Annotated in this window: 53 protein-coding genes (1 of these 53 running past the window's edge); 34 read left to right on the forward strand and 19 right to left on the reverse strand. The window is 68.2% G+C overall.

Translation table 11 applies throughout. The features are described 5' to 3' along the window. Nucleotides 1-36: 36 nt before the first annotated feature. From ACFYRU_RS21790 to ACFYRU_RS21830, 9 genes are all read left to right on the forward strand, one after another. Nucleotides 37-420 (forward strand): MarR family winged helix-turn-helix transcriptional regulator, encoded by a 384-nt coding sequence (locus ACFYRU_RS21790; RefSeq protein WP_387661752.1) that lies wholly within the window; start codon nt 37-39, stop codon nt 418-420. 103 nt (nt 421-523) lie between these two features. Further along, entirely contained in the window at nt 524-2,173 is a 1,650-nt protein-coding gene (locus ACFYRU_RS21795; protein WP_387661753.1) for a purine-cytosine permease family protein, read from the forward strand. Further along, entirely contained in the window at nt 2,170-2,472 is a 303-nt protein-coding gene (locus tag ACFYRU_RS21800; protein ID WP_387661755.1) for an urease subunit gamma, read from the forward strand. The genes ACFYRU_RS21795 and ACFYRU_RS21800 overlap by 4 nt, the downstream gene beginning before the upstream one ends. A gap of 207 nt (nt 2,473-2,679) precedes the next feature. Beyond that, nucleotides 2,680-3,060: an urease subunit beta gene (gene ureB, locus ACFYRU_RS21805; RefSeq protein WP_387661757.1), complete on the forward strand. Its 381-nt coding sequence runs from the start codon at nt 2,680-2,682 to the stop codon at nt 3,058-3,060. Beyond that, nucleotides 3,053-4,750: an urease subunit alpha gene (locus tag ACFYRU_RS21810; RefSeq protein WP_387661758.1), complete on the forward strand. Its 1,698-nt coding sequence runs from the start codon at nt 3,053-3,055 to the stop codon at nt 4,748-4,750. The genes ureB and ACFYRU_RS21810 overlap by 8 nt, the downstream gene beginning before the upstream one ends. Further along, a complete protein-coding gene (locus ACFYRU_RS21815) occupies nt 4,750-5,586 on the forward strand; it encodes an urease accessory protein UreF (RefSeq protein ID WP_387661760.1) in 837 nt (278 codons plus the stop codon). The genes ACFYRU_RS21810 and ACFYRU_RS21815 overlap by 1 nt, the downstream gene beginning before the upstream one ends. Then, nucleotides 5,579-6,280 (forward strand): urease accessory protein UreG, encoded by a 702-nt coding sequence (ureG, locus tag ACFYRU_RS21820; protein WP_387661761.1) that lies wholly within the window; start codon nt 5,579-5,581, stop codon nt 6,278-6,280. Before ACFYRU_RS21815 ends, ureG begins: the two co-directional genes overlap by 8 nt. Next, a complete protein-coding gene (locus ACFYRU_RS21825) occupies nt 6,264-6,914 on the forward strand; it encodes an urease accessory protein UreD (protein WP_387661763.1) in 651 nt (216 codons plus the stop codon). The genes ureG and ACFYRU_RS21825 overlap by 17 nt, the downstream gene beginning before the upstream one ends. 204 nt (nt 6,915-7,118) lie before the next feature. Beyond that, nucleotides 7,119-7,247, forward strand: a complete 129-nt coding sequence (locus ACFYRU_RS21830) for a hypothetical protein (RefSeq protein WP_387661765.1) — start codon at nt 7,119-7,121, stop codon at nt 7,245-7,247. Here the strand turns inward: ACFYRU_RS21830 and ACFYRU_RS21835 are convergent. Next, nucleotides 7,240-8,673: an SLC13 family permease gene (locus ACFYRU_RS21835; protein WP_387662927.1), complete on the reverse strand. Its 1,434-nt coding sequence runs from the start codon at nt 8,671-8,673 to the stop codon at nt 7,240-7,242. The genes ACFYRU_RS21830 and ACFYRU_RS21835 overlap by 8 nt on opposite strands. A gap of 190 nt (nt 8,674-8,863) precedes the next feature. Between ACFYRU_RS21835 and ACFYRU_RS21840 the strand changes: the two genes are divergently transcribed. Beyond that, on the forward strand, nt 8,864-9,130 hold the full coding sequence (locus ACFYRU_RS21840) for a hypothetical protein (RefSeq protein WP_387661767.1): 267 nt from the start codon (nt 8,864-8,866) through the stop codon (nt 9,128-9,130). Here the strand turns inward: ACFYRU_RS21840 and ACFYRU_RS21845 are convergent. The 5 genes from ACFYRU_RS21845 to ACFYRU_RS21865 form a co-directional block, all read right to left on the reverse strand. Further along, the gene (locus ACFYRU_RS21845) at nt 9,111-9,374 is read right to left on the reverse strand and encodes a thioredoxin family protein (protein WP_387661769.1); all 264 of its coding nucleotides are present in this window, start codon (nt 9,372-9,374) and stop codon (nt 9,111-9,113) included. The genes ACFYRU_RS21840 and ACFYRU_RS21845 overlap by 20 nt on opposite strands. Nucleotides 9,375-9,540: 166 nt before the next feature. Then, entirely contained in the window at nt 9,541-11,499 is a 1,959-nt protein-coding gene (locus ACFYRU_RS21850; RefSeq protein WP_387661771.1) for an amino acid transporter, read from the reverse strand. Nucleotides 11,500-11,570: 71 nt separating this feature from the next. Next, nucleotides 11,571-12,245: a response regulator gene (locus tag ACFYRU_RS21855; protein ID WP_387661773.1), complete on the reverse strand. Its 675-nt coding sequence runs from the start codon at nt 12,243-12,245 to the stop codon at nt 11,571-11,573. Next, nucleotides 12,242-13,654 carry a DUF4118 domain-containing protein gene (locus ACFYRU_RS21860; RefSeq protein WP_387661775.1) on the reverse strand — a complete coding sequence of 471 codons (1,413 nt, stop codon included), beginning with the start codon at nt 13,652-13,654 and terminating at the stop codon, nt 12,242-12,244. The genes ACFYRU_RS21855 and ACFYRU_RS21860 overlap by 4 nt, the downstream gene beginning before the upstream one ends. 25 nt (nt 13,655-13,679) lie before the next feature. Next, complete coding sequence (locus tag ACFYRU_RS21865) at nt 13,680-15,665, reverse strand: APC family permease (protein ID WP_387661777.1); 1,986 nt, start codon at nt 15,663-15,665, stop codon at nt 13,680-13,682. A gap of 174 nt (nt 15,666-15,839) precedes the next feature. Here ACFYRU_RS21865 and ACFYRU_RS21870 point away from each other — a divergent pair, with 174 nt between their 5' ends. Continuing rightward, the gene (locus ACFYRU_RS21870; protein ID WP_387661779.1) at nt 15,840-17,897 is read left to right on the forward strand and encodes a hypothetical protein; all 2,058 of its coding nucleotides are present in this window, start codon (nt 15,840-15,842) and stop codon (nt 17,895-17,897) included. Here ACFYRU_RS21870 and ACFYRU_RS21875 read toward each other — a convergent pair. Beyond that, nucleotides 17,890-18,474: a hypothetical protein gene (locus ACFYRU_RS21875; protein WP_387661781.1), complete on the reverse strand. Its 585-nt coding sequence runs from the start codon at nt 18,472-18,474 to the stop codon at nt 17,890-17,892. The two genes, ACFYRU_RS21870 and ACFYRU_RS21875, sit on opposite strands and share 8 nt — an antisense overlap. 329 nt (nt 18,475-18,803) lie before the next feature. Between ACFYRU_RS21875 and ACFYRU_RS21880 the strand changes: the two genes are divergently transcribed. Continuing rightward, the gene (locus tag ACFYRU_RS21880) at nt 18,804-19,538 is read left to right on the forward strand and encodes a VOC family protein (RefSeq protein WP_387661782.1); all 735 of its coding nucleotides are present in this window, start codon (nt 18,804-18,806) and stop codon (nt 19,536-19,538) included. A 254-nt stretch (nt 19,539-19,792) separates the two neighbouring features. Here the strand turns inward: ACFYRU_RS21880 and ACFYRU_RS21885 are convergent, their stop codons facing one another. After that, nucleotides 19,793-20,866 carry a sensor histidine kinase gene (locus ACFYRU_RS21885; RefSeq protein WP_387661784.1) on the reverse strand — a complete coding sequence of 358 codons (1,074 nt, stop codon included), beginning with the start codon at nt 20,864-20,866 and terminating at the stop codon, nt 19,793-19,795. After that, the gene (locus ACFYRU_RS21890; protein ID WP_387661785.1) at nt 20,859-21,524 is read right to left on the reverse strand and encodes a response regulator transcription factor; all 666 of its coding nucleotides are present in this window, start codon (nt 21,522-21,524) and stop codon (nt 20,859-20,861) included. The genes ACFYRU_RS21885 and ACFYRU_RS21890 overlap by 8 nt, the downstream gene beginning before the upstream one ends. Nucleotides 21,525-21,612: 88 nt before the next feature. Here ACFYRU_RS21890 and ACFYRU_RS21895 point away from each other — a divergent pair, with 88 nt between their 5' ends. From ACFYRU_RS21895 to ACFYRU_RS21925, 7 genes are all read left to right on the forward strand, one after another. Beyond that, nucleotides 21,613-22,215, forward strand: coding sequence for a M15 family metallopeptidase (locus ACFYRU_RS21895; protein ID WP_387661787.1), 603 nt, complete (start codon nt 21,613-21,615; stop codon nt 22,213-22,215). Further along, nucleotides 22,212-23,327, forward strand: a complete 1,116-nt coding sequence (locus ACFYRU_RS21900; protein ID WP_387661788.1) for a lipid II:glycine glycyltransferase FemX — start codon at nt 22,212-22,214, stop codon at nt 23,325-23,327. The genes ACFYRU_RS21895 and ACFYRU_RS21900 overlap by 4 nt, the downstream gene beginning before the upstream one ends. A gap of 90 nt (nt 23,328-23,417) precedes the next feature. Then, nucleotides 23,418-23,969, forward strand: coding sequence for a VanZ family protein (locus ACFYRU_RS21905; RefSeq protein WP_387661790.1), 552 nt, complete (start codon nt 23,418-23,420; stop codon nt 23,967-23,969). Nucleotides 23,970-23,978: 9 nt separating this feature from the next. Then, entirely contained in the window at nt 23,979-24,989 is a 1,011-nt protein-coding gene (locus ACFYRU_RS21910; protein ID WP_387661792.1) for a D-isomer specific 2-hydroxyacid dehydrogenase family protein, read from the forward strand. Beyond that, nucleotides 24,982-26,043 carry a D-alanine--(R)-lactate ligase gene (vanA, locus tag ACFYRU_RS21915; protein WP_387661794.1) on the forward strand — a complete coding sequence of 354 codons (1,062 nt, stop codon included), beginning with the start codon at nt 24,982-24,984 and terminating at the stop codon, nt 26,041-26,043. The genes ACFYRU_RS21910 and vanA overlap by 8 nt, the downstream gene beginning before the upstream one ends. Further along, nucleotides 26,040-26,648 carry a D-Ala-D-Ala dipeptidase VanX gene (gene vanX / locus ACFYRU_RS21920; RefSeq protein ID WP_387661795.1) on the forward strand — a complete coding sequence of 203 codons (609 nt, stop codon included), beginning with the start codon at nt 26,040-26,042 and terminating at the stop codon, nt 26,646-26,648. Before vanA ends, vanX begins: the two co-directional genes overlap by 4 nt. Further along, the gene (locus ACFYRU_RS21925) at nt 26,645-27,106 is read left to right on the forward strand and encodes a GNAT family N-acetyltransferase (protein ID WP_387661797.1); all 462 of its coding nucleotides are present in this window, start codon (nt 26,645-26,647) and stop codon (nt 27,104-27,106) included. Before vanX ends, ACFYRU_RS21925 begins: the two co-directional genes overlap by 4 nt. On the opposite strand, the gene ACFYRU_RS21930 is transcribed toward ACFYRU_RS21925, so the two are convergent. Both ACFYRU_RS21930 and ACFYRU_RS21935 read right to left on the reverse strand, forming a co-directional pair. Further along, nucleotides 27,079-28,170 (reverse strand): heavy-metal-associated domain-containing protein, encoded by a 1,092-nt coding sequence (locus tag ACFYRU_RS21930; protein ID WP_387661799.1) that lies wholly within the window; start codon nt 28,168-28,170, stop codon nt 27,079-27,081. The two genes, ACFYRU_RS21925 and ACFYRU_RS21930, sit on opposite strands and share 28 nt — an antisense overlap. 66 nt (nt 28,171-28,236) lie before the next feature. Beyond that, a complete protein-coding gene (locus ACFYRU_RS21935) occupies nt 28,237-29,655 on the reverse strand; it encodes a PepSY-associated TM helix domain-containing protein (protein ID WP_387661801.1) in 1,419 nt (472 codons plus the stop codon). A gap of 135 nt (nt 29,656-29,790) precedes the next feature. Between ACFYRU_RS21935 and ACFYRU_RS21940 the strand changes: the two genes are divergently transcribed. After that, nucleotides 29,791-30,339, forward strand: a complete 549-nt coding sequence (locus ACFYRU_RS21940) for a hypothetical protein (RefSeq protein WP_387661803.1) — start codon at nt 29,791-29,793, stop codon at nt 30,337-30,339. Nucleotides 30,340-30,464: 125 nt separating this feature from the next. Beyond that, on the forward strand, nt 30,465-31,019 hold the full coding sequence (locus ACFYRU_RS21945) for a sigma-70 family RNA polymerase sigma factor (protein WP_387661804.1): 555 nt from the start codon (nt 30,465-30,467) through the stop codon (nt 31,017-31,019). Between the two features lie 17 nt (nt 31,020-31,036). On the opposite strand, the gene ACFYRU_RS21950 is transcribed toward ACFYRU_RS21945, so the two are convergent. Continuing rightward, complete coding sequence (locus tag ACFYRU_RS21950; protein ID WP_387661806.1) at nt 31,037-32,104, reverse strand: HoxN/HupN/NixA family nickel/cobalt transporter; 1,068 nt, start codon at nt 32,102-32,104, stop codon at nt 31,037-31,039. Nucleotides 32,105-32,203: 99 nt separating this feature from the next. On the opposite strand from ACFYRU_RS21950, the gene ACFYRU_RS21955 reads away from it, so the two are divergent. Together ACFYRU_RS21955 and ACFYRU_RS21960 are read left to right on the forward strand one after the other, a co-directional pair. Continuing rightward, complete coding sequence (locus tag ACFYRU_RS21955) at nt 32,204-32,887, forward strand: Type 1 glutamine amidotransferase-like domain-containing protein (protein ID WP_387661808.1); 684 nt, start codon at nt 32,204-32,206, stop codon at nt 32,885-32,887. A gap of 62 nt (nt 32,888-32,949) precedes the next feature. Next, nucleotides 32,950-33,114 (forward strand): hypothetical protein, encoded by a 165-nt coding sequence (locus ACFYRU_RS21960; RefSeq protein ID WP_387661810.1) that lies wholly within the window; start codon nt 32,950-32,952, stop codon nt 33,112-33,114. Nucleotides 33,115-33,159: 45 nt separating this feature from the next. Here the strand turns inward: ACFYRU_RS21960 and ACFYRU_RS21965 are convergent, their stop codons facing one another. Then, on the reverse strand, nt 33,160-33,627 hold the full coding sequence (locus ACFYRU_RS21965; RefSeq protein WP_387661811.1) for an RNHCP domain-containing protein: 468 nt from the start codon (nt 33,625-33,627) through the stop codon (nt 33,160-33,162). An 84-nt stretch (nt 33,628-33,711) separates the two neighbouring features. Continuing rightward, nucleotides 33,712-34,452: a FadR/GntR family transcriptional regulator gene (locus tag ACFYRU_RS21970; protein ID WP_387661813.1), complete on the reverse strand. Its 741-nt coding sequence runs from the start codon at nt 34,450-34,452 to the stop codon at nt 33,712-33,714. 155 nt (nt 34,453-34,607) lie between these two features. Between ACFYRU_RS21970 and ACFYRU_RS21975 the strand changes: the two genes are divergently transcribed. The 11 genes from ACFYRU_RS21975 to ACFYRU_RS22025 are packed head-to-tail and all read left to right on the forward strand — an operon-like array spanning nt 34,608 to nt 52,557. Next, nucleotides 34,608-35,624: a 2-hydroxyacid dehydrogenase gene (locus ACFYRU_RS21975; RefSeq protein ID WP_387661814.1), complete on the forward strand. Its 1,017-nt coding sequence runs from the start codon at nt 34,608-34,610 to the stop codon at nt 35,622-35,624. Beyond that, nucleotides 35,621-36,997 carry an extracellular solute-binding protein gene (locus tag ACFYRU_RS21980; protein WP_387661816.1) on the forward strand — a complete coding sequence of 459 codons (1,377 nt, stop codon included), beginning with the start codon at nt 35,621-35,623 and terminating at the stop codon, nt 36,995-36,997. Before ACFYRU_RS21975 ends, ACFYRU_RS21980 begins: the two co-directional genes overlap by 4 nt. Beyond that, nucleotides 36,994-37,947 carry a carbohydrate ABC transporter permease gene (locus ACFYRU_RS21985; protein ID WP_387661818.1) on the forward strand — a complete coding sequence of 318 codons (954 nt, stop codon included), beginning with the start codon at nt 36,994-36,996 and terminating at the stop codon, nt 37,945-37,947. Before ACFYRU_RS21980 ends, ACFYRU_RS21985 begins: the two co-directional genes overlap by 4 nt. Next, nucleotides 37,944-38,825: a carbohydrate ABC transporter permease gene (locus tag ACFYRU_RS21990; protein WP_387661820.1), complete on the forward strand. Its 882-nt coding sequence runs from the start codon at nt 37,944-37,946 to the stop codon at nt 38,823-38,825. The genes ACFYRU_RS21985 and ACFYRU_RS21990 overlap by 4 nt, the downstream gene beginning before the upstream one ends. A 1-nt stretch (nt 38,826) precedes the next feature. After that, entirely contained in the window at nt 38,827-40,773 is a 1,947-nt protein-coding gene (locus tag ACFYRU_RS21995) for a TIM-barrel domain-containing protein (RefSeq protein ID WP_387661822.1), read from the forward strand. Then, the gene (locus ACFYRU_RS22000; protein WP_387661824.1) at nt 40,770-41,522 is read left to right on the forward strand and encodes an NAD-dependent epimerase/dehydratase family protein; all 753 of its coding nucleotides are present in this window, start codon (nt 40,770-40,772) and stop codon (nt 41,520-41,522) included. The genes ACFYRU_RS21995 and ACFYRU_RS22000 overlap by 4 nt, the downstream gene beginning before the upstream one ends. A 48-nt stretch (nt 41,523-41,570) precedes the next feature. Continuing rightward, complete coding sequence (locus ACFYRU_RS22005) at nt 41,571-44,288, forward strand: right-handed parallel beta-helix repeat-containing protein (RefSeq protein ID WP_387661825.1); 2,718 nt, start codon at nt 41,571-41,573, stop codon at nt 44,286-44,288. 9 nt (nt 44,289-44,297) lie between these two features. After that, nucleotides 44,298-46,955 carry a right-handed parallel beta-helix repeat-containing protein gene (locus ACFYRU_RS22010; RefSeq protein WP_387661827.1) on the forward strand — a complete coding sequence of 886 codons (2,658 nt, stop codon included), beginning with the start codon at nt 44,298-44,300 and terminating at the stop codon, nt 46,953-46,955. Nucleotides 46,956-46,974: 19 nt separating this feature from the next. Further along, a complete protein-coding gene (locus ACFYRU_RS22015; protein WP_387661828.1) occupies nt 46,975-49,611 on the forward strand; it encodes a glycosyl hydrolase family 28-related protein in 2,637 nt (878 codons plus the stop codon). Between the two features lie 37 nt (nt 49,612-49,648). Beyond that, a complete protein-coding gene (gene dgoD, locus ACFYRU_RS22020; RefSeq protein ID WP_387661830.1) occupies nt 49,649-50,794 on the forward strand; it encodes a galactonate dehydratase in 1,146 nt (381 codons plus the stop codon). Then, nucleotides 50,788-52,557 carry an exo-alpha-sialidase gene (locus tag ACFYRU_RS22025; RefSeq protein ID WP_387661832.1) on the forward strand — a complete coding sequence of 590 codons (1,770 nt, stop codon included), beginning with the start codon at nt 50,788-50,790 and terminating at the stop codon, nt 52,555-52,557. Before dgoD ends, ACFYRU_RS22025 begins: the two co-directional genes overlap by 7 nt. An 11-nt stretch (nt 52,558-52,568) precedes the next feature. Here the strand turns inward: ACFYRU_RS22025 and ACFYRU_RS22030 are convergent, their stop codons facing one another. The 5 genes from ACFYRU_RS22030 to ACFYRU_RS22050 form a co-directional block, all read right to left on the reverse strand. Beyond that, the gene (locus ACFYRU_RS22030; protein ID WP_387661833.1) at nt 52,569-53,339 is read right to left on the reverse strand and encodes an ABC transporter ATP-binding protein; all 771 of its coding nucleotides are present in this window, start codon (nt 53,337-53,339) and stop codon (nt 52,569-52,571) included. After that, on the reverse strand, nt 53,336-54,349 hold the full coding sequence (locus ACFYRU_RS22035) for a FecCD family ABC transporter permease (RefSeq protein ID WP_387661835.1): 1,014 nt from the start codon (nt 54,347-54,349) through the stop codon (nt 53,336-53,338). The genes ACFYRU_RS22030 and ACFYRU_RS22035 overlap by 4 nt, the downstream gene beginning before the upstream one ends. A 4-nt stretch (nt 54,350-54,353) precedes the next feature. After that, entirely contained in the window at nt 54,354-55,415 is a 1,062-nt protein-coding gene (locus ACFYRU_RS22040; protein WP_387661837.1) for an ABC transporter substrate-binding protein, read from the reverse strand. Between the two features lie 65 nt (nt 55,416-55,480). After that, nucleotides 55,481-56,452, reverse strand: a complete 972-nt coding sequence (locus ACFYRU_RS22045; RefSeq protein ID WP_387661839.1) for a TolB family protein — start codon at nt 56,450-56,452, stop codon at nt 55,481-55,483. Then, nucleotides 56,449-57,671 carry the 3' portion of an MFS transporter gene (locus ACFYRU_RS22050; protein WP_387661841.1) on the reverse strand. It continues 37 nt past the right edge of the window, so the window shows 1,223 of its 1,260 coding nt (coding positions 38-1,260); the start codon falls outside the window, past its right edge; the stop codon is at nt 56,449-56,451. The genes ACFYRU_RS22045 and ACFYRU_RS22050 overlap by 4 nt, the downstream gene beginning before the upstream one ends.

The following is a 57,671-nucleotide window of genomic DNA, read 5'->3' on the forward strand; positions in this document are numbered from 1 at the left end:
TTTCCCAGCACCTGGAACCCGAGGAGGGGGTGCGACGTGCTTCTGCTGCTGAAGCGTATCGAGCGAGAGCTCGAGCGAGGTCTGCAGCCGTTACTCGGCGAGTTCGGGCTGACGGTCGAGCAGTGGCAGATCATGGCCGCCCTGCGCACCGAGCCCGGACAGCCGATGTCGGTGCTGGCACAGTCTGCCGTGCTGCCGGCCGCCAGCCTCACCCGGCACGTCGACAAACTGGTCGAACGCGGCCTGGTGCTGCGCCGCGTCCACCCCAGTGACAAGCGGCGGGTCCTCACCGCACTCTCGCCGGTGGGCGGCACGGTCGCCGACCGGCTCGCCGAGACCCAGCGCGAGCTCGAGGGATTACTTTCAAAGTACTTCCAGATGGAAATACAGGAACTTAGCAGCTCGGCAACACTGCGGTAACACGGCGTTCCTAGGTTCCTTCCATTCGGGTGCATCCCCCCGCCGGCAGCGTGGCCGGCCCGCCGGAGCACCGCTCGCCCGAAGGTGCCGCAGGAGTTCCGCCATGACCGTTGAACCCTCGCTCGACCACCACACACCCGCCTCACCCGCTGCCTCCCCCGCTGCAACCACCGCGACCCGCGAGACGCTCGAGGACTACACGCTGCGGTTCGCGCCGCGCAGTTACCGCAAGTGGTCGACCGGCGTGGTCGCCGTCTCGGCCCTCGGCGGGATCGCGTACCTCGCCGACTTCGCGATCGGCGCGAACATCGGGATCTCGTACGGGACCACGAACGCGCTCTGGGGCATCGCGATCTTCGCCGTGGTGATCTTCGCGACCGGCCTGCCGCTGGCGTACTACGCCGCGCGGTACAACATCGACCTCGACCTGATCACCCGCGGCAGCGGCTTCGGGTACTACGGCTCGGTCGTCACGAACGTGATCTTCGCGTCGTTCACGTTCATCTTCTTCGCGCTCGAAGGCTCGATCATGGCGCAGGGCCTGCACCTCGGGCTGCACGTACCACTGTGGCTCGGGTACGCCGTGTCCACGCTGGTGATCTTCCCGCTGGTGATCTACGGCATGAAGGTGCTGTCGACGTTGCAGGTGTGGACGACGCCGCTGTGGCTGATCCTGATGGTGCTGCCGTTCTGCTACCTGCTGATCTCGCACCCGTCGTCGGTGTCGACGTTCTTCTCGTACGGTCCGGACGCCGACTTCGGCTCGATGCTGCTCGCCGCCGGCGTGTGCCTGTCGCTGATCGCGCAGATCGCCGAACAGATCGACTACCTGCGGTTCATGCCGCCGAAGACCCCGGAGAACTCGCGCCGCTGGTGGACCGCCGTACTGCTCGCCGGACCGGGCTGGGTCATCTTCGGCGCGCTCAAGCAGGTCATCGGGCTGTTCCTCGCGGTCTACATCATCGCCCAGGTCGACGGCGGTACGGCGATCGCGAACCAGCCGGTGCACCAGTTCCTGGAGATCTACCGCGGCTTCCTGCCCGGCTGGCTGGCGATGACGCTGGCCGTCGTACTCGTCGTCATCTCCCAGGTGAAGATCAACGTCACGAACGCGTACTCCGGTTCGCTGGCCTGGACGAACTCGTACACCCGGCTGACCCGGCACTACCCCGGCCGGCTGGTGTTCCTCGGGTTCAACCTGGTGATCGCGCTGGTGCTGATGGAGGCGAACATGTTCGACTTCCTCAACACCATCCTCGGGTTCTACGCGAACTGCGGGATGGCGTGGATCGTGGTGGTCGCGTCGGACATCGTGTTCAACAAGTACCTGCTCAAGCTGTCGCCGCGCGAGCCGGAGTTCCGGCGCGGGATGCTGTACGCGGTGAACCCGGTCGGGTTCGTGTCGATGGCGGTCGCGGCCGGCGTGTCGATCGTCGTCTTCTTCGGCGGCCTCGGCTCCGGCATCAAGCCGTACTCGCCGCTCGTCGCGATCGGCCTCGCGCTCGTACTGCCGCCGGTGCTGGCCGTCATCACGCGCGGGAAGTACTACCTCCGCCGCACCGACGACGGCCTGGACCTCCCGATGTTCGACGAACACGGCAACCCGTCCGGCGAGGTCCTCACCTGCCACGTGTGCAGGCAGGAGTACGAGCGCCCCGACATGACCGCCTGCGAAACCCACGCCGCGGCCGTCTGCTCGCTCTGCCTCAGCACCGACAAGATCGCCGACCACGTCCTACCGTTGCAGTCATGAACTTCACCCCCGCCGACGTCGAGAAGTTGCTGCTGTCCGTGGCCGGCATGGTCGCCCGCGACCGGCTGGCCCGGGGAGTCCTGCTCAATCACCCTGAGACGGTCGCCCTGCTCAGCACCTGGGTGATCGAACGCGCCCGCGAAGGCGCCCGGGTCGCCGACCTGATGGAGTCCGGCCGCACGGTCCTCACCCGCGACCAGGTGATGCCAGGCGTCGCCGAACTCCTCCACGACGTACAGGTCGAAGCCACTTTCCCGGACGGCCGCAAACTCGTAACCATCCACAACCCGATCATTTGAGGAGCCCCATGCCCGCGCGAAGCACCAGCAGGCAGAGCCCTCCGCTCGCAACCACACCCGGCCGGGACGTGCCGCGAACCGGTCGCCCTTCGGCTCAGCCATCGCTGTCGTCCGAACTCGCACCAGGTACTACACCTCGACGGCGAGGTGCATGGCAGGTGGAAACCAGTGGCGCAGGGCGCCACGAGCTCGAGGAGGTCAGACGCGATGGTTGAGGACTCGCAGGCGTCGTTCGACGGACCTGAGCCAACCGCGCCTGGGGCGGTCCGGGTGCGGGCGGGGACGATCGTTCTCAACGGCGACCGGTCGGACGGGGAGCGGATGCGGCTGGTTGTGGTGAATGCTGGTGATCGGCCGATTCAGATCGGGTCGCATCTGCATCTGCCGGACGCGAACGCCGCCCTGGAGTTCGACCGTGAAGCTGCGCGCGGGTTTCGGCTGGACATTCCGTCGGGGACATCGCAGCGGTTCGAGCCGGGCGCCTCGCGGGAGGTCGCGCTGGTCGCGTTGCGCGGGAACCGGCGCGTGCCCGGGCTCCAGGTGAAGACGCCGGCCGACGCCGAGCTGGGTCAGGTGCGCCGTGGTTGAGCTCTCGCGGGCGGCGTATGCCGCGTTGTACGGGCCGACCGTTGGGGATCAGGTTCGGCTTGGGGACACGGATCTGTGGGTAGAGGTGGAGCGGGACCTCACCGTTGGTGGTGAGGAGGTGGTGTTCGGCGGCGGGAAGTCGATCCGGGAGTCGATGGCGCAGGGCACGGCGACCCGCGCGGACGGGGCGCCGGACACCGTGATCACCAACGTGCTCGTGGTCGACTGGTGGGGCATCGTTCGTGCGGACGTCGGCATCCGCGACGGGCGGATCGTGGCACTCGGGCGGGCCGGGAACCCCGACATCGCGGACGGCGTACACCCGGACCTCCGGATCGGCCCGTCCACCGACGTGATCGCGGGCGAAGGCCGCATCCTCACCGCGGGCGCGATCGACTCGCACGTACACCTGCTCTCGCCGTCGCAGCTGCACGAGGCGCTCGCGACCGGGATCACCACGATCGTCGGCGGCGGTACCGGGCCGAGCGAGGGCTCGAAGGCCACCACCGTCACGCCCGGCGCATGGCACCTGCAGCAGATCCATCGCGCGCTGGACGCCGTACCGCTGAACATCCTGCTGCTCGGCAAGGGCAACACCGTCAGCTCGGAGGCACTCGCCGAGCAGGCGCTCGCGGGCGCGGCCGGGTACAAGGTGCACGAGGACTGGGGTTCGACCCCGGCCGCGATCGACTCCGCCCTCCGTGCCGCGGACGAATGGGGTCTGCAGGTCGCCCTGCACGCGGACAGCCTGAACGAGGCCGGGTACGTCGAATCGACGCTGAACGCAATCGCCGGCCGCGGGATCCACGCGTTCCACGTCGAGGGCGCGGGCGGCGGCCACGCGCCGGACATCCTGTCGATCGCGTCGTACCCTCACGTCATCCCAGGCTCGACCAACCCGACGCTGCCGCACACCGTCAACACGGTCGCCGAGCACCTCGACATGCTGATGGTCTGCCACCACCTCAGCCCGGAAGTACCGGAGGATCTCGCGTTCGCGGAGTCGCGGATCCGCGCGACCACGATCGCGGCCGAGGACATCCTGCACGACCTCGGCGCGCTCTCGGTCACGTCGTCGGACGCCCAGGCGATGGGCCGGATCGGCGAAGTGATCACCCGGACCTGGCAGGTCGCGCACGTGATGAAGCACCGGCGCGGGCCGCTCGGGGAGATCGCGGACAACGAGCGGGTGCGGCGGTACGTCGCGAAGTACACGATCAACCCGGCGATTGCCCACGGCATCGATCACGTGGTCGGCTCGGTGGAGGCCGGGAAACTCGCGGACCTGACGCTGTGGGACCCGCGGTACTTCGGTGTGCGTCCGAGCCTGGTGATCAAGGGCGGCACGATCGCCTGGGCGGCGCTCGGCGATCCGAACGCGTCGATCCCGACGCCGCAGCCGGTGCTGATGCGGCCCGCGTTCGGGGACGCGATCGGAGCGGACGTGTCGTACACGTTCGTGTCGCCGGCCGCGCTGGAGGACGGTCTGGCCGACCGGCTCGGGTTGCGGCGGCAGTTGCTGGGCGTACGGCCGACGCGCGAGCTCACGAAGGCGGATCTGAAGAACAACGACGCGTTGCCCGCGATCGACATCGATCCGGAGACGTTCGCGATCAAGGTCGACGGCGACCTGGTCGAACCCGCGCCGGCCGAGGTACTGCCGCTCGCCCAGCTGTACGCGATGTTCTGATGAGCGCACCCGAGCTGGTCGCACTGATGCTGGCCGACGGTCGCCTACCGACCGGCGGCCACACCCAGTCGGCCGGCCTGGAGGCAGCCGTCCGCGCCGGACTGGGTGCCAACGGCAACCACCTTGAACACGTCGTCGAGTACGCCCGGGACCGACTCCACACAGTCACCCGCGTAGAAGCAGCCGTCGCCGTCGTCACCCGCCACGTCATCCTGGCCCAGTCCGCCGAAGGCCCGGCTGCCAGTCGCCCGGCCTCCGAGGGCGCGGCCGCGCCGAGTCGTGTGAAACGGCTCGCGCCGGGCTCGCCGAGTCGTGGACTCCGGCTGGGTCCACCCGACCAATCCTCACGACTCGACGCCGCCGGCCTGGGACAGGCCGGCGCGCCAGGATGGGTGGCGGTTGAGCGAGCTTGGGCGGCGCGGACGCCGAGTGATGTGTTGCGGGGGGTGTCTCGGCGGCAGGGGCGGTTGTTGCTGCGGTTGGCTCGGCGGGTTTGGCCTGGGGTTGTCGAGTATCTGCCGGTCGACGGGGAGGTGCCGCGGGCGATCGTGCTCGGCGTGGTTGCCGCGGTCAACGGATTGCCGGCGGAGCAGCTCGCGCGGATCGTCGCGTACGAGGATGCGCAGACCGTGGTCTCCGCCTCGCTGAAACTTCTCCCGGTCGACCCGGCCGACGCCGCGAGCTGGCTCGCCGGGCTCGACGACGACATCGAGCGGCTCGTCAAGGACGTCGCACCGCTCACCGAACCGAACGCGATCCCGGCCGACGGCGCTCCGCTGATCGACGTGTTCGCGCACCAGCACGCCACCGAGAGAATGAGGCTGTTCCATGCCTGAAAACCGTTCGTTCCGCCTAGGTGTCGCCGGACCGGTCGGCACCGGCAAGAGTTCGCTGATCGCGACCGTCTGCCGCGAACTGTCCGCGGAGCTCCGGCTCGGCGTGATCACCAACGACATCTACACCGACGAGGACGCGCGCCTGCTCAAGGCGGCCGGCGTACTCGACCCGGAGCGGATCCGCGCGGTGGAGACCGGTGCCTGCCCGCACACCGCGATCCGCGACGACGTCACGCCGAACCTGATCGCGGTCGAGGACCTCGAACGCGACTTCGCCCCGCTCGACGTGGTGCTGGTCGAATCCGGCGGCGACAACCTGACCGCGACCTTCTCCCCCGCACTCGTCGACGCGCAGATCTTCGTACTCGACGTGGCCGGCGGCGGCGACGTCGCGCGCAAGGGCGGCCCCGGCATCGCGCGCGCCGACCTGCTGATCGTCAACAAGACCGACCTCGCGCCGTACGTCGAGGTCGACGTCGAGCAGATGGTGAAGGACGCCGAGACGGCCCGCGACGGGAAGCCGGTGATCGCGCTGTCTCGCAAGGACCCAGCCTCGGTAGCACGCCTCACGGACTGGGTCCGCTCGATGCGGCACGCCGTGCACGCGGGTCACCACACGCCCGTCGATCCCGGCCCGATGGCGCCGCATTCGCACGCCGGCGAGAACGGCGAGGTCATTGTCCACACGCATTGAGGTCGTCGCCGACCCGGTCCGCGACCGGTGCCTGCTGACGACCGGCCACCTCTCGCCGCGCCAGCTCCCCGGCCGTCCGGGCGTCGTGCGGGTCGCGCTGGTCCAGGCCGGCGCGCTGCTGCTCGCCGGTGACGAGATACGGATCGAGGTCGCGGTCGCCGGGGCCGTCCGGCTGGAGATCGTCGAGACGGCCGGAACCGTTGCCTACGGCATGCGTGGCGGCTCCGCGCGGTGGGACGTCGACATCGACCTCGCCGACGGCGCGAGCCTCCACTGGTACGCCGAACCGTTCGTCGTCTCCGCCGGCGCCGACGTCGTCCGTACGACGACCACCCGCCTCACCACCGGCTGTACCGCGCACTTGCGCGAATCGATCGTGCTGGGACGCCAGAACGAGACCGGCGGCCGCCTGCGCACCAGCACCCGCGCCTGGCTGGGCGACGAACCGTTGCTCGCCGAGGACCTCGACTACCGCAACAGCTGGGCGATCCTCGGCGACGCCCGCTGCCTCGACACCGTCACGACCCTCGGCTTCCGTCTGCCAGACGACCCACAAACCTTCCAACTGGAAGGACCTGGGTCGATCGCCCGGCAACTGGTCCACGAACAGCACCAGAGCGCACTGGTCGTCTGAACTGCCCCATCGGATCATGGCCCGGCCGAACCGGACGGTCGGCAACCCGGTCGCCAAGTCCGCCATCGACATGGCCGTCTAGGACGCGCTCAGGCGCACCCTCGACCTGCCGGTGACCGAACTGCTCGGCGGATACTCCGATCGGATGCGACGGCGTTCCGGCTCACCACGCAGCGAGCCGGAGAGCTGTCGAGCTTCCCGGACGTGAGCGACGACCTGCTCGCCGAATCGTTGCGGATCACCGACGGTGCGCTCGCCGTCCGGCCCGGCGCCGGGCTCGGCGTCGGGATCGATCCGGACAAGCTGACGCGGTACCGCCAGGACCTCACATGAAAGTTGACAAGAGCAACGTCATACCGAGCCCCATCAGCGAGATCACGGTCTCCATCACCGACCAGGTCTTGATGGTCTCGCCAACGGTCATCCCGAAGTACTCCTTGACCAGCCAGAACCCCGCGTCGTTGACGTGCGAGAAGAACAGCGACCCGGCACCGATCGCGAGCACCACCAGCGCGATGTGAGTCGTACTCAGACCGCCCGCGAGCGGAGCGACGATCCCCGCGGCCGTGACCGTGGCGACCGTCGCCGAACCCGTGGCCAGGCGGATCAGGACGGCGACGATCCAGCCGAGCAGCAGCGCCGACAGGTTCGCGGCGATCGCGATCTTGGCGATCGCCGTACCGGTGCCGCCGTCGACCAGGACCTGCTTGAAGCCGCCGCCGGCACCGACGATCAGCATCACGCCGGAGATCGGCAGCAAGCTCTCGCCGATCTTGCGGCTCAGCTCCGGTACGCCGAAACCGACCGCGGTGCCGAACGTGTACATCGCGACCAGTACCGCGATCAGCAGCGCGACGACCGGGTCGCCGATGAACTGCAGCACCGGGTAGATCGCGTTGTCGGAGCTCATCCAGACGTCCGACGCGGCCTTGATCAGCATCAGCGCGACCGGCAGCAGTACCGTGGTCAGCGTCGCGGCGAAGCTGGGTGTGCGCGTCCGCACCGTGCCCGTTGCGGTCCCCGTTTCCTGAACGGTGCCTTGCGGAGCCGCATGCTGGGGGTTGTGCGGTGCGGTGGCGGGCGCGCCGTGGGTCCCTTCCTTGGTTCCGTCCGGCTCGGAGTCGTGGTGGCCCGAGCCGACCTCGAGCGCGGCGCCCGCGGCACCGATCGGCACCCACCTCGCGGCCAGCCGGCCGAACAGCGGTCCGGCGACGATCACGGTCGGGATCGCGACGAGCAGGCCGAGTGCGAGCGTGATGCCGACGTTGCCCTTCAGTACGCCGATCGCTGCGAGCGGACCGGGGTGCGGTGGTACGAATCCGTGCAGTACCGACAGGCCCGCCAGCGCCGGGATTCCGAGGAGCATGGCGCGCGCACCGGTCCGCCGTACCGCGAGAACGACCACAGGGATCAGCAGTACGAGGCCGATCTCGAAGAACATCGGGATGCCGATGATGAACGCGATCAGCGCCATCTTCCACGGCAGACCGCCCTGCCGGCCGCGCAGCAGGGTGTCGACGACCTGGTCCGCGCCACCGGAGTCGGCCAGCAACTTGCCGACCATCGCACCGAGCGCGATCAGTACGCCGACGTACCCGAGCACGCTGCCGACGCCGTTCTCGTACGACTTCGTGACGGCGCCCGCGCCGATCCCCGACGCCACACCGACGAACAAGGCGCCGATCGTCAACGACAGGAACGCGTGCACCTTCAACGCGACGATCAGCACCACGATGATCGCGATACCGAGCACCGCCATGATCAGCACACGGGTGTCGTGCCCGTTCCAGGGCGCGTGCACATCCGCGTCCGCCACCAGCGGAAGACCGACTTCGTAAGCGAGACTCATAGCACTCCACCGCTCTCCGGTCGCTACCAGTACCCCCTTTTCGCAGTCTCCCACCAACCTACGCTTTCCGCCGGACGACGCGGCGGCGCATGATGGCGACGTGAGTACATGCTGGTGCTGCGGAACCGAGCGTGACGACAGCGAACTGGTCGGGCTGGGCCTGCACCCGGAGGTTCAGGTCTGCCTGCGGTGCACCGTCGCTTTACGGCAGCGCGGCCGCAAGCGCGAGGACGAGCTCCGTCCCGGCCCGTTGACCCAGGCGCGGACCGCCGTACGACGCACCCGCGAGCTGGTAATAGGGCGCGGCTGGCACCGCCTCCCCGTCATCGGCCCGCTGCTCCAACGCCTCAACCGCCACCTGCCGTAACGGCCCTCAACTCCTCGACCGACGGAACCCCGAGCCGGCACCACATACCCGGCCTCCCACCGCCGCCGAACGGATCCACCCCATCCACCAACAACGTCGGCGACCCCACCATCCCGTAACGCTCGGCGTCCGCAGCCGTCTCGATCAGCCGGGTCGTGACCCGCACGTCAGTCACCTCAGCCAGCCGATCCAACAAAGCCCACACATGCGGGCAATCCGAGACATGCAGCACCTCAAGCCTCATGCCCTTCAGTGTGCACGGACGACAGGTAGTGCACCGGTGAGCCGATGTACACACGTCCGCCATCACGCTCAGGTGCACTACCCGGCCGACGACACCTCCTGTCGAACGGGCCCATTCGCGTGCTGCGGCGGTGTCAATCGGCTCGACGGGCTGATTCGTAAGGGCCTCAGCCGACGTGTACCCAGGGGCGGTTCGAGCGGGTTGGTTCGGCGCGGCGGAGAACCTCGCGGGTGACTGGTGGGACGTCGCCCTCCCCGGAGATCAGGTACCGGAACAGGAAGTGGAACGGGTTGCCCTCGGCCCACGCGAAGTAGATGTGCGGCATCACGTGCCAGTCGTCGCGGATCTTCAGCAGCAGGGCGGCGATCGCGTTCGGGACGCTCGGGCTGTCGACGCGCAGGATGTTGTACCCGAAGCGCTGCTCACCGCGGACGTCGAGCTCGGTCTCGAACTGCGACGCGTCGGTCAGCGTCACCTCGAGGAACAGGATCGGCGGCCCCTCCGGGAGGTTCCGCATCTCGCGCTGCTCGGCTTCCTTGTCCTGGTACTCGGCCTCGTCGCGGTCGTCCGGCTCGTTCGCGATGATCCGCAGGTCACCGTGCTCGGCGGCCGCCGAGATCAGCCGGCAGGCCTCCGCGTCGAACCTGACCTCGGTCGCCCGCAACTCCAGCGACCGGGTGGCGCGCGAGATCAGCGACGTGAGGATGATCGCCGCGATGAAGAACGACGCGATCTGGACGCCGTCCGGCCGCTCGATGATGTTCGCGACCGTCGTGTAGAGCAGGACCAGGCTGATCACGCCGAATCCGACGGTCCGGAACTTCTCCTGCTTCCGCCGCGCCGACAGCGTGACCGCGATCGACGCCGACATGATCAGCACCAGTACGCCGGTCGCGTACGCGCCGCCCTGCGCGTCGACGTCGGCCTTGAACAGCAGCGTGATCACGAACGCGATCAGCCCGAACACGATCACCAGCGGGCGGGTCGCGCGGGCCCAGTCCGGCACCATGCCGTAGCGCGGCAGGTACCGCGGCACGATGTTCAGCAGACCGGCCATCGCGGACGCACCGGCGAACCACAGGATGAGGATGGTGCTGACGTCGTACACCGTCCCGAACACGCTGCCGAGGTGTTCGTGCGCCAGGTACGCGAGCGCCCGGCCGGACGCGGCGCCGCCGTCCTTGAACTCGTCCTGCGGGATCAGCACGATCGTCGTGAAACTGCTGGTGATCAGGAAACCGCTCATGATCAGCGCGGCGGTGGTGAGCAGCTTGCGGGTGTTCCGGATCCGCGTCGCGGGGCGCGCCGGGTCGTCGTCCGGCGAGCCGTCGACCTGCGGCATCACCGCGACGCCGGTCTCGAAGCCCGACAACCCGAGCGCCAGCTTCGGGAACACGACCAGCGAGATGCCGATCATCACCCAGATGTTCGAGTGCTCGGTGGTCAGCATTCCGCGCCAGTTCGTCACCAGCTCGGGTGCGGTGATCACGTTCCAGAGGGCGTTGCCGACGACAACCAAGTTCAGCCCGAGGTACACCACGACCAGCGCGACCGCGATCCCGATCGCCTCGCCGAAGCCGCGCAGGAACACGCCCGCGAGCAGCGCCAGCAGGACGAGGGTGATGATCACCTCCTTGCCGTGGAACCACTGCGGCACGTACGGGTTCTCGACGACGTGCGCGGTGGCGTCCGCCGCCGACAACGTCATCGTGATGATGAAGTCGGTCGCCATGAACCCGAGCAGCACCAGGATCGTGAACTTGCCCTTCCACCGCCCGAGCAGCCGGTCGAGCATCGCGATCGACCCCTCGCCGTGCGGGCTCTCCGCCGCCACCCGCCGGTACACAGGCAAGGCCCCTAGCAGTGTCAACAACACCAAGATGAGTGTCGCAACCGGGGACAACAAGCCGACAGCGGCCGCGGCGATCGCGGGCTGGTAGCCCAGCGTGGAGAAGTAGTCCACGCCGGTGAGGCACATGACCTTCCACCAGCGGTGCGTGGGATGAGGCGCCGGCCGATGCGGTCCTTGGTGCCCGGCGGGCCGGTCGTGCAACAGCCAGGCCATCACCTTGCCGTGGGTAACCGGCGGCACACCGACCGTCTCGTTCTCACGCGTCTCTATCACTGGCTGGAGCCTAACCAGCGCCGCAGGCACGAACTGCGCTTTCTAACGCCTCTCTAACACCGCTGTGACGACTATGGCTCGAACCGGTATCCCATGCCCGGCTCGGTGATCAAGTGGTCCGGGCGTGACGGGTCGGGCTCGAGCTTGCGCCGCAGCTGCGCCATGTACACGCGCAGGTAGTTCGTCTCAGCCTCGTACCCAGGACCCCAGACGTCGCGCAGCAGTTGCTTCTGGCCGATCAGCTTTCCCGGATTCCGGACCAGGATCTCGAGCAGGTTCCACTCGGTGGGCGTGAGCCGGACGTCGCCTGCGGGGGTCGTCACCCGTCGCGCGGCGAGGTCGATCGTGAAGGCCGCCGTACGGACGACAGCCGCGCCGGTCTCGGACGTCGTCCGGCGCAGCGCGGCCCGGATCCGGGCGAGCAGCTCGTCCATTCCGAAGGGTTTCGTGACGTAGTCGTCAGCGCCCGCGTCGAGGGCCGCGACCTTGTCGGCCTGGCTGTCCCGGGCCGAGAGCACGATGATCGACGCCGTACTCCAGCCACGCAGACCGTGCACGACCTCGACACCGTTGCGGTCCGGCAGCCCGAGGTCGAGGATCACCAGGTCCGGCGGATGCGTACTGGCGGACGCGAGCGCGCTGGCACCGTCCGCGGCGGTGTCGACGTCGTACTGCCGGGCGCGCAGGTTGATGGCCAGCGCGCGGAGCAGTTGGCGGTCGTCGTCGACGATGAGTACGCGGGTCATGGGGCCACCGGCAACGTCACTGTCATCGTCAACCCTCCGCCGGGTGTCGGTGCCGGCGTCAGTACTCCGGCCATCGCCTCGGTGAACCCGCGGGCGATCGCCAGGCCGAGCCCGACGCCGCCGTCCGCGGGATTGTCTCCGAGCCGCTGGAACGGGGTGAACATCCGGTCGAAGTCTCCGGCTGGTACGCCGGGACCGCTGTCGGCCACCATGACCCGGACCACGTCGCCGTCGCTCGCCGCACCGATCCGGACGGCCTCCGTCCCGTAGCGACGGCCGTTGTCGACCAGGTTGGCGAGCACCCGCTCGAGCAGGCCGGCGTCCGCGAGTACGAGCGGGAGGTCGTCCGGTACGTCGACCACGACGGCATCGTGCGGCATCCCGGCCAACGCCTTGCCGACCACCTCGTCGAGTACCAGCGGGCGGAGGTCGACGCTCAGCGCCCCGGCCTGCAGGCGGCTCATCGCGAGCAGGTTCGCGATCAGGTCGTCGAGCCGGTCCGCGGACTCCTCGATCGTCGCCAGCAGTTCGCTCTGTTCCTCGGCGCTCCAGACGATGTCGCTCTGCCGGAGGCTCGAAACGGCGGCCTTGATCCCGGACAGCGGCGTCCGCAGGTCGTGCCCGACGGCCGCGAGCAGGGCCGACCGGAGCTTGTCGACCTCGGCGAGCTGCCGCGCCTGGGCGGCCTGGCCGGCGAGTTGCCGGTCCTCGAAGGCTCGCGCCGCCGCGCCGGCCAGCCGGGTCAGCAGCTTCCGGTCCTCGGCGAACAGTTCGGGGCCTTCGGCAACCAGCCGGAGCCCGTCCCGGGCCGGGATCGAGATCACCGGGCTGCCCCGCAACGCCGGTCCGGCGAGCGCAACCACCTCACCTGCCTGTTCGACCAGCGCGACCGAGTCCATACCGAAGGTGTCCCGGACCTCTTCGAGCACCGCGAGCAGCGAGTCGCCGGTCACCGGTTCGACAGTGACCCTGGACAGTACCTCGGCCTCGCTGCGGCTGCGTGCGGCCGCGATCCGGCGGCTGGCCGCGAGATCGACCGTGACGCTGACCGTCAGGGCGACGATCACGAACACGACCAGGGCAATGATGCTGTCGCGTTGCTCGACTGCGAACGTGTGGTACGGCGTCGTAAAGAAGAAGTTTGCCAGCAGCACCGATCCGAGCGCGGCGACGACTCCGGGAAGGATGCCGCCGGTCACCGCGATCAGGACGACGAGCAGCAGGTACAACAGCAGCACGCTCTCCAGCGCCAGACTGTCGCGAACCGGCACCAGGGCGACGGTCAGCGCCGGCAGGCATCCGACCACCAGGCCGAGTCCCGTCCACAGCCGGGCCAGGCGTCCGTGCCTGGATGACTGGATCCGGCCGAGTGGGCGTCCGGCAGCATCCGGCCTGCGGTTCTGCTCCACGATGTCACTGTGGCACGTCGTACCGTCACACGGGAGACCCGGGCCGGACCCTCTCATCCATCGGAGCAGTAGACGCGGACGGCTCGACCCGCCGCGCCTCGAGAACCTCCGCAGAGCCCAGCTGCCACGGTACGTTGATCACCATCACGCCGGGCTGGAACAGCAGCCGGGCCTTCAACCGCAGCGCACTCTGGTTGTGCAGCAGAGCCTCCCACCAGTGCCCGACGACGTACTCCGGGATGAACACCGCGACCAGATCCCGTGGGCTGGACCGGCGGATGTCCCGCACGTATTCCAGTACCGGGCCGGTGACGTCGCGGTACGGCGAGTGCAGAACCTTCAACGGCACCGGGAGTCCTCGCTCGGTCCATTCCAGCAGCAGCGCGTCGGCCGCCTCCTGATCGGTCGCGACCGTCACCGCGGTCAGCGACGTCGGGCGCGTCGCTCGCGCGTATGCGAGTGCTCTCAAGGTCGGGGTGTGCAGCCTCGAGACCAGGACGACCGCGAACACCCGCGGCGGCAGCGTCACGCCGCCCGGACCTGGTGTCAGCTCGACCTCGACGCGGTCGTAGTACCGGCGGATGCCGCGCATCAGCGCGAACACGGCCGGCATCGCGATCACCACGATCCACGCGCCGTGCATGAACTTCGTGATCAGCACGATCACCAGGACGACCGCGGTGAAGACAGCTCCGAACCCGTTGATCGCCCGCGACCGGTGCATCGACGCCGTCGCCGAAGGCTCGCGGAGCAGCCGCGTCCAGTGCACCACCATGCCGGCCTGGCTGAGCGTGAACGAGACGAAGACGCCGATGATGTACAGCTGGATCAGCCGCGTCGTACTCGCGTGGAAGACCCAGATCAGCAGCCCGGCCAACGCCGACAGGATCACGATGCCGTTGCTGTACACCAGCCGGTCTCCGCGCCGGGAGAACTGCCGTGGCAGGAACCCGTCGTGCCCGAGCAGCGAGGCCAGGATCGGGAACCCGTTGAACGCGGTGTTCGCGGCCAGGACCAGGATCGCCGCCGTGAACGCCTGCACCGCGAAGAACCCGATCGAGTTGTACCCGCCGAACACCGCACCGGCCACTTGCGCGATCACCGTACGCTGCTCGTACCCGGCCGGGGCGCCGGTCAGCCGCGCCGGGTTGTCCGTGACGTGAACGTGCGAGGTGAGCGCGAGCACCGTGATGCCGGCGAACATCGTGACCGTCAGCCCGCCCATGATCGCCAGCGTCGCGGCCGCGTTGTGGCTCTTGGGCGGCTTGAAGTTCGGTACGCCGTTGCTGACCGCCTCGACCCCGGTGAGCGCCGTACAGCCGGACGCGAAGGCACGCATCGCGAGAAGTAGTACGGCCAGGCCGGTGACGTGGCTCGCCGGGACGACGCCGTACGACGCGGACTCGGCGCGCGGCGCGTCGCCTGCGAGGATGCGCACGAAGCCTGCCGCGATCATCACCAGCACCACCGCGATGAAGCCGTACGTCGGGATGGCGAACGCCGTACCGGACTCCTTGACGCCGCGCAGGTTCATCAGGGCCAGGACGGCGATCATCGCGATCGACAGCGCCACCGCGTGCGGGCCCAGCGCGGGAATCGCGGAGACGATGTTCTGGACGCCGGCGGCTACGGATACCGCGACAGTCAGCACGTAGTCGACGAGCAGGGCGCTGGCCGCGACGAGCGAGGCGTTCCGGCCGAGATTCGCGCGGCTCACGGCGTACGCGCCGCCGCCGCTCGGGTAGGCGTGGCAGGTCTGCCGGTACGACGCGACGACCACGAGCAGCAGGGCGATCACGACCGCCGCCACCCACGGCGCGAGCTGCAGCAACGCGAGCCCGCCGAGGCTGAGCATCAGCAGGATCTCCTCGGTCGCATACGCGTTCGAGGACAACGGGTCGCTGCAGAAGACCGGCAGGGCGAGCTTCTTCGGCAACAACGTGTCGCCCAGCCGCTCACTCCGCAGCGGCCGCCCAACCAGCAACCGCTTCGGAACCTCCAACACCTTCACCCCACCACCCAACCGCCACGGCACCCGCCCAGCGGAGCATCTTGACGCCCTCTTGACGCTCGCCCCCAGGATCTTGACGCCCCCTTGACACCTACCTCAGGCGACGAACCTGCATTGTCCACTTTCTGGCCGTGGGGTGGTGTCAACGTTGTAATGGGGTCAGGGTTGGTGGGTATGACGTCCAAGGACCGCGAGGCGACCGGGTTTCAGGAGCAGGCGGCGTACGACGAATCCATCGATCTGCGGACGGATTTCGTCATGGTGTACGGGCTGAACGAGACGACGGCGGAGCGGATCGCTCGGTGGCGGGAGGCCGGTTATCGGGTGCACCTGATGACCGGGATCTCGTGGGGCACGTACCAGGACTACCTCGACGGGCGGTGGGACGGCTCGGGGCACTGGGACGACGCGCAGACGACCGCGGACGGCAAGCCCATCCTGCACGGTGAGAGCACCGACATCCCGTACATGGTGCCGACGTTCGGCTTCACCGAGTACCTGGTGCAGAAGTTGCGGCCGATCATCGAGCTCGGGGTCGAAGGGATCCACCTGGAGGAGCCCGAGTTCTGGGCGCGGGCCGGCTACTCGGAGTCGTTCAAGCGCGAGTGGCAGGCGTACTTCAAGGAACCGTGGCAGCCGCCGCACAGTACGCCCGAGGCGCACTTCCGCTCCGGTCAGCTCAAGCAGCACCTGCTGTCGCGCAGCCTCGACCGCGTCACCTCCGTACTGCGGGACGAGGCGCTGGCGAACGGCCGGGAGGTCCGGTTCTACGTACCGACGCACAGCCTCCTCAACTACACGCAGTGGCAGATCATCAGCCCCGAATCGCGGCTGCGCACCCTGCCCTCGATCGACGGCGCGATCGCCCAGGTGTGGACCGGTACGTCCCGGACCCCGAACGTCTACAACGGTGTCGTCGCAGAGCGGACGGTCGAGACGGCGTACCTCGAGTACGGCATCGCGCAGGACCTGACCCGCGGTACGGACCGGCGGATGTGGTTCCTGCACGACCCGATCGAGGACCACCCGGACCGCACCTGGGAGGACTACCTCGCGAACTACCAGCGCACGCTCGTGGCGTCGCTCCTGCACCCGGGTGTCTCGCGGTACGAGGTCGCACCGTGGCCGCACCGGATCTTCAACCGGCCGTACCTGCGGGAGGGATCCGCCGAACGCGAACTCATCCCGCCGGACACCGCGACCAGCTACCTGATCGCGATGAACAGCCTCCGCGACCTCGACCAGCCCGACGTACGGTGGGCGCACGACGGGCCGCGGATCGGGATCGCGCTGTCGGACACGGCGATGTTCCAGCGCTGGTCGCCTGGTGGGGAGAGCGGTCACCACGACGGGCTGCAGGACGCGCTCGCACTCGAGGGCCGTGAGCAACTACATTTCTCCGACTTCTACGGCCTCGCGCTGCCACCGCTGCACGAAGGGCAATGCGTCACGCCGGTCCAACTCGAAAGCGTCATCGACTCCCCCGACGCGCTCGACGACCTCGACGTAGTCGTCCTGAGCTACGAGTTCCAGAAGCCGCTCGCGCCGAGCATCCACTACGCGCTGGCCGGTTGGGTGAACCGCGGCGGCAGTCTGCTGTACGTCGGGAACGACGCCGACCCGTACCACGAGATCCGCTCCTGGTGGACCGGCCGGTACGCGACCTGCGCCGACCACCTGGCCGAGGCCCTCGGCGCCGATCGGGCCGTTGACGACATCCAGCAGATCGGTCAGGGCCGCGTCCGCTTCCTCGCCCAGCGGCCGGCCGACTTCACCGCGGACCACGGGCCGCTCATCGCCGCTCTTCGCGAGCTCGCCGGTCCGACCTGGCAGCCCACCAACTGGCTGTCCGTCCAACGCGGCCCGTACCTGATCGGCGCGGTGCTCGCCGGCACACACGTTGTCGAAGGCACCTATCTCGACCTCCTCGACCCTGCGCTCGGCATCGTCCGGCGCCGCGAACTCGAAGCAGGCGCCGTGACCTGGCTCCGCGACCTCACGTACGACAACGAACCGCTCCTCGCCTCCGCCGGCCGCATCACCAACTGGAACGCCGCCAACACCATCACCTTCACCTGCGAGGCCCCACGCGGCGTCCAGGTCACAACCGCCCTCCGCCTACCCACCGCCCCCAAGACCGTCAACGTCGACTCCCGCTACGACCCCGACCTGCACATCCTCTGGCTGACCCACCCCGGCGAACCAAGCGGCACGAAGATCCACATCACCTAGTCCTGTCGGGTGCTGGCGTGTACGGTTCGAAAACCACCCGGTCATCGTTCAGGGCTTTGATGCGGTCCGCCCACGCCTGGGTGTCACCTCTGTCGTTGCGCACGAGGAACACCACGCGGTTCCTGTCCGGATCCCACAAGCCGTCGGCCTCAATCAGACCAGCCGCCCATTGCTTCTGGGTCGGGAACAGCCGATCACACAGTTGTACGAGCTCGGCTCGCGAATACTTGACCGACCGGAACTCGAGTGTGAGGCCATCGCCTGCCGCACGGGCCAAGGCCTTGGCCTGCTCGACCGCTGGAGATGACCCGTCGACGGGACCCACGAGCTGGACCACCATCACCTTGCGGTCCGCCTCCCACAGAAGGCCGCCGTCGAGCAGGGGCACCTTGTCCAACGCGGCCTGGACCCGCTCGATTTGCGCGTTGATGTCGGCCGCCCCAACGATATCGAGCTTGACAGGCTGATCCGGATCGCAACTGCCAGGCTTCCTGCGCAGCAGCTCCGCACATCCTGGGTACGGCGCGAAGTTCGGATCCGCAGGCCTCGGGTTGGCTTGCCCCTTGGGTCTAGCCATATTCCCCACCCCCGGCCCGATCGTACGAGGACCCGTCGTGCAGTGGAAGGGCGAATGCAGCAACGGCACAACAGCGATGCAGTGGTCCCGTCCGCGCTCACCAACTACCCCAGCCGACAGCGGCGAGGTGCCGAGCGCCCCCAGCGGGCGTTGGATTGCCTGGCGGAGCCTTGAGCTGGCGCCCGAGGCGTCGAGTCGTGGATATCGGCGCGGATTCGCAGCCCCGATTCACGACTCGACGGAGCGAGGTTGAGCCAGTCGCCACGACTCGACGAGGCGGGGCTCCGCCGGTTGCAACGAGTCGGCGGGGCGGGGCCTAGGGTGGCGGTATGGCGACTCGGTTGGTGCAGGTTTCGATCAAGGCGTACGACAAGTCGGCGATCGGGCGGTTCTGGGCGGATGCGCTCGGGTGGGAGGTCACGAACGACGACGCCGTCGAGACCAACGTGGAGCCGCCGGGCATGACGTACCCGGATCCGCGCGCCGTGTACATCGACGTACTCACCGTCCCGGAGCCGAAGACCGTCAAGAACCGCGTCCACCTCGACCTCGCGACCACCTCGGTACAGCACCAGTCCGAACTGATCGCCAGGTTGACGACCCTGGGCGCGACGCCGATCGACATAGGCCAGGGCGACGTCCCGTGGACGGTACTGGCCGATCCTGAGGGCAACGAGTTCTGCGTACTAGAGCCTCGCGCCATCTACAGCGACACAGGCCCCGTCGCCGCGGTCGTCGTCGACTGTACGGATCCCGCGGAGATGGCCCGCTTCTGGAGCGAGGCGATGGACTGGACAGTACAGAGCGTCACTGACGACCAAGCAGCCCTACGATCCACCGCCGGCGGCCCGTACCTGGAGTTCATCCGCACGCCGGATGCCAAGTCCGGCCTGAACCGTATCCACCTAGACCTACGCCCCTACCCAGACGACGACCACGCCGCAGAGGCAGACCGCCTACGAGCCCTCGGCGCAACCGACCTCGACATAGGCCAAGGCAACGTCCCCTGGACCGTCCTCTCCGACCCAGAAGGCAACGAATTCTGCCTACTGACCCCGCGCTGACCGAGACGTCCCAGGACCGGCCGCGCACTCCCCTGAAAGCAGCAGGTCAACCACCGCGACGCAGATCTCCTGTGCGCCCGCATGCCCGAACCCAACCCCGCGCCACGTAACACCGCGCCCAGCGCCAGCACCGACACCCGCACCACGCACACCCCAACACGGCGCCAGTACCCCCTACCCGGCACCACCGTCCGCGCGCCCGCCGAAGGCGGTAACAGAACAGCCGCCGCGAAGCCGTGTCCTTTGGGCGTGGTCTAGGTAGGTAGTTCGACGGTTACTCGTAGGCCGCCTTCGGGGCGGGGGGTTACGGTTAGGGTGCCGTCGTGGGCTCGGGTGATGCTTTTGACGATGGCTAGGCCTAGGCCGACGCCGGAGTGGTTGTCGGTGCGGACTCGTTCGCTCCCCCGCTGGAACGGCTCCACCAGGGTGGAGATCACGTGTGGCGCGAGTTGCTCGCCGGTGTTCTCGACCGTGAGTACGACCGTCGGTGTATCCACGCGCGTCGTCACCCACACCTGCCCGGAATCCGGCAGGTTGTGGACGATCGCGTTGTGGACGAGGTTTGTCGTCAGCTGCAGCAGCAGTGCGGGCGAGCCGACGGTCGGGGCCTGTTCGCCGGTGGTCTCGATCGTGATGCCGTTCTTCTCGGCGAGCGGTAGCAGCGTCTCGGTCGCCTCTTCGGCGATCAGCGACAGGTCGACCGGTTCGCGGCTGAACGCCCGCTGGTTCGCGCGACTCAGGACAAGGAGCGCCTCGGTCAGGTCGATGGCCCGCGTGTTGACGGCGCGCAGCCGGTCGACCAGTACGTCGTTGTCGTGCGTCATGTCGTTGCGGGCGACGTCGAGGAGCGTCTGCGTGATCGCCAGCGGCGTACGCAGCTCGTGGGACGCGTTCGCGGCGAACCGTTGTTGCTCGGCTACGTGCGCCTCGAGTTGTGCGAGCATCGCGTCGAACGCGTCGGCGAGCTCGCGGAACTCGTCGCTCGGCCCGGGCATCCGGATCCGGTGCGACAACGACCCGCTCGCCGCGGTCCGGGTCGCCTCGGTGATCCGGCGCAGCGGGTCGAGCATCCGCCCGGCGAGGATCCACCCGCCGACCAGGCCGAAGACCAGCAGGAACGCCATCACCGCAGCCGCGACCGGGGCGAACGACCGCCACAGCAGGTGCGGGAACGTGTAGGTAGTGGTCATGATGACCACTCCGCCGGCACGGAACTGCATCAACCCGATCCAGGCCGCCACCAGCAGTAGGACACCGGCGACCATCAGGAAGCCCGCGTAGCTGATCGCGAGCTTCAACCGGACACTGAACCCGGGCTCCCTATCCATCGGCGTCGATCCGGTACCCGGCACCGGCCACGGTGGCGATGATCCACGGCTCCCCGAGGCGCTTCCGCAGCGCCGACACCGTGATCCGTACGGCGTTCGTGAACGGGTCGGCGTTCTCGTCCCAGGCCCGCGCGAGCAGGTCCTCCGCGCTGACGATCCCGCCCTCCGCCGCCACCAGTACCTCCAGTACGGCGAACTGTTTCCGCGTCAGCGCGACGTACTTCCCGTCCCGGTACACCTCGCGGCGGAACGGGTCCAGCCGGAGGCCGGCGATCTCGCGGACCGGCGGCCGGTTGTACGCGCGCCGGCGGTCCAGCGCGCGCAACCGCAGTACGAGCTCCTGGAACTCGAACGGCTTCGTCAGATAATCGTCGGCGCCGAGCTCGAACCCGGACGCCTTGTCGTCCAGCCGGGAGGCCGCGGTCAGCATCAGGATCGGCATACCGCTGCCGGAGGCAACGATCCGGGCGGCGATCTCGTCGCCGGACGGGCCAGGAATGTCCCGGTCCAGAACGGCGATGTCGTACGTGTTCAGGTCGAGCAGCTCGAGCGCCGCGTGGCCGTCGCCGGCGATGTCGGCCGCGATCGCCTCCAGCCGCAGGCCGTCGCGAATGGCGCCCGCCATTTCCGGCTCGTCCTCGACGATCAACACCCGCATATCAATGATGCTACGTGCCGACTCATATCGTCCGCGTATCCAAAACCCGATACCGGCCGGCAACACGCAAAAGAATTCACTGGTTGGTATGACCGTCAGCCAACCAACGCGCCGGACCAGCTCCCGGGCCAGATCCACCATCCGCGCGGCCTTCCTGCTCGCCAACGTGGCGATCATCGGCGTGTTCATCCACCAGACCATGGCGACGTCCATCCCGACCGCGAACCGCGGCGGGCTCGGCGAGGCCGACGGCGCCGTACCCGACGGTGTCACGGTGTTCGACGACAAGGTCCCGGGTGTCGTCAACCTCAACCCCGACCTCCTCGGAGCGCTCCGCCGGGCGGCGACGGCCGCGGCCCAGGACGGGGTTGTCTTCTACGTCAACAGTGGCTGGCGCTCCCCCGCGTACCAGGCTGAGCTGCTCAGTCAGGCGGTCAAGAAGTACGGCTCCACGGAGGAGGCCGCCCGGTGGGTCGCCACGCCGCAGAACTCGCCGCACGTTCAGGGCCAGGCGATCGACATCGGCCGCTCCGACGCGACCGCCTGGCTCTCCGAGCACGGCGCCGTGTACGGGCTGTGCCAGATCTACGACAACGAGCCGTGGCACTACGAGCTGCGCCCGGAGGCCGCCCGGCACGGCTGCCCGCCGCGGTACGCCGACCCGACGCACGACCCGAGGATGCAGCGGTGACCCTGACCGTCCGCCCGATCACCGCCGCCCTACACCTGGAGTTCGTACGGGCGCAGCGGTCGGTCAGCTTCCTGCAGACGCCGGCGTGGGCGCAGGTCAAGACCGAGTGGCGCAGCGAGTCGCTCGGCTGGTACGACGGGCTGCGGCTCGTCGGCGCCGGGCTCGTCCTGCACCGGCCCGTACCGCGGCTGGAGCGCTACACGCTCGCGTACCTTCCCGAAGGGCCCGTCATCGACTGGACCGGCGCGTTGGACGAGTGGCTCCGGCCGCTCGCGGAGTACCTGAAGGCACACGGGGCGTTCGCGATCCGGCTCGGGCCGCCGGTTCGTACGGATACCTGGACCGCCGCACAGGTCAAGGAAGGCATCGCGAACCCGGGAATCAACCGGCTGTCCGAGCTGCCTGGGATCAAGAACACAGTCGGCACCCGCGTCACCGAGCAGCTCCGCAACGCCGGCTGGTTGCCGCAGAACCCCGAGGACGGCTTCGGCACCGGTCACCCGCAGTACAACTTCGAGCTCCCGCTGAACGGCTCCGAGGACGACGTCCTGCGCGGCATGAACCAGCAGTGGCGGCGCAACATCAAGAAGGCCGCGAAGGAAGGCGTCGAGGTCGTGGTCGGCGACGACCTGAAGGCGTTCCATGACCTGTACGTCCACACCGCCGAGCGGGATCACTTCACGCCGCGGCCGCTGCGCTACTTCGAGACGATGTTCGCGGCCCTCAGTACCGAGGACCGGATCCGCCTGTACCTCGCCTATCACCAGGGCGAGCTGGTCGCGGGCGCGATCATGGTGCGCGTCGGTACGCAAGCCTGGTACGCGTACGGCGCCTCCGCCACCGAGAAGCGGGAAGTCCGCGGGTCGAACGCGTGCCAGTGGGCGATGATCCGGGACGCGATTGCGGCCCGCTGCGACGTCTACAGCCTGCGTGGAATTACGCCGACCCTCGACGCCGGCGACTCGCATGTCGGACTGATCCAGTTCAAGGTCGGCACCGGCGGGGAGGCGGTGCGGTACGTCGGCGAGTGGGACCTGCCGCTGCGTCCGCTGGTGTACCGGGCGTTCGACGTCTACATGACACAACGCGAACGGCGGCGGCGTTCGTCCTGACATATCGCCCGCATATCGAAAATTCGATACGCCCTGGCAACCTCCGGCCGGGTTCACTGGCCGGATGCCATCGACCTGCCGTGGTACGGCGTGACCCTGACCGGCCCGCAGTTCTGGTTCACCACGTTCACCGGGCTCGCATTGTTGACAATCCTCGCGTTCCCGGTCGCCGCGTTGGCGGTGTGGATCCAGGCCCGCCGCCGGGGTACCCGTCGCCCCCTGGCCGAAGTCGCGATCATCTGGTGGACCGTGCCGCTGCTGTGGATGACGATGCTGCCGAACAGCGGCGCGGTACCCCGGCGGGTGAGCCTGGTCCCGTTCCGCGACCTGGTGACGATGTCGCTCCCGCAGATCGTCGGCAATCTGGCGATGTTCGCCGCACTCGGCTTCTTCGCGCCGATCCGCTTCGCCACGCTCGCCTCACTGCGGCGGATCCTCCTGCTCGCCGCGGCCTGCTCCGCCACGGTCGAAGTATTGCAGTACGTGCTCGAACTCAACCGCGTTTCGTCGGTGGACGACGTACTGCTGAACACCGCCGGCGCCGGCCTGGCCGCCTTGGCGTCGTACCGGTGGTGGCTGCGGCCGACATTTCGTGGGGATATGAAAAACCGGATACGCGAGGGCAACGCCGCTCGTTCTTGACTTGGAGGTATGAACTACCGCGAACCAGCCGAACTGCTGGCCTCCGCACCCGTCCTGACCACGGGAATCACGGTCTTCGGCTGCGAACCCGATGAGGAACTCCTCTTCCAGGAACTCGCACCTCGGCTCGGCGTGCTGCCAAGCATCACCAAGGCAGCACTCATCGAGGCCAATGCCGACCTGGCATTCGGAAATCGCTGCGTCAGCATCGGCCACAAACACCCCGTACCGAACGATGCATTGAAAGCCTTGAGCCAAGCAGGCGTCGAGTACGTGTCGACGAGGAGCATCGGGTTCAACCACCTCGACCTGGATTATGCGGCGAGCGTCGGACTAGAGGTCGGGAATGTTGCGTACTCCCCCGACAGCGTCGCCGACTACACGTTGATGTTGATCCTGATGGCGGTACGGAACGCGAAGTCGATGATCCGGCGCGCCGACATCCACGACTACCGGCTGAGCGAGGTCCGTGGGCGTGACCTTCGGGACCTCACCGTCGGCGTCGTCGGGACGGGGCGCATCGGGTCCGCGGTGCTCGACCGGCTGCGCGGCTTCGGCTGCCGGGTGGTTGCCTTCGACAACCGCCCGAAGACGTCCGCGGACTATTTCCAGTTGGAAGAACTCCTCCACGTCAGCGACGTCATCACCTTGCACACTCCGCTCACCGCGGAAACACATCACCTGCTGAACGGCCGCCGCATCGCGCAACTGAAGCCAGGCGCCTTCGTGGTGAACACCGGCCGCGGCGCGCTGATCGACACCGAGGCGCTCGCGGCGGCCCTCGAGTCCGGGCACCTCGGCGGCGCCGCCCTCGACGTACTCGAAGGCGAAGAAGGTGTCTTCTACGCCGACCACAGCAACAAGCCGATCGAAAGCACGCTGCTGCTCAGGCTGCAGGCGCTGCCGAACGTGTTGGTCAGCCCGCACACCGCGTACTACACCGACCGAGCCCTGCGGGACATGGTCGAGAACTCCCTTGCCAATTGCCTGAACTTCGAAAGCAGGAAGCACCATGAGTAAGTTGAAGGTCGGAATCCTGTTCGGCGGCGTGTCCGAGGAGCACAGCGTTTCCGTCAAGTCCGCGCGGCAGGTCGCGCAGCACCTCGACACCGAGAAGTACGAGCCGTACTACATCGGCATCGCGCAGAGCGGCGCCTGGAAGCTGTTCGACGGCCCGAACACCGGCTGGGAGAACGGCACCCCCGTGATCCTGTCGCCGGACAGCAGCGTGCGCGGCCTGCTCGTACTCGAGTCCGACCGGCTCGGCTCGCGGATCAGGCAAGGGCAGTACCGGACGATCAACCTGGACGTGATCATCCCGGTCCTGCACGGCAAACGCGGCGAGGACGGCGCGATACAGGGACTGCTCGAGCTCTCCGGCATCCCGTACGCCGGCTGCGACATCCAGAGCTCCGTGCTGTGCATGGACAAGACGCTGACGTACCTCGTCGTGCAGAACGCGGGGATCGCGACGCCGAACTTCTGGATCGTCGGCGCGAAGGAGACCATCGACCCCGGCCAGTTCAGCTACCCGGTCTTCGTGAAGCCGGCCCGCTCGGGTTCGTCGTTCGGCGTCAACAAGGTGTCGAACGCGGACGAACTGGCGAACGCCGTCGAGACCGCGGCGCAGTACGACACGAAGATCCTGATCGAGGAGGCAGTGGTCGCCAGTGAGGTCGGGTGCGCGATCCTCGGGAACGACCCGGAGCTGATCGTCGGCGAGGTCGACCACATCGCGCTCTCGCACGGGTTCTTCAAGATCCACCAGGAGAGCTCGCCGGAGTCCGGTTCGGAGAACTCGACGCCGATCGTTCCCGCGGACATCCCGGCCGAGACGCGCTCGCTGGTCCAGCAGACGGCGAAGGCCGTGTACCGGGCGCTGGGCTGTACCGGGCTGGCACGCGTCGACCTGTTCCTCAAGGAGGACGGATCGGTGGTCCTGAACGAGGTCAACACCTTCCCGGGCCTCACGTCGTACAGCCGGTACCCACGGATGATGACCGCGGCCGGGCTGCCGCTCGGCAAGGTGATCGACGAGCTGGTGTCGGTGACGCTCTCCGGGAGCCCGCGATGACAGCGGATCTCGTGTACGTCGACGAGTTCGCGGCCGGGATCCGCTGGGACGCGAAGTACGCGACCTGGGACAACTTCATCGGGAAGCCGGTCGACGGGTACCTGGCGAACCGCATCGTCGGCACCCGCGCCCTGTGTGCGGCGCTCGAACGCGCACAGGAGAAGGCTGAGCCGCGAGGTTTCGGCCTGCTGCTGTGGGACGGGTACCGCCCACAGCGGGCCGTCGACAACTTCGTCCGCTGGTCCGAGCTGCCCGAGGACGGCCGGACAAAACCGCGCCACTACCCGAACATCGAACGCGCCGACATGTTCACCCAGGGGTACGTCGCCACCCGGTCCGGACACACCCGCGGGAGTACGGTCGACCTGACGCTGTACCACCTGGACACCGGCGAACTCGCGGACATGGGCGGCGACCACGACCTGATGGACTCGGTCTCCCGGCACGGAGCCACCGAGGTCACCGCGGCGCAGGCACGGAACCGCGAGACCCTCGCGTCCGTGATGGAGGCAGCCGGATTCGAGCGCTACGACTGCGAATGGTGGCACTACACGCTCCGCGACGAGCCCTACCCGAACACCTACTTCGACATCCCGATCGCATGATCCGCCCGGCAGAGCCCACCGACACCGAAGCCGTCAACGAACTGCTGGACCAACTCGGCTATCCACAGGACGACCCGGCCGCGACGGCCGCCCGACTCAAGTCCTGGGCGAACGACCCGACCAGTGCTGTCCTCGTGGATGATGCCGACGGCAACCTTCTCGGCCTGGTCGCGGTCCACGTCGAGCCGTTCGTCCAGATGACCGGTTCTTCGGGCCGGATCGTTGCACTGGTCGTCTCCGATCAGGCCCGCCGCCGAGGCGTCGCCACCCGGCTGATGGCAGCCGCGGAAGCGTTCGCCGTCAGCCAGGGCTGCGTACGCTTCGAGGTAACCAGCTCGAACTACCGCACCGAGGCACACCAGTTCTACGTGGGCCGCGGGTACGTCAACCAGGCCGATCGGTCGTCCCGCTTCCTCCGCGACGCTCCACCTCACTCCGCCAGTGGTACGACGGTGTAGCCGTGCGTTCGGATCGCGGCGAAGCTTTGGTCGCGGACGGCCGGCGACGGGAAGTCCGCGACCACCCGTTTCGTCTCCAGGTCGAAGGTCGGTGCGGCGACGCCGAATTCGGCGACTGCCTTGGTGATCGTGCCGATGCAGTGCTGACAGGTCATGTCCGGCACTTCGAACGTTGTCGTCGACACCGCTGACTCCGATCTGCTCGGGCCGCCGTCCGCCGTGAGTTCCACGACGTCCAGCAGCCGGATGAATGTGTCCACGAACAGGTCGGCGACCTGCGTGACGAGGTTGACGCGCCGCCCGTCGACGGTCTGCGGCGCGTGCGCGAGACAACGCGGGCGCTCCCCTTGTCCGAGCGCGCGGTACTGCTCCACGCTCGGGTCCGCGATCCGCAGCTCCTTCATCGCTCGGAGCGCGGCGACGGTGTCGGCCGAGTAGTTGACACGGCCACCGAAGCAGATCAGTTGTGCGGGGATCAGCCCGCGGCGGTAGGTCGCTGCCTGTAGGCCCCAGTGCCACGTGCCGGCGACGGTCGCGAACAGCCCGCTGTCCCGGAGTACAGCCGCGAAGGCGGCCGGATCGTCGTACGGCGTCCACGCGGCGAGGTAGGCGTGCTGCACGAGGACGCGCGCCGCGGCGTCGACGCCGGTACGGAGAATCGCCAGCGGCTCCTTGTCGGTGGTGACGTCGGCGAGCAGAGCGGTGTCCGCGGGGCTCAACGATGCGGTGCGGTGGACCAGCCGACCGTCGTCCAGTTGGCGCCAGAGGGCGAGGGTGGTCTCGCGAGCGACGATCGGTACGACGGCTCCGAGCGCCCCCGCGTGGGCGACGTTCGAGACACCGGCGCTGTCCGTCCAGGTCACCCGATGCGTCGCCACGGTGATCAGTCCCGGCGGACAACCGTCGAGCTTCGTCCGCAGGAACTCCTCGGTCAGCAGCCCGCTCACCGGCTCGAGCTCGTACCGCAGGCCGAGCGGCTGGATCGGCACCGAGCCGTCGAAGAGATCGAACGCGAGCTCCGAGAGCAAGCGCGCCACGGAGGTCCGGGCGGTGTCAACACTCACGACGGGCTCCTCGGCTCGACGGTTCCGCACCTCCGATCGTAGGTACGCCGCTCCGGTCGCGCTCGGTCACGCAGCGTGTCGGCGCGCCACGTTGAACCACGCAGCCAGGCTCGGAATCCGCCGAAGCACAAGCTGATCGAGCAACAACACCGCCAACAGGGTCGCCCCGAAGAGCGGCAGGAAGAGCGCCAGCGCGACAACGAGGACCGCGAGACCGGGAGTCGTACGGAGCGGGAGCCGGCCTCGCGGTGCGCCGAGGGCCTTTCCCTTCGGACGTCGGCGCCACCACATCAGCGGGCCGGTGACGCACATGAACACGACGCCGAGGCAGAACGCCGTCGTCAGCCAGAAGTTGAAGAGGCCGAGCCGCCGTCCTTCGTGCAGTGCGATCCCCTGCGACACGACCTTCGCCAGCTCCGGGTAGTCCCGGTAGCCGTACGTCGAGACGACGCGACCGCCGTACTGGTCGACGTGCAGCGTGCGCTCCTGGGCAGGGTTGTTGAACGCGTACCCGATCGCGGAGAACACTCCCTTACTGTCCGACGGCAACGCGACCGTCATCGGGCTTCGCAGACCGTTCCGGCGGCCGACCTCGATCGCGGTGTCGACGGTCGCGACGGACTCGGTCCGGTTGGCCGGGTCGGACCGCGGTACTTCGGTCTTCCCGAGCGCCCACGGGACCGTATGGCTGTGCGGCAGCGACTCGTCCAGCGTCGAGGTCGGGTTCGACAGAGCACCGGGGTCCTCGCCCCAGAACGACGTACCGTGGCTGGTCGCGAGCTCCTGCGTCTTCGCACCCCAGAACCCGGTCCACGGCAGGCCCGACACGACCAGAAACAGCAGGCCGAGGCCGAGTACGGCACCGGTCCGGCCGTGGCGGGAACGCAGTACGGCGCCTGCCGCACCGGCGGCGCGGCGACGGGCTCGCGCCACGCGTCCCCGGACGAAGAGGTAATAGCCCGTCAACGCCATCACGATCGCCCAGCACGCGGCGATCTCGATCACGGCGTCGCCGAGGCGACCGGCCATCAGCTCGCCGTGCAGGAGGATCGCGACGCCGGACAGCGTCCGGTCCGGGTTCAGCGAACCGAGGACCTTGCCTTCGTACGGGTCCACGAAGACATCGCGGTTACCGGTCCTGGTGTCGACGGAGAAGACCGTCGAACGGTTCGGCGCGGACGGCTCGGTCATCGAAACGACCGTCGCGTCCGGGAACGCCTGGCGTACCTCCTCCAGCTGCGTCTCGTACGGCTGGGCGACGAGTCCGGCGGGCTGCTGCACCTTCATCAGGTCGGCGTGCAGCATCGGCTCGAGCTGGAACCGGAACAGGTAGATCAGGCCGGTCGTCGCGAGGACGAAGAGGATCGGGATGACCAGGAAGCTCGCGTAGAAGTGCCACCGCCAGAACGCGCGGAACAGTCCGGCGCCGCGGCCGCGGTTTCGCTGCTCGGCCGCCGGCGGTGCTTCTTCCAGTACTGCGTTCACGTCCGCTCCTTCGCTGCACGATCCGGCACAGGAGTCGGTTCGCGGGCCGATCTGGTTCCCGGCGAGGGTTGTGGTGTCGGCCACAGGTGCGCCGGTGCGTCCGCGCCGGGTGCGGGATGCGACGATTGGTCGGCCATGCACCAGAGCCGGGGGTTCCGAGCCGCACGGGCCGCGATGTTCGCGGTCACCTGCGTGCTGCTCGCGGCGCTCGGTCACGTGCTGATGTCCGGCGCGATGCTCCCGTGGTGGGCGCTGCCGATGGCGTTCGGCTGGATCGGCGTCACGGCGTGGATCGTCGCCGACCGGGAGCGCGGCGTCCCGTTCGTTGTGCTGAGCACGTTGTTCGCGCAGGGTGCGCTGCATCTTGTGTTCTCACTCGCCCAGACGATGAGCCCGCACAAGATGCACGGCGATCACATGGGCGGCGGCGGGATGTTCGGCGCGCACCTCTTGGCGGCGTTGCTGACCGGGCTGTGGCTCGCGTACGGCGAGCGGGCCGCGTTTTCCGTACTGCGCTCGCTCGCGGTCCGGGTACTTCTACCGCTGCGCCTGATCACCTGCCCGCACGCCACCCCGCTCCAGCCGCGCGTCGTGCCGGCCCGCACGCCCGTACCGCTGCGGGACCTGCTGCTCGTCCACGCCATCACGTCCCGGGGTCCGCCCGGCGGAGTCGCCTTCTCCTGACCTGCCTCAGGCGCCCTGCTGCGCCTGGGTTGCGGCCTGCCGTCTTCGGCACGGCCTCCGCTCACCGGCGCCGCGCCTTCACACACGTCGTCGCGCGCTGGACCCCTTCCGAAGGACTTGATGTGATGGCTTCTGCCTTGCACCACGACCCGGATGAAACGTCGACCCGGCTCGCACTGGCCGCCCGCTCGGGCGACCTCGATGCCCTCGACAACTTCGTCCGCGCTCTGCACCGCGACGTACGGCGCTACGTCGTCCACCTGTCGGCGGACCCGCAGGCGGCCGACGACCTGACCCAGGAGACGTTCCTGCGGGCCCTCAAGAGCCTGCCCAGGTTCGAAGGGAGATCGTCGGCGCGGACCTGGCTGCTGTCGATCGCCCGCCGGACCGTGGCCGACGACCTGCGCCGGAAGGCGTCCCGGCCACGGATCTCCCAGCAGGACTGGGTGTTCGCGGCCGAACGGTCCCAACCGCGGGACCTGCCCGGCTTCGAGGACCGGATCGCGCTCGCGGAACTCCTCGACGAGCTCCCCGGTGACCGCCGCGAGGTCTTCGTCCTGACCCAACTGGCCGGCGTCCCGTACGCCCAGACCGCCGCGCGGCTCGGCTGCCCGATCGGCACCGTCCGCTCCCGGGTCGCCCGCGCCCGGACCACGCTGGCCGATCTACTGGCCGCCTGAGGAGCCGGTCCGCCTCGCTACCGGGAGGCGGACCACTTCTCCTCGATCCGGCCGAACTTCCACACCGCGTGCGCGCCCAGCCAGGTGACCACGAACAACCCGACGATCGCGTACCCGACGTAGTTCAGGTCGACGCCGGCGATCGCGGCCAGCGGACCGTGGTCGATGTGCAGCTTGTCGGTGACGATCGAGATCAGCTCGATGCTGCCGATCACCAGCGCGACCGCGACCGACAGGCCGGTGATCGTGATGTTGTAGTACACCTTCCGGACCGGCTTCGCGAACGCCCACCCGTAGGCGAAGTTCATCAGGCAGCCGTCGATCGTGTCGAGCAGGCTCATCCCGGCGGCGAACAGGATCGGCAGCGTGAGGACGGCGTACCACGGCAGGCTGAACGCGGCCGCCCCGCCGGCCAGGACGAGCAGGCTGACCTCGGTGGCGGTGTCGAAGCCCAGGCCGAACAGGAAGCCGATCGGGTACATCTGCCACGGCCGTGTGACCGCCCTCGTCACACCGGACAGGATCCGGTTCATGAACCCGCGGTTGTTCAGCTGCTGCTCGAGGGTCGCCTCGTCGTACGCGCCGGTCCGCATCCGCCGGAACACCTTCACCACGGCAACCAGCACGACGAGGTTGAGCACGGCGATCAGGTACAGGAACACACCGGAGACCGCCGTACCGACCACGCCGGTGACCTGCTGCAGGCGCGACGAGCCGTCGGCGACCTGGCCGGCCAGCGTACGGACGCCGATGCCGAGCAGGAAGCACAGCACGAACACGACCGTCGAGTGGCCGAGCGAGAACCAGAACCCGACCGACAACGGCCGCCGCCCGTCCGCCATCAGCTTCCGGGTGGTGTTGTCGATCGCGGCGATGTGATCCGCGTCGAACGCGTGCCGCATACCGAGCGTGTACGCGGTGACACCCAGACCGACCCCGAACACACCGGCCGATCCGAGCAGGTAATGCCGCGGGGCCACGATCAGCGCGAGCACGCCCCAGCCGGCCAGATGCAGCAGCAGGACGAACCCCGCCATCGCGCCGACCGACGTCCACTCCCGCCGCGTCACATCCACTCGCCTCACGAACCAGCAGTAAACGCCTCCTCCGGCTTAGATGCAACCGAGTCGCATCAACGGCACGGGTCTTCACAGAGCGTGCGGCCGCGCGGCATCATCAGGGCCGTGCCGAAACTACTTCTCACCTCGTCGGGGATCAGTAACGCGAGCATCAACGAGGCGCTCGTGGAGCTGCTCGGAAAACCGGTCTCGGAGGCCAGTGCGCTGATCGTGCCGACCGGGATCTACCCGTTTCCCGGTGGCGGTGGGCAGGCCTGGCGGGCGATCGCGGGGAAGAACAAGCGGCCGTTGGCCGACCTCGGGTGGAAGTCGATCGGGGTGCTCGAGCTGACGGCGTTGCCGTCGATCCAGGAGAAGAGTTGGGTGCCGACGCTGCAGGAGACGGATGCGTTGCTGGTGTGGGGCGGCGACGTCCTGTACTTGAGCTACTGGCTCCGGCGGTCGGGCGTTGCCGAACTGCTGCCGTCGTTGGACCTGGTGTACGTCGGAGTCAGCGCCGGGAGCATCGCGTTGACGCCGTACAACTGTGACTGGGACTTCGACCTCGAGTTCGTACCCGAAGGCAGCGACATGGCGTCCGACGCTCAGCCGCTCGGCCTGGTCGACTTCACGCTGTACCCGCACCTCGGGCATCCCGACATGGAAGACACCACGCCGGAGAACATCGAGCGCTGGGCCTCGACGATCCCCGCTCCGACGTACGCGATCGACGACGAGACCGCAATCAAGGTCGTCGACGGCGAGGTCACAGTCATCTCCGAGGGCGACTGGAAGCTCTTCAACGCCTGAGGTGCGCATGGGATGCGGCCGGGTGGGTACCAAGCAGTACCCGATCCGATAGGAGGGCGCTGATGGTTGCCACGATCATCGACCCGCCGGATCCGGCGTACATCCCGCCGGCCCCGCCGGACCCGCACCAACCACCCGACCCGACGCCGGTGCCGCCGCCCCAGCCACCCGACCCGCCCGGCCCGTCCGAGCCGGAACCACCCCCGACCGAGCCCGCCCCGATCTGAGCGTCCTCCAGCGGGCCGCGGCAGCCATCCACGACAGGTTTCGCGCTACGCCTGCGCCCCGTTCGCTGACGACTTCGCCTTGCGGGTCCTGGGTTTGCGGGTTGGTTCGGGTTGGGGCTCGGGGGCGAACGGGATGAACGGCATGGTGAGAGGTAGCGCCGCCAGCCGCATGAGGAGGAGGGCGTTGTCGTCGGCGGCGGTCTTGTTCAGACGTAGCCGGCCGCAATTGGTGCAACGGTGGATGAGGACCCAGCGGCCCTCGCCCCGGACCGTCACGGCGATGGGTTCCATACCGCCGGAGCAGTCGGCCTTACGGTCACCGGGAACGTTGCGGTCCAGATGCCGGGACCACAGACAACTCGGACAGTGATTGCGATGGGTGGTACCAGGGGCGTCGAGAGAAACCTCTACGCCACAGTGTTCACAACTGAACGAACGTGCGAAAGCCAAAACAAACCTTTCAGAGCAGAGCTGCAGGACAGAACAGACATGGCTCTCCTCCTTCCGGCCCACGCCGGCTCCTCCGGCGCACGTTCCCCCAGCTCATCAGCCCGCACCCAGCACCGTCAATTGATTAAGACACCCGCACCGCGAGAGCTACAGCGGGCTGGGGATGTCGGAGCCCCAGACGCCGAGGGCTCGGTTGGCTTCCTCGTGCGCGTCGACGATCAGGCGCCGTGAGGTCGTCTCCAACTCGGGAGCGCCGGTCATGATGTCCTGGACCAGTTGGCGATGCAGTTCCAGGCCGCGGCGCATCGCTTCGACGACCGGGAACACCAGCGTCTCGCGAGTGCGGACCGCGGTCGCGATCACGCTGCTCAGGCATTCGAACATCTTGCTGCCGGACAGGTCGAGCAACGCCACGTGGAACGACACGTCGGCGGACACGAACGTGTGCAGGTCGCGCTGGTCGAGCGCCGCGTACATGCTGTCGATCGCTCGGGTGAGCTGCGCCAGATCGGCCGGCTTCGAGCGCAGCGCGGCCATCCGCGCGGCGACCGGCTCGACCGCGAGGCGGACCGAGTACAGCTCGTCTACCTGTTCGGTCCGGCGGTCGCTCTCGAGCCGCCAGGTGATGATCTGCGGGTCGAGGTAGTTCCACGTCCGGGGGTCCGAGACCCGGGTCCCGACCTTCGGCCGGGCGACCAGCAGTCCCTTGCCCTGGAGCGCGCGGAACGCCTCCCGGATCACCGGCCGGGACACGCCGAACTCCTCCGCGAGGCGTTCGGGCGGCACCGACTCGCCTTCGCGGTAGCGGCCGGTCACGATCGCGCGGCCCACTTCCTCGACCACCCGGTCGTGATGGCGCCCTGGGTGCGGCACCTCTCGTCCGTGCATCGGCAGCTCCTGTAATCGACTTAATAGTAAGACTAGACCTTATCTCCCCGAGGGGTCGACCCGCGAAACCGGTGGAACTTGAGCCGTTGACAGCTAGGCGTCTACTCAGTTTAATCTGCTTATTCAATCGTGAGGCCAGTCACAGAGGAGCCGCCATGCAGGTCGTTGTGGTCGATCCGATGCAGGTCCGGCTGGCTGGGCAGCTCGCGGCCGCGATCGGTCCGGGCGCGTCGCTCAAGTGCGCTCGGAGCACCGACGACTGGCACGGATGGTTGACCACGGCAGACGTGTTCGTCGGTTCCAAACTGTCCGCGGAGCTGGCCGCGGAGGCACCGGCGCTCCGCTTGGTCCAGGTCGCCGGCGCCGGGTACGACGGCATCGCCCTGGACAGCCTCGTGCCCGGCGCGGTCGTCGCGAACACGTTCCACCACGGCCGCGCGATCGCGGAGTACTGCTTGATGTCCATGCTCGTACTGTCGCGGCAGCTGCTCGTCGAGGACCGTGCCCTGCGCGGCGGTCGTTGGCGTTCGGTGTTCCAGGACAGCGACGCACCCGTCCACGAGACACTGGCCGGCAAGACAGTCGGCATCATCGGGTACGGCGAGATCGGCGGCCACGTCGGCCGGCTCTGCAAGGCACTCGGGATGCGGGTACTCGCAACCCGGAGGACGCCATCGTCCGGCGCCACGGAGGTCGACTGGCTCGGCGGTCCGCAGGACACGGGCGAGCTGGTTGCCGGCAGCGACTTCGTGATCGTGACCGTCCCCGTGACCGCCCGGACCAGGAACCTCCTTGACAGCAACCTGCTGGCCCGGATGAAGCGATCCGCCTTTCTGATCAACGTCGCCCGCGGTGCGGTCGTCGACGAGAGCGCGCTGTACGGCGCTCTCTCCGAGAACCGGATCGCCGGCGCCGCCATCGACGTCTGGTGGCAGTACCCGGCCTCCGGCGCGCACGCCCAGCCCTCGCGTTTTCCGTTCGGCGAACTGCCGAACGTCCTGATGACCCCGCACACGTCCGGCGTCACCCGGGACGTGTTCGAGCGCCGGATGCTCGACGTCGCGGCGAACATCCGCGCGCTGCGCGACGGCGATCCCCTGCACAACGTCGTGTTCCGCAGTCCGCTCGGCACCACAACCCCATCAACGTGCACCACAGGAGGAGTCCGATGACCCGAAGGCGAGCCCGCCTCGCAGCGGTCGCGATCTCGATCGGCATGACCGCATCCGCGGTCGCGGCCTGTTCGTCGCAGACCGCGGGCGGTACCGACAGCGACATCACCAAGATCACGGTCATGGGCATTCCACCGACCACCAAGGCCGAGGCCCGCAAAACCTACCTCGACCAGGTCGCCGCCTTCGAGAAGGCGAACCCGTCGATCAAGATCGAGACCACCGACGCCACCTTCGACGCCACGTCGTACGTCACCCAGCTCGCCGGTGGCACCGCGCCGACGATGCTGCTCGTCCCGCTGACCGAACCGGCCGGTCTGATCGCCCGCCGGCAGGTGTCCGACCTCACCGATGCCGCCAAGGAGTTGCCGAAGTACTCCGAGTTCGACCCGCGAAGCCTGCAGAACGTGAAGGATGCCGGCGGCAAGCTGTTCGGGGTCCCGACCAGCCAGTACGCGCTCGGCCTGGCCTACAACCGGACGCTGTTCACGAAGGCCGGACTCGATCCGGACAAGCCGCCGACCACCTGGGCGGAGCTGCGCGCGGACGCGAAACAGATCACCGACCGCACCGGTGTCGTGGGATTCGCCGAGATGACCGTGAAGAACGGCGGCGGCTGGCACCTCACCGCGGCGACGTACTCACGCGGCGGCGCGATGGAGACCGACCAGGGCGGGAAGTTCGCCGCGAGTGTCGACAATCCACAGAGTCAGGCGCAGCTCGCCCTGCTCAAGCAGATGCGCTGGCAGGACAAGTCGATGGGCAACAACCAGTTGCTCGGGTACGACGACGTCAACAGCGGATTCGCCGCCGGGAAGTTCGCGATGATCATCGCGGATCCGGGGTACTACGCGAGCTACATCAACCAGTACAAGGGCGACCCGAAGGCGTTCGGCGCCGCGGCGTACCCACAGGAAGGCGGCAACGCCACCCTCGTCGGCGGCCAGGTCGTGATGGCCAATCCGCGCGCGACCACCGCTCAGAAGGCCGCGATGCTGAAGTGGACCGACTTCTACTACCTGCGCCCGCAGTACGACGCCGACGCCGCGGTGGCCCGCGCCACCTCGAACAAGGCCTCCGGTATCCCCGTCGGCGTACCGACCGTCGCTCTGTTCAACACCGCCGTACAGCAGGAGATCTCCACGGCGATCAAGCCGTACGTCACGGTGGACGCGAAGAACTTCCAGCCGTTCGTGACCGGTACCGCAGCGCTCAGCTACAAGCCGGAGCCACCGGTCGCGGCCCAGCTCCTGTACGCCGCTCTCGACACCGCGGTCCAGGCCGTCCTCACCCGGCAGGACGCCGATCCGGCCACCGTACTCGGGAAGGCGCAGAAGGACTCGCAGGCCATCGTCGAGCAAGGGCAGCGATGACCTTGACCACGCTGCGGGGTTCGGCACCCGGGGACGCCGCAGTATCGCGGGCCCCGGGCAACGAACCCCAGCCGAAAAGGCGGCGGTCCAACGGGTTCGGCTGGTGGGGCCTGGTGTTCCTGCTACCGGCGCTACTCTGTTTCGGCTACTTCTCCTGGTGGCCGATCCTGCGCGGCCTCGCGCTGAGCTTCCAGCAGACGAACCTGGTGGATCCCGCGGTCTGGGTCGGCCTGGAGAACTTCCGACGCGTTCTTGACGATCCGTTGCTGGCGACAGCCGTCGTGAACACCCTCAAGTTCGGACTGCTCGCGGTGGTGATCGGCTTCCCGCTTCCGGTCGTGCTCGCCCTCGCGATGTCCGAGCTGCGCCGGCTCGGCGGAGTGTTCCGGGTCCTGGTCTATCTCCCGGTCGTCATCCCGCCGGTCGTATCGGTCCTGCTGTGGAAGTTCTTCTACGACCCGGACCACGGTCTGTTCAACGCCGCCCTCGGGGTGATCGGAATCGGTCCGCTGTCCTGGTTGCAGACCAGCGGCGGAGCCTTGCCGAGCCTGGTCCTGCTGATCGTCTGGGAATCGGCCGGCGGAATCGTGCTGCTCTACCTCGCCGCACTCTCGTCGGTTCCCACCGAGCTCTACGAGGCGGCCGAGGTCGACGGAGCATCGATCCGTAGCCGCGTCTGGCACGTGACACTCCCCCAACTGCGCGGTCTCATGCTCGTCCTGCTGCTGCTGCAGATCATCGGTACGCTGCAGATCTTCACCGAGCCGTTCGTGATGACCGCCGGTGGACCGGAGAACTCCACCATCACCGTCCTCTACCTCATCTACCGCAACGCGTTCGTCAGCGGTGACTTCGGATCGGCCGCAGCGCTGAGCGTTCTGCTGGCGCTGGTCCTGGCTGTGCTGTCCGCGGTCTACCTGCGGCTGACGAGGCGATGGAGCAAGACATGACGACGATTCCCCGCGCACTCATCTCCCCCGCCGACCGCTCCGATCCGGTCACGCGCTGGTCGATCCGGCTCACCCAGTTCGTCTTGATGCTGTGCGTCGCCGCAGCCGGACTCGTACCGATCTGGTGGCTGTTCAAAGGGGCCGTCTCCGACACCCAGGACCTGATCGGGCACCCGATGAAGCTCTGGCCCACGGCGGTCAACTGGAGCAACCTCTCCCATGCCTGGAACGAGCTCGAGGTCGGCCACTACCTGCTCAACTCGGTCGTGTACGCCGCAGGCTCTTGCGCTACGCAGGTCTTCGTCGCAACCACAGCCGGGTTCGCCCTCTCCGTCCTCCGGCCGAGGTTCAGCAAGGTCGTGTACGGCGCCATCCTGGCCACGCTGTTCATCCCGGGTACGGTGTCACTCGTCGCGCTCTACCTGACGGTGATCCACCTTCCCGGGCTCGGCGTCTCGATCGCGAACACGCCGCTGGCGATCTGGTTGCCGGCCGGAGCGCACGCCTTCAACATCCTGGTCGCGAAGCAGTTCTTCGACGCGCTGCCGCACGAGCTCTTCGACGCGGCGCAGGTCGACGGAGCCGGCCCGATCCGGATCTTCTGGAGCCTTGTCCTGCCGATGTCCCGCCCGATGCTCGCGGTGGTCGCGCTGCTGTCGCTGATGGCGGAGTGGAAGAATTTCCTCTGGCCGCTCGTCGCGATGACCGACCCGACCAAACAACCGCTGTCGGTGGCGCTGCCCCGGCTCGCGACGTACTCCGATCAGGCGATGCTGATCGCCGGAATGCTGATCTCCACGCTGCCGCCGCTGCTGGCCTTCGTCATCTTCCAGCGCCAGGTGGTCCGCGGCATCGGCTTCAGCGGACTGAAGGGCTGACATGAACGACGTTCTGGAGCTCCGCACCGACGGACAGCTCACCCGCATCGAGGCCTGGGGCCCCGACGCGTTGCGGGTTCGCAGTACCTTCGGGGCCTTCCTGACCGGAGCCAAACCGGGAGCACTCGATCCGGTCTGCCCCGGTGGCGCAGCTGTCGTCGACGAATCCGGCATCACCAACGGCCGCATCCGCGCCGCGGTGGATCCGCGCGGAACCATCACCTTCCTCGACTCCGATTCAGGCCAGGTGATCCTCCGTGAACGCGAGCAGTGGCTGCAGAGCATCCCGCCCAGGCATCTGCGACCGGTTGCCGGCAGCAACTTGTACCAGATCACCGCGACCTTCCACGCGTCCGAGGGCGAACGGTTCTACGGTCTCGGCCAGCACCGGCACGGCAGGCTCGACCAGAAGGGCTGCGTCATCGACCTGGTGCAGCAGAACGCCGAGATCGCGATTCCGTTCCTGGTGTCGAATCGCGGATACGGCGTGCTCTGGAACAATCCAGGCGCCGGACGGGTCGAACTGGGCCACAACCACACCCGCTGGATCGCCGACGGCGCACCCGAGCTCGACTACTGGATCGTCCGCGGCGAGACGATCGGCGACGTCCTCGGCCGGTACGCCGACCTCACCGGCCATCCCCCGCCGTACCCGGACTGGGCAACAGGCTTCTGGCAGTCGAGGCTGCGCTACGACAACCAGCAGGAACTCATGGACGTCGTCCACGAACACCTCGGCCGCGGCCTGCCGCTGGCTGCGATCGTCATCGACTTCCTGCATTGGAAGCACCACGGCGACTGGAGGTTCGACGAGGAGCGCTGGCCGGACCCGGCCGGCATGGTCGCCGAACTCCGCGAGCTCGGAGTCGAGGTCATGGTGTCGATCTGGCCGACAGTCAGCGAGCAGAGCCACAACTACGCCAAGATGCGCGACGCGGGTCTGCTGCTACGCAGCGACCAACTGTCGCTCGGATCGCGGTTCGTCGACGTCGGAACCAGCGGTCCCGCCTTCCTGCACTACTACGATCCGAGCAACCCGGAAGCCCGCCGGTTCGTCTGGGACCAGGTCCGGGCCGGGTACCACGATCTGGGTATCAGGGCGTTCTGGCTCGACGCCTGCGAGCCCGAGCTGGTCGCGCCCGATCCCGCGCAGTGGCGCTACCACGCGGGACCAGGACTCGCCGTTGCCGGCATGTACCCGCACTGGAATGCACAGACCTTTCACGAGGGCCTCACCGACGCCGGCGAATCCGAGGGTCTCTTGCTGAGCCGATCGGCCTGGGCCGGCACGGCGAAGTACGGGACGGCGATCTGGGCTGGAGACATCGACGCCGGCTTCGACGCACTCCGGGCAGCGTTGCCGGCCGGCCTCAACGCCGGGCTGAGCGGTATGCCCTGGTGGAGCGCGGACATCGGCGGATTCGTCACCTGGGTCGGCAACGACGACCCGGAGCTGCGCGAGCTGATCGTGCGCTGGTTCCAGTTCCAGGTGTTCACCCCGATCTTCCGGCTGCACGGTCATCGCCGTCCCGATCTTCCCGGCAAGTTGTTGCGCGGAGCCCCTAACGAGGTCTGGTCGTTCGGCGCGGAAGCGTACGAAGCGATCGTTCCCGTCCTGCACCTCCGCGAGGCTCTCCGGCCGTACCTGAAGGCCCAGCTCGCCGGCGACCTCCCCCTCATGCGGCCATTCTTCCTCGACTTCCCCGACCAGGAGGAGTCGTGGCAGGTCGCGGACCAGTTCCTGTGCGGAACGGACCTGCTCGCCGCACCGGTCCTCGAGTACGGGGCTCGCTCGCGCCAGGTGTGGCTGCCTGCTGAGACCAAGTGGTTCGATCCGCGGACCTCGGCCGTGCACGCGGGCGGACAGTGGCTCACCGTCGACGTCCCGCTGAACGAGACCTGCTTCTTCCTGCGCGAAGGCTCGGACTTGGTGGAGACGCTCCGATGAGCGGGCACGTAGTGGTCACCGGCGGCCGCGGAACCATCGGTTCGGCGGTCTGTCACCAACTCCATCACGCCGGTACGGCGGTCACCTCGGTGGACGTGGTCCCGGTGGTCACCGCGACGCCGTTCGAACAGGTCGTCGGCGACGTCCGCGACCTCGACGCGATGACCACCGTCCTCAAAGCGGCCGACGCCATCGTCCACTGCGGCGGTCTCGCGAGCGACCGGCCGGGCCGCGAGTACGACACGTACGACATCAACGTCGCCGGCACCTGCACGCTCCTGCTCGCCGCCGCCCGCGCGGGCGTCCGGCGGATCGTGCACCTGTCGAGCATCAACGCGCTCGGCTGCGTCGGCGTCGGTACGCCCGCCTACCTCCCGGTCGACGACGACCACCCGCACACGCCGATCTCGCCGTACCAACTCTCCAAACACCTGGCCGAAGAAGCGTGCCGCCAGTTCGCCGAACGCCACGACGCAACCGTCGTCTGTCTCCGACCTACGTACGTCATCCAGCAATCAGCCGGGGCCGGGCCGGGAGCTGCCGATCTCTTCGCGTACGTCGACCTCCGGGACGTCGTCCGCGCGGTCAAGAGCGCTCTCAGCGCGGACCTCACCGGATTCCACACAGCCCTGCTCGCCGCAGACGATCTCTGGGGCGAGCACGGCTCTGGTCCGCACACCAGCCTCGTGAGCTGCGCCAACGCGCAATCGCTCCTCGGCTGGACGCCGCGCTACCGCCACACCGTCTGACCTCACGCAGTACGCCATCAGCTCATTCACCACTCAGGGAGTTCCGCCATGCCCTCTTCGATGAGCCGCCGTACGTTCCTCAGCACCACTGCACTCGCCGCCGCAGGCTTCACTGTCCTCGGTCGCGGCACCGCCCGCGCCGAGACTCCGATCGGGAACCTCCAGAACGGCACCATCTCCAACCTGCCCAGCTCCTTCTACAACCGCACCGGCCTCACCGGCATGCCACAGATCCAGTACTCCACGATGGCCGTCCAATCCGTCACCGACCACGGCGCGTACGCGGATGGTACGCACGCTTCCAGTACGGTCGCGGCCTTCAACGCCGCCATCGCCGCGCTGGGCTCAGCGGGCGGGATCGTGTACGTACCGCCCGGGCGCTTCGTGTTCCCGGTCCCGGCCGCGGGCGCCACCAGTTGGTGGATCCGAGGCGGCACGGCGAAGCTCAACAACATCCACTTCGTCGGCGAGGGCGATGCCTCGGTGCTCGTCTTCCAACGCGACGCCTTGCCCTCGAACGGCAATACGGCGAACGTCCGCGACGCGGGGCAGGGCTGGGAGTTCGACGACGCGGTCAACGTCTCTGTCCGCGACCTCGCGTTCCAGTGGACGCCGTACATCATGACGAGGCACTGCATCACCGGCACCGGCCTGCTCTGCCGCCGTCCAACCGGCGTGCAGATCCTGCGGGTGAGCGTCGACCACTGTCAACCCGGCATCATCATGCCGGACGGCACCGACTGCTACATCGTCGACAGCGTCATCCGGAACAGTGCGTCCGACGCGTTCAACCTTGGCGACGCCAACGACTCGGTCGCGGCGTACAACTGGGCCGAGAACATCACCGACGACGGCTTCGCGAACTTCATGAACACCACGACCAATCCCGACAGCGCCGCGTTCAGCAACGTCCTGTTCCAGTCGAACACGACCATCGGTGTCGCGGGCGGCCGTGGGCTGACGCTCGGCGGGACCAATCACTCGATCGTGGACAACTGGGTCGAGACCGCCACCGCGTCCGGGATCTTCAGCGACATCGACCAGACCGACATCGCCAACCGGCCGAACGCCGTACTCCGGGGCGCCGTCGTCACCGGGAACACGCTGATCCGCAGCAACTTCGAGATGCGATCCGACAACCGGGTCCGGACCGGCAACTCCGGCTTCCACGGCGCGATCTCCGTCCACGACCTCGTCGACGACCTGCAGATCCAGGACAACACCGTCGTCGGGTCCGAGCAGTACGACGTGACGCTCGGCATCGACGGCTGGCGCACCATCACCGCGACCACCATCGACATCGGCGGCAACACGATGAGCCGGGCCGGTAGCGCGGGCGTCCGGATGCGGCCGACCTCCACGATCAACGGCCTGAACATCCACGACAACGACATCCTCGGCAACGGCGGTCCGTCGATCTCGATCGGCGGTACGGTCACCAACGCGTCCAGCAGCAACAACAACCTCACCGCCGCACCGCAGACCGACACTGGTGGATCGGTCAGCCCTGCCTTCACCGGATACAGCGTGGTCAGCACGCAACCGGCCTTCGTGGACACGTACAGCACCATCCGCTCGGCCGGTAACGAGACCGCCTGGGATCAGCCGTTCATCCCGTCGACGACGGGGCTCGCTTCCTTCAACGTCCGCGACTACGGGGCGGTGGGTGACGGTGTCCACGACGACGGGCCGGCCTTCTACGCGGCACTGGATGCCCTGTACGCAGATCCGGCCGACGGCGGCATCCTCTGGATTCCGTCCGGCCAGTACCTGATCAACCCGGTCGCGGCACGCGCGAGCTACCCGTACACCAAGATCCAGCACCACTTCGGGATCCTCGACAAGAACAAGATCTTCGTGAAGGGTCAGGGCACCAGCTCTGAGCTGATCTTCACCAGCCCCGACCACCACGGCATCCGGTTCGTGAACTGCACGAACAGCTCGGTCGACGGAGTGAAGCTCAGCCTCAAGGCCGGGAACAAGCCGTCCCTTCGACACTGCCGTGCGCTGTTGAACTTCTCCGGCGCCCAGGTCTGCTCGATCACCAACACGACCCTCGCCGGCTCCGGCGGATCGAACCTGCTGGTCGACTCCAGCCGCAAGATCCTGATCAACAATGTCACCAGCCAGGACGCGAACAACCACGGCCTCCAGATCGAGTCGAGCCGCCAGGTCGAGCTCTACGGTTGCACGGCGACGAACAGCCGGGACGCCGGTATCCATCTCGGCTGGAACGGCGTGATCTACCGCGAATCGCAGTACGTCCGGATCCACGACAACACCGTCAACGGCACGGCCGAGAGCGGCGGCATCAGCGTGAGCAGCGGCGCGAACATCACGGTCAGCGACAACCAGGTCAGCAACACCGCACAGTCCGGGATCTACCTGGTCGGCCGCGGCCCTGCGTTCCCGATCTACAGCGTCGACATCACCGGCAACACCGTGACGAACGCCTGCGTCGGCCCGCTGTGCTACACGCCCGGCGCGATCGGCGTCCACAGCATCCGCGAAGGCGCCGGCAAGACCGACGGTTCGACCGTCACGATCACCGGGAACACCGTCGACACGACACCGTTCTCCGGCATCTGGGTCGGCGGCGAATGTCCCGTCACCAGAGTGCATTGGACCAGCGGCCAACTCGTCCGCTACCTGTCCGAACTCGACACCCTCACAATCAGCGGCAACACCTACACGTCCGTTGCCGGAAGCAACGTGCTGATGACCACCGAGCAACAGGCCGCGATCACCCATCTCACGATCGCCTGAGGAGGCATCATGTCAGCAGAGCTGTCCCGCCGCACGATCTTGAACGCCGGCCTCGCTGCCACGGCCGTCGGCGCGCTCGCGGTCCACAGCAGCCGTACAGCCACCGCCGCCCCGGGCAACCTGACGGCGGACGGAACGATCCGCAACCTGTCCGACGACTTCTACGACCGGCCAGGGCTCGAGGGCATGCCACGGATCGACTATGCCTCGATGCCGGTAGCCAGCGTACGAGCGCACGGTGCAACTGGAGACGGTGTGGCCAACGACCGGCCCGCGTTCGACGCCGCCGTCGCCGCGCTCGGCTCGGCCGGAGGTGTGGTCTACGTACCGGCCGGACGCTATCGCTTCGCGCCTCCTGCCGCCCCGGCCGTCGACTACTGGTTCAAGAAGATCAGCAACATCCACTTCGTCGGCGAAGGCGAAGCCTCCATGATCTGCTTCGAGCGGTTCTCGATGGCCGTCCCCGGGACACCGACCGGCGGCAACGGCTGGGAGCTGTCCGCGGCGGACGCGAGCGTTCGCAGCCTGGCGTTCCAGTGGAGCCCGCACGTCGCGATCCGGCACACCAACAGCTCGACCGCACTGCTGATGCGTGCGCCGCAACGGGTGCAGCTGATCGACGTGATGGCGGATCAGGGTCAGCCGAGCATCTGGCTGCCCGACTGCGTCGACACGTGGGTCGTCGACTCCGCCATCCGGAACAGTGGTGCCGACGGCTTCCACTTCGAGAACGCGACCAACTCCGTCCTCGCCTACAACTACGTCGAGAACTGCCTGGACGACGCGTACGCCAACATTCCCGAGACGCGGCGGCCGGCCGCCGACACGCAGCACGGCGCCCGGATCACGCACAACACGGCCGTCCGGGTGGCCGGCGGCCGCGGGGTCTGTTTCGGCGGTGCCCAGCCGGTGATCGAACACAACTGGATCGAGTCGAGCGTCAGCGCCGCGATCTACGCGATACCCCAGACCGACGCCGGCGACCCGGCCACCATCCCGCGCGGCACGATCACCGATGCAGTGATCGCCGACAACGAGATCGTCCGCGCCGGCTTCGACAACCGGGTGGACAACCTCGGTCTCAACCGCACGACCGGTGGGTACTGCGGGACGCTCGTCGTGGTCGACGCGGTCGACCGGCTGACGATCGCGCGGAACCGGATCGCCGACTCGGAGTACCGCGACATCGCCTTCGGGCAGGACCACTACAAGGGAATCACCGCCACCTCGGTGACCATCACGGACAACGAGCTCAGGTCCTCCCTCGAAACCAGCGTGACGGCCGTCAGCACAGTGGGCACCGCACCGGTGAGCATCACCGGCCTCGCGGTCGAGGGAAACACGATCGCCGGCGGCGACCTGCCGAGCGTCGTGCTCGACGGCACGATCAAAGGCGTGGCGTCGTCGTCCAACGTCGTCCGCCGGCCGCCCCGGCGGACCGGTCAGGTCGCGGGCGATCTGACCGGCTATCGCGTCGGCGATCAGGTCGCGCCGACCGACGTCTACCGTTCGATCCGGCTGGCCGGCGACGAACCGACCTGGCAGGAGCCCGCGCCCCTCGACCTGCGAGGTCTCCGGCATGTCAATGTCCGGACGTACGGCGCACAGGGCGACGGAGTGCACAACGATCTTCCGGCGTTCTTCGCCGCGGCGCGCAGCCTGCCGGCCTCGGGTGGCGTCATCGACATCCCGGCAGGGACCTATCGGCTCGAGCCCGACCCGCAGACCGAGAGCTTCCGCGACACGCGGATCCGGCACCACTTGGCGATCGCGGAGCGGCCCAACGTACACCTGCGCGGCACCGGCAGCGCGAGCCGACTGGTGATGACCAGCGCCGACCACGACGGAATCCGCTTCCTCGGCGTCCGGACCGGTTCGATCAGCCGGCTGCGCATCGAGCTCGAAGCCCGGCCCGCGATGCGCCGCAACAGGGCGTTGATCGACGTCTCCGGCTGCGACGGGTTCGTCGTCTCCGAGCTCGAGGTGACCGGCGGGAGCGGTCCGGGCGTACGTGTCGACTCCAGCACGTCCGTGCTCGTCGAGAACGTGACCAGTACCGACGCCGGAACCGACGGTATTGCGGTCCTCACGTCCCGGCTGGTCCACGTCAGGAACAACCGGGTGGCGAACGCACGCGACAACGGGATCGACGTCTCGACCAACGGCACCGTCTACCGGGCCGCGCAGCAGATCCGCGTCGAGCAGAACGAGGTGACCGGATCGGTCGAAGGCGCCGGCATCGGCGTCAGCGGCGGAACCGCGATCACCGTGTCCGGCAACACCATCAGCGACACCTACCTCGCCGGCATCCACCTGCACGGCCGGATGGGCTGGGGACTGTTCGGGATCAAGGACGTCGACGTCACCGGCAACACCCTGACCAGGACGAACCACGGCGCCGGTACCTACACGCCCGGCGCGATCGCGATCCACAGCATCCGCGAAGGCCTCGGCCAGTCCGACGGAATCGTCAACATCGTCGGCAACCATGTCGTCGACACCCCCTGGGCCGCCGTCTGGGCCGGCGGGAAGTCGCCGATCAGCCAGCGGATGAGCGAGCTGAACACGCTTCGGATCCAGCAGAACGACTACCAGGCCGTCGGCGGTCAGCAGGTCCTGATCGACGACGACCAACGCGCCCAGATCGCCAACCTGATCGTTTCCTAGCCCTGCCCAAGGAGCACTGATGTCCACAGAACTGTCACGTCGTACGGTCCTCAATGCCGGCCTCGCGGCTGCGGCCGTCGGCGCGCTCAGCTTCCGGGAGAGCCGGTCCGCCGCCGCGGTCGTTGCGCAGAGCAACCTCTCGCCGGCCGGCACCGTTCGCAATCTGCCGGAGTCGTTCTACGACCGTCCTGGTCTCGAAGGGATGCCGCGGATCGACTACGAGAGCATGCCCGTTGTCAATCTTCGCGACTACGGTGCGGTTGGCGACGGGGTCACGTCCGATGTCGGCGCGTTCAACCGTGCGCTGGCCGCACTGCGTGCGCAGGGAGGCGGGGTCGTGTACGTACCCGCCGGCCGGTACCTCTTCCCTCCCCCGCCGCTGCCGAGCGTCAGCTGGTGGTTCCAGCAGGACGTCCGCAACGTCCACTTCGTCGGGGATGGTGAGACGAGCGTTCTGCTCTTCCACCGGCCCGCGATGACCGGCAACGCGTCCGAAGCACCGCCGTACCTGTCCGGCGCGGCCTGGCAGTTCCAGACCGCCGTCAACGTCTCGCTCCGTGATCTGGCGTTCCAGTGGGCGCCGCTGAACATGATGCGGCACAACTCGACGGCCACCGCGCTCATCATCCGCGCTCCGCAGTCGGTCCAGCTGCTCCGGCTCACCGTCGACCACTGCCAGCCCGGGCTGCTGCTCCCGAACGCCCGCGACTGCTGGATGGTCGGCAACACCCTGCGCAACGGCGGTTCGGACGCCTACAACTTCGGCGGGGCCAAGAACTGTGTCGCGGCCTACAACTGGGCCGAGTACATCGGTGACGACGGCATCGCGAACTGGCACAACAGCGCGACGTACCCGGACAGCACCGTGATCTCGAACGTTCGCGTCGAACACAACACCCTGATCAGCATGTGCTACGGCCGCGGCATCACCCTCGGCGGCTCGAAACAGACCGTCGCCCACAACTGGATCGAGAGCGTTGTCGGCTGCTCACTGTTCGGCGACATCACCACGACCAACCCGGCCACGCTGGTGGACGCGGTCATCGACGACAACGTCCTGGTCCGCGGCAACCTGGAGATGCGGGCGGACAACCGGATCCTCTCCCCCGGCGGCGGCTGGCACGGCACCATCGCGCTCATCGACAAGGTCCAGTCGCTCGCGATCACCAACAACAGCATCCGTGGCTCCGAGAACAACGACATCACGATCGGCATCGACAACTGGCTCCCGGTCCAGGCGAGCGGGGTCACCGTGTCGGGCAACGAGTTGCTCGGCGGTGGTGGCCGCGGCCTCCGGGTGAGCCCGGGCACGACCGTCGACGGTTTCGCCGTCGAGCGGAACCGGATCGTCGCTCCGGCAGCGAGTGTGTCCGTCGCGGGAACCACGACCCGAACGACGACCACCGGCAACACGGTGACCGTCGCGCCGGAGGTCACAGGCACGGTCGACGGGGACTTCACCGGCTTCACGGTCAGCCCCGGTACGTACGACGACCCGTACGGCCCCCGGCGTTCCGAACCGAGCGAGACCACGTGGCGCGAACCCGCTACGCGGTCGGTCCGCGGTCTGCGGCGCGCGAACGTCCGGAGCTTCGGTGCCCGCGGCGACGGAGTCCACGACGACACCGCCGCGTTCCGCGCAGCGCTGGCCAGCCTGCCCGCCGCCGGCGGCATCGTCTTCCTACCGGAAGGCCGCTACCTGCTCCGGCCCGACCCGGACCACTCGTCCTTCCGGGACACCAAGATCGAGCACCACTTCGCCGTGGCCGAACGCGACAACGTTCATCTGCTCGGCGAAGGCGCGGTCTCCGAGATCGTGCTCACGAGTCCGGACCACCAGGGGATCCGGGTCATCGGGGGCACGGGCTGTTCGGTCTCCAACCTGGCGGTGACCCTCCCGAGCCGCCCGTACCTGCGGCACAATCGGTCGCTGGTCGAGTTGACCGGCGTTCTCGACAGCTCGGTCAGCGATCTCAGCCTGCGAGGCGCGAGCGGATCGAACCTGCTCGTCGACACCTCGACCGGCGTCCGGGTCGAACGCGTCACCTCGAGCGACGCGAACATGTACGGCATCGACGTCGAAGGCAGCCGGCAGGTGTACGTCGTCGACTGTACGGCGACCGACAACCGCGACGGCGGCATCCAGGTCGGCTACGTGTCGAACCTGATGCGCGACGTGCAGTTCGTCCGGGTCGAACGGAACACCGTCCGCGGATCGGCCGAGGGCGGCGGCATCCTGGTCAGCGGCGGTACCTCGATCAGCGTCACCGGCAACACGATCAGCGACACCTGCCAGGCCGGCATCTACCTGTGGGGACGCTCACCCGAGTTCCCGGCGTACAGCACGGAGATCGTTGGCAACACCATCACCCGCGCGTGTACCGGCGCGCTGTGCGTCACGCCGGGAGCGATCTCGATCAACAGCATCCGCGAGAGCGCCGGCACGAAGGAAGGCTTCTTCTCGATCACCGGCAACACGATCCAGGACGTGCCGTACTCCGGCGTCTGGGTCGGCGGGCAGTCGCCGATCGGCAAGATGCTGTCCCAGCTCAACACCCTCACCGTCACCGGGAACGTGTTCCGCAACGTTGCCGGCAGCAACGTGCTGATCCGGGACGACCAGCGCGCCAAGATCGCCAACCTCACCATCGCCTGACCATCAACGACCGTTCACGACCCAGGAGCTTGACCAGATGAAGATCGTCGACGTGGAAACCTTCCGCGTCCCACCTCGATGGCTGTTCGTCGCCGTCACCACCGACGAGGGGATCGTCGGTTGGGGCGAACCGATCGTCGAGGGCAAGGCCGAGACGGTGCAAGCCGCTGTCGGCGAGCTGTCCGACTACCTCATCGGCAGCGACCCGCTGCGGATCGAGGACACCTGGCAGGTACTCACCAAGGGAGGCTTCTACCGCGGCGGACCGGTCCTGTCGAGCGCCGTGGCCGGGATCGACCAGGCGCTGTGGGACATCGCCGGCAAAGCGTACGGCCGCCCGGTGTACGACCTGCTCGGCGGGCCGGTCCGGGACCGCGTGCGGGTGTACGGCTGGATCGGCGGCGACCGTCCGTCCGCGCTCGCGGAGGACACCGAACGCCAGCTCGCGGCCGGCCTGACCGCGGTCAAGATGAACGGGTCGGAGGAACTGACCGCGATCGACGTACCGCACCAACTCGACCTCCTGGTGGAGCGGGTGGCCGGCGTCCGTGAGGTCCTCGGTCCGCACCGCGACCTGGCGGTCGACTTCCACGGCCGCTACTCCCCCGCGATGGCCCGGCGGGCGCTGCCGCTGCTCGAGCCGTTCCGGCCGATCTTCGTCGAGGAGCCGGTGGTCCCGGAGCTCAGCGCCGACCTCGGCCGGATCGCCGCCGGTACGTCGATCCCGATCGCGACCGGTGAACGGCTCTACTCACGCTGGGACTTCCGCGACGTCGTCGGCTCCGGCATCGCGGTCGTCCAGCCCGACCTGTCCCATGCCGGCGGGATCTCCGAGGCACGGCGGATCGCCGCGATGGCCGAGACCTGGGGCGTCAGCCTCGCGCCGCACTGCCCGCTCGGACCGATCGCGCTGGCCGCCTGCCTCCAGGTCGACTTCGCCAGCCCCAACTTCCTGATCCAGGAACAGAGCCTCGGCATCCACTACAACACCGACTCCGACCTGCTCGACTATCTTCTCGACCGCAGCGTCTTCGCCACGGACGACGGCTTCGTGGCGCGCCCGGCCGCGCCCGGCCTCGGCATCGAGATCGACGAGGCGGCCGTCCGCAAGGCAAACGAACAACCACACCGCTGGCGCAACGCGATCTGGCGGCACACCGACGGGAGTTTCGCAGAATGGTGACCGTACCCGACGCCGACGGACCGATCGCGCCGTCGCCGCAACTTCCGGACGACCCGCAGCAGGCTCGCTCCGACATCCGGCTGCTCACCGAGGGCTCGGTGATCCAGGCCGACGGCTACTGCGACCAGCCGTACGTCGTGATCGCAGCCGACGGCGCCTGGGTCTGTGTCGTCACCAGCTCCGACGACCACGAGGGCGACCCGAGCCAGCGCATCGTCTCCCGGCGAAGCGTCGACCACGGTCTGACCTGGACCGACCCCGTCGACGTCGAGCCGCGCGAAGGCCCCGAGGCCTCGTGGGCCGTTCCCCTCGTCCTGCCGAGCGGGCGGATCTATGTCTTCTACACGTACAACAGCACGGGTCTTCGCGAGGTCATCACCGACACCGGCACCAGCCCACGGGTCGACACGCTCGGCGACATGGCCTTCCGGTACTCCGACGACCACGGGCAGAGCTGGTCGCAGCAGCGTTACGTGGTACCGATGCGTACGTTCGACATCGACCGGCGGAACCCGTACGGCGGCAAGGTGCTGTTCTGGTGGTCCGTCGGCAAGCCCGAGATCATCGGCGACGCTGTCTACATCTCCGCGTCGAAGGTCGGCGGCTTCCGCGACGAGGGGCTCGGATTCCAGCGCACCAGCGAAGGCTTCGTCGTACGCAGCGAGAACATCCTCACCGAGTCCGACCCTGCTGCCATCACCTGGACGACACTTCCCGACGGCGACGTCGGCCTGCGCGCGCCAGCGGGAGACGTGTCCGAAGAACACAAGCTCGTCGGTCTCTCGGGCGGCCTGGGCGGCAGCCTGTACTGCACGTACCGGACCGAGATTGGGTACGTCGGCGCCGCCTACAGCCGGGACGGCGGACGGACCTGGACCGATCCGGACTTCGCACGGTACGCAAGCGGGCGCCCGATCAAGAACCCGCGGGCAGCGACGTTCGTCTGGAACTGCGGCGACGGGCGTTACCTGCTCTGGCACCACAACAACAGCAACACCTGGTTCGGGACGTACCGCAACCCGGTGTGGCTGAGTGGCGGCGTCGAACGCGACGGCGTCATCGCGTGGTCCGAGCCTGAGCTCGCGTTGTACGCCGACGATCCGCAGACCAGCATGAGCTACCCGGATCTCGTCCAGGACGGCGGCCGGTTCTGGGTCACCGAGACGCAGAAGTCCGTCGCTCGGGTGCACGCGTTGTCGCCCGACCTTCTCGAGGGGCTCTGGCAACACGACCGTGCCGCAGTCAGCACCGAAGGCCTGGTTTACGACTCGGCCGATCCGCGGCCCGTGGCACTACCGCCGCTCCAGCTCAGAAGAGGCAACTGGCGGATCGAGGACGCGCGCGCCGGGTTCACCTTCGACCTCTGGATCACCCCCGGAGCACCCGACCAGGTTCTCGCCGAGCAGCGCGACGACATCGGCCGCGGCTGGCTGCTCCGGCAGTCCGGCTCCGACCGGGTGCAGCTCACCCTCAACGACGGCCGCCGCGAATGCAGCTGGACGTCGGACCCCGGCACCCTCGAACCGGGCCGCAGCACCCATCTGGTTGCCATTGTCGACGGCGGCCCGAAGCTCATCCTGTTCGTGGCCGACGGCATCCTCCAGGACGGCGGCGACGCCCGTCCGTACGGCTGGGGCCGGTTCGCTCCCGACCTCCGCTGCGTCACCACCGCCGAGCCGGTCCGCACGAGCGGCCCACTGCGCATCTACGACCGCCCACTACGAGTCGCCGAAGCCGTCGCGGCCTACCGCGCCGGCAGCTGACCGCGGGCTCGTCAAGAGATCAACGGGGCCACGGCGATGTGGGGGCGGCCGTGGAGGGGGTGGGGGGCTATGTGGGCGCGGACGCCGAAGACTGATTCGATCAGGGGGACGGTGAGGACCTCGAGGGGTGGGCCTTCGGCGATCAGGTGGCCGGCGTGCAGTACGGCGATCCGGTCCGCGTGGGCGGCGGCCTGGTCGAGGTCGTGGAGGGCGGCGATCGTCGTGACGCCGAGGCTGCGGACGAGGTGCAGGAGTTCGAGTTGCGCGCGGATGTCGAGGTGGTTCGTCGGCTCGTCCAGCACGATCAGCGGGGCCTGTTGTGCGAGTGCTCTCGCCAGCAGGACCCGCTGGCGTTCGCCGCCCGACAGCGTGGAGAACAGCCGTCCACCGGCCGTCGGGAGATCCACCGCGGCGAGCGCCTCGGCGACCAGAGCGCGGTCGGTGCGGCTGTCGCGATCGAGGAGGCCCTTGTGCGGCGTACGCCCCATCGCCACCATCTCCTCGACGGTGAAGTCGGTGGCCATCGTCTGGTGCTGCGTCACCACGGCCCGGCGTTTCGCGACCGTCCTGGCCGGCGTCCGCCAGACGTCGTCGCCGCCGAGCAGGACTGTGCCGGTCGTCGGCCGCAGCGCGCGGTAGACGGCGCGCAGCAGGGTGGACTTGCCGGCGCCGTTCGGGCCGACGACGCCGACGAACTGCCCGGGTTCGACGGTCAGGTCGACCGCCGACAGGATCGGCAGCCGGTCCACGACCACACCGACGTCTCGTACGACCAGCTTCATGACGTACCTCGCCTCAGCAACCAGAGGAAGAACGGCGCCCCCAGGGCCGCTGTGAACACCGTGATCGGGTACTCGTTGGGGCGGTCAACGGTCCGGGTCGCCAGGTCGACCAGTACCAGGAACACCGCGCCGCCCAAGGTTGCGACGGGCAACAACTTTCGATGGTCCGAGCCGATCACCAGACGAGCCGCGTGCGGAACCATCAGACCGACGAATCCGACGCCGCCGGCAACTGCCACCGCTGTTGCGGTCAGCAACGACGACACGAGCAACAACACGATCCGCAGCCGATGGACGTCCACGCCGAGCGCGGCTGCGTCGTCGTCGCCGACCGCGAGCGCGTTCAGACCGCGCCCCTGCAGCAACAGGTACGCCGCCGCGGCAACCATCACCAACGCTGGCAGACCCAGCTTCGACCAGTCCGCACCGGCAACACTGCCCATCAGCCAGAACAAGATCCCCCGCACCTGGGTCGGCTCAGCCCGCAACTGAACCAGGCTCGTTCCGGCCATCGCCAGGTAGCTGACCGCAACTCCGGCCAGGATCAGCCGGGTGTCAGCGAGCCGGCCGGAGCGCTGCGCGAGGAGGAACACCGCAAGCAGGGACCCGGTCGCTCCGATGAACGCGCCGGCCGAGGTCGTCACACCGGCCAGGCCGGCGCCCATCACGAGTACCGCTCCGAGTGACGCTCCGGACGAGACGCCGAGGACGTACGGATCGGCCAGCGGATTCCGGATCAGCGCCTGCAGGGCGACTCCCGCGACGCTGAGCGCGGCGCCGACGACCGCCGCGAGCAGGACGCGCGGTACGCGGATCGACCAGATGATCTGCTCCGTCAACGGCGCCGGCTGCGGACCGCTGCCGGTCAGGTGGTACCGGATCACCGACCACACGTCGCCGACCGGCACCGTCACCGTTCCCAGCGAGATCGACCCGACCACCGCAACCACCAGGACGGCAAACAGCACGATGCACGATCCGGCCAGGCCGGGACGCCGGCGTACGGTCACCACCTCAGAACCGGTCCGGATGCGCGGCCTTGGCGATCTTCTCGATGGCGTACGCGTTGAGCGGGCCGAGGTAGACGCCGTCGGCAACCGTCGTGAACGTGTTCGACTGCGCCGCCCGCCACTGCGGGAACTGCTTCAGCAGCTTCGCCGCTTCGACGTCCGGCTTCTCGTCCGGCGTGAACGCGCCGACCACGAGTACGTCGACATCAGCCGCCGCCAGCTGCTCCGCGTTGATCGTCCGGGTCGCGTCGGCCGACTCGCCCGCGAACGCGTTCACGCCACCGGCGGCCTTGATCACGTCGTCGTAGATCCCGCCGGTCATCACCGCGGGCAGGCCGTTCTCGTTCATCATCGACATGCCGGGGTACACGATCGCGACCCGCTTCGGTTCGGCGCCCTGCACCTTCGCGCGGACCGCGTCGACCCGGGACCGCAGTGCCGCGACGGTGTCCGCGGCCTTCTGCTGTACGTCGAAGATCTGCCCGAGCAACGTCAGGAACGCGTACGACGACTCGATGCTCTGCGCGGCGTACGCGGCCTTCTCCGCCGCACTGGCCTGCGGTTTGCCGAACGCGCAGTTGACCGGATTCACGATCGTCGCCGCACCGGCCGCCGCGAGCTGCTCGCGGGTCGCGAACCCACTCGACGCCTCGAAGCCGCCCGACCACGTCGACACCACCAGGTCCGGCTTCAGCGCGAGTACCTGCTCGGCCGGCACGTCGAAGTTCTTGTTCATCGACAGCCCGGCCTTGGGCAGTGCGTTGACCTTGGCAACCATCCCGGGATCGTCGGAAACGCCGTACGACTGGCCGTTCGCCAGCACGTGCTGCTGCAGCCCGAGCATGACGAAGCTCTCCGCCTCACCGACCGAAGTACCGTTCAGGATCACCACTCGCGAGGGTGGTTTGTTGAACGTCTGCTTCAGTCCGCAGTTGTCAACGGTCAACGGGTACGTCGTCCGCCCCGGTTTGGCAGTCGGCGCGACCTCGGTGCTCGTGACCGGCGACCCGGCACAGCCGGCGACAGCGAGAACGAGTGCGCAGACCCACAGCCGTACAGGTTTCATGAAACAGGAGTCGAGTAGGACCGGCAGTCAGTTCCCGGGGACGACTGTGGCCTGAACCACAACGGTCAGTTGAGCGCGGCTGGGGATTCGGCGTGCGGGATGAGTAGGCGGGGGTTGCCCGAGCCGTCGGCGGGCACGGCCCAGATGTCTGCGTCGCCGGCGCCGCGGGGTACGGCGTAGGCGATGGTGTTCGGGTCCAGCCAGGCTGGTTGGTCGTCGACACTGCGGGTCTCGGCGAGCAGGGTCCGGGTGCCTGAGGACAGGTCCAGTACGGACAGGCGCCAGCCTTTCGCCGGGTCCCCATCGATCGCCGACTTGAACGCGATGCGTTTGCCGTCGGCGGACAGCGACGGGCATTCGACGTTCTTCGCGATCGTTCTTACGGTCTTCGCGGCGATGTCGCCTTCGACCAGGTAGCGCTGTCCGGCGGTCGACATCGTCGCGTAGAAGCGGTTGTCGTCGGCGGTGAAGGTGATGCCCCAGAAGTTGAGGTCGGGCGCGGTGTACGGGTGACCGTCCCGGGTCACCGACAGGAACTCCAGCGAATCGACCATGTCCTCGGTCCGCAGGTCGATCAGCCCGGCCCGGGTCGAGAACCGTCCGTGGTTGTACGAGTCGCCCGCGACGAACACCGTCCACGCCACCAGCCGCCCGTCCCCGGACACCCGGGTCCGGTTCGGTACGCCGACCAGCGGAATCGCCTTCTCCACCTGCAGGTTCCGGTCGAGGATCGCGATCTGGAAAGTGGTGAGCGCGCCGTCCTGTCGCAGGCAGGTTCCGGTGCCGCCGGCGGCGTAGACCCGGAGACACGTCAGCGCCGACACCGAACGCGGTCCGCCCGGATCGTCCTTGGACACCAGAGCGAGGTGGCCGCGACTCTCAGGTGCGGTACTGCGGAACATGATCCGCGGACCCGAAAGACTCAGCGCGCTCGTGACGGTCGGGTGATCACGTGCGGCCGACACAACGCCGTACCCGACGGCGACCGTCGTCAGTACAACAGCGCCGACCACAGCGAGCACGATCCGCCGCGTCATGCCTTCTGCTCCGTCAGTCCGCGCAGTAACACGGCCACCACGAGTACGACGGCCGCCGCCAGAACCGCCGCGATTCGTGAGGCGCCGGCTGGGCCCCAGACCGTCCAGGCGAGGCCGAACAGCACCGACGACAGCACGTACGACAACGCCTGCCCGGTCTGGATCAGCGCGATCCCTGTCGTACGTAGTCCCTCGGGAAGGACAGGTCCCGCCAGCGCCATCAGCACTCCGTCGGTAGATGCGTAGAACACGCCGTAGAGCGCCAGTACGACGACAAGCAGCGGCCACCCGCCGATCGGCCCGAAGAGCAGGAGGTAGACCAGCATCAGCGCCGTGTAACCACCGACTACCACCTTCAGCCGTCCGATCTTGTCGGCCAGGATCCCGAGCGGAGCAGCCAGCAGCAGGTAGGAAAGGTTGGTGCCCACGGCAAGCAAGGGGAACCAGGTGATACTCAAGTCTTCGCGGCGCTGCAGCAGGAGATAGATGAAGCCGTCGCCGATGGTCACGAGCCCGGCCAGGCAGGCGGCGAGGACCAGTCGTCGTACGTGCGCCATCCGCAGCAGGCCGAGCAACGCCGACGGCGCGACGGTGTGTTTCGGAGGCTGTTCGCCGCGGCGATCACGGACGAACAGGACCAGCACGAGTACGCCGAACGCCGCGATGCAGAAGCTGGCCACGAACACGGCGTCGTACGCCTGCGCCGTGGCGGTCAGGATGCCGAGCGCGACCAGCGGGCCGGCGAACGCTCCGATGGTGTCCATCGTGCGGTGCACGCCGAACGCGCGGCCGTACAGCGGCGGCGGAGTCGACAGCGTGATCAGCGCGTCGCGTGGCGCCGTCCGTAGGCCCTTCCCCGTGCGGTCGATCGCGATCACCGCACCGATCGCGCCGACCGCGTTGCCCGCGGCCAGCAGACCGAGCTTCGCCACGGCGGACAACCCGTAGCCGAGTCCGGCGACGACCTTCCGCCGGCGCGCGCGGTCGGCGACGTACCCGCCGACCAGCCGCAAGACGGCGGTCGCCCCGGTGTACGTGCCGTCGACCACGCCGTACGCCGCGGGGCTCAGGTGCAGGCCGATCATCAGGTACACGGGCAGTACCGCGGTCACCATCTCCGAGGAGACGTCGGTGATCAGGCTGACCGCGCCGAGCGCGAAGACGTTGCCGCTGACCAGGAACAACGCCCGGCGGGACGTCCGCGCCGCGTGCGGACGGT

The sequence above is a fragment of the Kribbella sp. NPDC004536 genome (genome assembly GCF_042873835.1).
GTDB lineage: Bacteria > Actinomycetota > Actinomycetes > Propionibacteriales > Kribbellaceae > Kribbella.

Bases quoted from the DNA above. Each gene is read 5' to 3' on its own strand.
- ACFYRU_RS21870 (WP_387661779.1), top strand. From the start codon at position 15,840: ATGACGTCCAAGGACCGCGAGGCGACCGGGTTTCAGGAGCAGGCGGCG.
- vanA (WP_387661794.1), top strand. From the start codon at position 24,982: ATGAGTAAGTTGAAGGTCGGAATCCTGTTCGGCGGCGTGTCCGAGGAG.
- ACFYRU_RS21925 (WP_387661797.1), top strand. From the start codon at position 26,645: ATGATCCGCCCGGCAGAGCCCACCGACACCGAAGCCGTCAACGAACTG.
- ACFYRU_RS21795 (WP_387661753.1), top strand. From the start codon at position 524: ATGACCGTTGAACCCTCGCTCGACCACCACACACCCGCCTCACCCGCT.
- ACFYRU_RS21835 (WP_387662927.1), bottom strand. From the start codon at position 8,673: ATGGCGGTGCTCGGTATCGCGATCATCGTGGTGCTGATCGTCGCGTTG.
- ACFYRU_RS21960 (WP_387661810.1), top strand. From the start codon at position 32,950: ATGGTTGCCACGATCATCGACCCGCCGGATCCGGCGTACATCCCGCCG.
- ACFYRU_RS22025 (WP_387661832.1), top strand. From the start codon at position 50,788: ATGGTGACCGTACCCGACGCCGACGGACCGATCGCGCCGTCGCCGCAA.
- ACFYRU_RS21885 (WP_387661784.1), bottom strand. From the start codon at position 20,866: ATGGATAGGGAGCCCGGGTTCAGTGTCCGGTTGAAGCTCGCGATCAGC.
- ACFYRU_RS21845 (WP_387661769.1), bottom strand. From the start codon at position 9,374: ATGAGGCTTGAGGTGCTGCATGTCTCGGATTGCCCGCATGTGTGGGCT.
- ACFYRU_RS22045 (WP_387661839.1), bottom strand. From the start codon at position 56,452: ATGACGCGGCGGATCGTGCTCGCTGTGGTCGGCGCTGTTGTACTGACG.
- ureG (WP_387661761.1), top strand. From the start codon at position 5,579: ATGCCTGAAAACCGTTCGTTCCGCCTAGGTGTCGCCGGACCGGTCGGC.
- ACFYRU_RS22000 (WP_387661824.1), top strand. From the start codon at position 40,770: ATGAGCGGGCACGTAGTGGTCACCGGCGGCCGCGGAACCATCGGTTCG.
- ACFYRU_RS21970 (WP_387661813.1), bottom strand. From the start codon at position 34,452: ATGCACGGACGAGAGGTGCCGCACCCAGGGCGCCATCACGACCGGGTG.
- ACFYRU_RS21995 (WP_387661822.1), top strand. From the start codon at position 38,827: ATGAACGACGTTCTGGAGCTCCGCACCGACGGACAGCTCACCCGCATC.
- ACFYRU_RS22005 (WP_387661825.1), top strand. From the start codon at position 41,571: ATGCCCTCTTCGATGAGCCGCCGTACGTTCCTCAGCACCACTGCACTC.
- ureB (WP_387661757.1), top strand. From the start codon at position 2,680: ATGGTTGAGGACTCGCAGGCGTCGTTCGACGGACCTGAGCCAACCGCG.
- ACFYRU_RS22015 (WP_387661828.1), top strand. From the start codon at position 46,975: ATGTCCACAGAACTGTCACGTCGTACGGTCCTCAATGCCGGCCTCGCG.
- vanX (WP_387661795.1), top strand. From the start codon at position 26,040: ATGACAGCGGATCTCGTGTACGTCGACGAGTTCGCGGCCGGGATCCGC.
- ACFYRU_RS21940 (WP_387661803.1), top strand. From the start codon at position 29,791: ATGCACCAGAGCCGGGGGTTCCGAGCCGCACGGGCCGCGATGTTCGCG.
- ACFYRU_RS21855 (WP_387661773.1), bottom strand. From the start codon at position 12,245: ATGACCCGCGTACTCATCGTCGACGACGACCGCCAACTGCTCCGCGCG.
- ACFYRU_RS21815 (WP_387661760.1), top strand. From the start codon at position 4,750: ATGAGCGCACCCGAGCTGGTCGCACTGATGCTGGCCGACGGTCGCCTA.
- ACFYRU_RS21945 (WP_387661804.1), top strand. From the start codon at position 30,465: ATGGCTTCTGCCTTGCACCACGACCCGGATGAAACGTCGACCCGGCTC.
- ACFYRU_RS21890 (WP_387661785.1), bottom strand. From the start codon at position 21,524: ATGCGGGTGTTGATCGTCGAGGACGAGCCGGAAATGGCGGGCGCCATT.
- ACFYRU_RS21895 (WP_387661787.1), top strand. From the start codon at position 21,613: ATGACCGTCAGCCAACCAACGCGCCGGACCAGCTCCCGGGCCAGATCC.
- ACFYRU_RS22040 (WP_387661837.1), bottom strand. From the start codon at position 55,415: ATGAAACCTGTACGGCTGTGGGTCTGCGCACTCGTTCTCGCTGTCGCC.
- ACFYRU_RS22030 (WP_387661833.1), bottom strand. From the start codon at position 53,339: ATGAAGCTGGTCGTACGAGACGTCGGTGTGGTCGTGGACCGGCTGCCG.
- ACFYRU_RS21985 (WP_387661818.1), top strand. From the start codon at position 36,994: ATGACCTTGACCACGCTGCGGGGTTCGGCACCCGGGGACGCCGCAGTA.
- ACFYRU_RS21800 (WP_387661755.1), top strand. From the start codon at position 2,170: ATGAACTTCACCCCCGCCGACGTCGAGAAGTTGCTGCTGTCCGTGGCC.
- ACFYRU_RS22010 (WP_387661827.1), top strand. From the start codon at position 44,298: ATGTCAGCAGAGCTGTCCCGCCGCACGATCTTGAACGCCGGCCTCGCT.
- ACFYRU_RS21975 (WP_387661814.1), top strand. From the start codon at position 34,608: ATGCAGGTCGTTGTGGTCGATCCGATGCAGGTCCGGCTGGCTGGGCAG.
- ACFYRU_RS21910 (WP_387661792.1), top strand. From the start codon at position 23,979: ATGAACTACCGCGAACCAGCCGAACTGCTGGCCTCCGCACCCGTCCTG.
- ACFYRU_RS21875 (WP_387661781.1), bottom strand. From the start codon at position 18,474: ATGGCTAGACCCAAGGGGCAAGCCAACCCGAGGCCTGCGGATCCGAAC.
- ACFYRU_RS21990 (WP_387661820.1), top strand. From the start codon at position 37,944: ATGACGACGATTCCCCGCGCACTCATCTCCCCCGCCGACCGCTCCGAT.
- ACFYRU_RS21980 (WP_387661816.1), top strand. From the start codon at position 35,621: ATGACCCGAAGGCGAGCCCGCCTCGCAGCGGTCGCGATCTCGATCGGC.
- dgoD (WP_387661830.1), top strand. From the start codon at position 49,649: ATGAAGATCGTCGACGTGGAAACCTTCCGCGTCCCACCTCGATGGCTG.
- ACFYRU_RS21880 (WP_387661782.1), top strand. From the start codon at position 18,804: ATGGCGACTCGGTTGGTGCAGGTTTCGATCAAGGCGTACGACAAGTCG.